The sequence below is a fragment of the Micrococcus sp. iso_229 genome (assembly GCF_058072725.1).
On sequence record NZ_CM176514.1, the window covers coordinates 2096702 to 2153258 of the forward strand.

At 73.5% G+C, this 56557-nt stretch carries 49 protein-coding genes (1 of these 49 only partly in view); 33 read left to right on the forward strand and 16 right to left on the reverse strand.

Annotation, left to right across the window (positions count from 1 at the left end; genetic code table 11):
* Window positions 1-190 carry the start of an HpcH/HpaI aldolase/citrate lyase family protein gene (locus AC3RKA_RS09700; protein ID WP_363677691.1) on the reverse strand. Its footprint begins 656 nt before the window's first position, so the window shows 190 of its 846 coding nt (coding positions 1-190); it begins with the start codon at window positions 188-190; its stop codon lies beyond the left edge, outside the window.
* A 157-nt stretch (window positions 191-347) separates the two neighbouring features.
* On the opposite strand from AC3RKA_RS09700, the gene AC3RKA_RS09705 reads away from it, so the two are divergent.
* The 10 genes from AC3RKA_RS09705 to AC3RKA_RS09750 all read left to right on the forward strand — a co-directional run bounded on the left by AC3RKA_RS09705 (window position 348) and on the right by AC3RKA_RS09750 (window position 12816).
* Complete coding sequence (locus AC3RKA_RS09705) at window positions 348-1175, forward strand: hypothetical protein (RefSeq protein WP_489727184.1); 828 nt, start codon at window positions 348-350, stop codon at window positions 1173-1175.
* A gap of 72 nt (window positions 1176-1247) precedes the next feature.
* On the forward strand, window positions 1248-2462 hold the full coding sequence (locus AC3RKA_RS09710; protein WP_065572534.1) for an aminotransferase-like domain-containing protein: 1215 nt from the start codon (window positions 1248-1250) through the stop codon (window positions 2460-2462).
* A gap of 94 nt (window positions 2463-2556) precedes the next feature.
* The gene (locus AC3RKA_RS09715; RefSeq protein WP_060775459.1) at window positions 2557-4155 is read left to right on the forward strand and encodes a fumarylacetoacetate hydrolase family protein; all 1599 of its coding nucleotides are present in this window, start codon (window positions 2557-2559) and stop codon (window positions 4153-4155) included.
* Window positions 4156-4157: 2 nt separating this feature from the next.
* A complete protein-coding gene (locus tag AC3RKA_RS09720) occupies window positions 4158-4859 on the forward strand; it encodes a GntR family transcriptional regulator (protein ID WP_489727185.1) in 702 nt (233 codons plus the stop codon).
* A gap of 83 nt (window positions 4860-4942) precedes the next feature.
* Window positions 4943-6487 (forward strand): 5-carboxymethyl-2-hydroxymuconate semialdehyde dehydrogenase, encoded by a 1545-nt coding sequence (gene hpaE, locus AC3RKA_RS09725; RefSeq protein WP_489727186.1) that lies wholly within the window; start codon window positions 4943-4945, stop codon window positions 6485-6487.
* A gap of 262 nt (window positions 6488-6749) precedes the next feature.
* Window positions 6750-7916: a 3,4-dihydroxyphenylacetate 2,3-dioxygenase gene (gene hpaD / locus AC3RKA_RS09730; RefSeq protein ID WP_060775458.1), complete on the forward strand. Its 1167-nt coding sequence runs from the start codon at window positions 6750-6752 to the stop codon at window positions 7914-7916.
* Between the two features lie 299 nt (window positions 7917-8215).
* A complete protein-coding gene (locus AC3RKA_RS09735; RefSeq protein ID WP_002857895.1) occupies window positions 8216-9001 on the forward strand; it encodes a 2-keto-4-pentenoate hydratase in 786 nt (261 codons plus the stop codon).
* A gap of 144 nt (window positions 9002-9145) precedes the next feature.
* Window positions 9146-10006, forward strand: a complete 861-nt coding sequence (locus AC3RKA_RS09740; RefSeq protein ID WP_002857893.1) for an HpcH/HpaI aldolase family protein — start codon at window positions 9146-9148, stop codon at window positions 10004-10006.
* A 209-nt stretch (window positions 10007-10215) separates the two neighbouring features.
* On the forward strand, window positions 10216-11166 hold the full coding sequence (locus tag AC3RKA_RS09745) for a hypothetical protein (protein WP_002857887.1): 951 nt from the start codon (window positions 10216-10218) through the stop codon (window positions 11164-11166).
* 153 nt (window positions 11167-11319) lie between these two features.
* Window positions 11320-12816, forward strand: coding sequence for a protein adenylyltransferase SelO (locus AC3RKA_RS09750; RefSeq protein ID WP_489727187.1), 1497 nt, complete (start codon window positions 11320-11322; stop codon window positions 12814-12816).
* A gap of 60 nt (window positions 12817-12876) precedes the next feature.
* Here the strand turns inward: AC3RKA_RS09750 and AC3RKA_RS09755 are convergent, their stop codons facing one another.
* Window positions 12877-14166 (reverse strand): NAD(P)/FAD-dependent oxidoreductase, encoded by a 1290-nt coding sequence (locus AC3RKA_RS09755; RefSeq protein ID WP_489727188.1) that lies wholly within the window; start codon window positions 14164-14166, stop codon window positions 12877-12879.
* Window positions 14163-14492 (reverse strand): bifunctional 3-phenylpropionate/cinnamic acid dioxygenase ferredoxin subunit, encoded by a 330-nt coding sequence (locus AC3RKA_RS09760; RefSeq protein ID WP_002857882.1) that lies wholly within the window; start codon window positions 14490-14492, stop codon window positions 14163-14165. Before AC3RKA_RS09760 ends, AC3RKA_RS09755 begins: the two co-directional genes overlap by 4 nt.
* 321 nt (window positions 14493-14813) lie before the next feature.
* Here AC3RKA_RS09760 and AC3RKA_RS09765 point away from each other — a divergent pair, with 321 nt between their 5' ends.
* Window positions 14814-16889 carry a LysM peptidoglycan-binding domain-containing protein gene (locus AC3RKA_RS09765; protein ID WP_489727189.1) on the forward strand — a complete coding sequence of 692 codons (2076 nt, stop codon included), beginning with the start codon at window positions 14814-14816 and terminating at the stop codon, window positions 16887-16889.
* A gap of 151 nt (window positions 16890-17040) precedes the next feature.
* Here AC3RKA_RS09765 and AC3RKA_RS09770 read toward each other — a convergent pair whose 3' ends face one another.
* Genes AC3RKA_RS09770 through AC3RKA_RS09780 form a run of 3 tightly spaced genes read right to left on the reverse strand, consistent with a single transcriptional unit; the run spans window position 17041 to window position 19966 of the window.
* A complete protein-coding gene (locus tag AC3RKA_RS09770) occupies window positions 17041-17721 on the reverse strand; it encodes an ABC transporter ATP-binding protein (RefSeq protein ID WP_336265137.1) in 681 nt (226 codons plus the stop codon).
* Window positions 17718-18986, reverse strand: coding sequence for a hypothetical protein (locus AC3RKA_RS09775; RefSeq protein ID WP_489727190.1), 1269 nt, complete (start codon window positions 18984-18986; stop codon window positions 17718-17720). Before AC3RKA_RS09775 ends, AC3RKA_RS09770 begins: the two co-directional genes overlap by 4 nt.
* A 17-nt stretch (window positions 18987-19003) precedes the next feature.
* Complete coding sequence (locus tag AC3RKA_RS09780; protein ID WP_336265135.1) at window positions 19004-19966, reverse strand: hypothetical protein; 963 nt, start codon at window positions 19964-19966, stop codon at window positions 19004-19006.
* A 534-nt stretch (window positions 19967-20500) separates the two neighbouring features.
* Here AC3RKA_RS09780 and AC3RKA_RS09785 point away from each other — a divergent pair.
* A complete protein-coding gene (locus tag AC3RKA_RS09785) occupies window positions 20501-21022 on the forward strand; it encodes an HPP family protein (RefSeq protein WP_049160579.1) in 522 nt (173 codons plus the stop codon).
* Between the two features lie 16 nt (window positions 21023-21038).
* Here AC3RKA_RS09785 and AC3RKA_RS09790 read toward each other — a convergent pair whose 3' ends face one another.
* Window positions 21039-22169, reverse strand: coding sequence for a histidinol-phosphate transaminase (locus AC3RKA_RS09790; RefSeq protein WP_174232833.1), 1131 nt, complete (start codon window positions 22167-22169; stop codon window positions 21039-21041).
* A 71-nt stretch (window positions 22170-22240) separates the two neighbouring features.
* On the reverse strand, window positions 22241-22969 hold the full coding sequence (locus AC3RKA_RS09795) for an IclR family transcriptional regulator (RefSeq protein WP_002857870.1): 729 nt from the start codon (window positions 22967-22969) through the stop codon (window positions 22241-22243).
* A gap of 198 nt (window positions 22970-23167) precedes the next feature.
* On the opposite strand from AC3RKA_RS09795, the gene AC3RKA_RS09800 reads away from it, so the two are divergent.
* Window positions 23168-25081: an FAD-binding monooxygenase gene (locus AC3RKA_RS09800; protein WP_185194505.1), complete on the forward strand. Its 1914-nt coding sequence runs from the start codon at window positions 23168-23170 to the stop codon at window positions 25079-25081.
* 31 nt (window positions 25082-25112) lie between these two features.
* Here the strand turns inward: AC3RKA_RS09800 and AC3RKA_RS09805 are convergent, their stop codons facing one another.
* Window positions 25113-26612, reverse strand: a complete 1500-nt coding sequence (locus AC3RKA_RS09805) for a hypothetical protein (RefSeq protein ID WP_240008935.1) — start codon at window positions 26610-26612, stop codon at window positions 25113-25115.
* 29 nt (window positions 26613-26641) lie between these two features.
* Window positions 26642-27079, reverse strand: a complete 438-nt coding sequence (locus AC3RKA_RS09810) for a hypothetical protein (protein WP_049159396.1) — start codon at window positions 27077-27079, stop codon at window positions 26642-26644.
* Window positions 27080-27338: 259 nt separating this feature from the next.
* Between AC3RKA_RS09810 and paaA the strand changes: the two genes are divergently transcribed.
* The 12 genes from paaA to AC3RKA_RS09870 all read left to right on the forward strand — a co-directional run bounded on the left by paaA (window position 27339) and on the right by AC3RKA_RS09870 (window position 37756).
* The gene (paaA, locus tag AC3RKA_RS09815) at window positions 27339-28346 is read left to right on the forward strand and encodes a 1,2-phenylacetyl-CoA epoxidase subunit PaaA (RefSeq protein WP_222958637.1); all 1008 of its coding nucleotides are present in this window, start codon (window positions 27339-27341) and stop codon (window positions 28344-28346) included.
* A gap of 3 nt (window positions 28347-28349) precedes the next feature.
* On the forward strand, window positions 28350-28652 hold the full coding sequence (gene paaB, locus AC3RKA_RS09820; protein WP_020624884.1) for a 1,2-phenylacetyl-CoA epoxidase subunit PaaB: 303 nt from the start codon (window positions 28350-28352) through the stop codon (window positions 28650-28652).
* The gene (gene paaC, locus AC3RKA_RS09825; RefSeq protein ID WP_002857862.1) at window positions 28649-29482 is read left to right on the forward strand and encodes a 1,2-phenylacetyl-CoA epoxidase subunit PaaC; all 834 of its coding nucleotides are present in this window, start codon (window positions 28649-28651) and stop codon (window positions 29480-29482) included. Before paaB ends, paaC begins: the two co-directional genes overlap by 4 nt.
* Window positions 29479-29988: a 1,2-phenylacetyl-CoA epoxidase subunit PaaD gene (gene paaD / locus AC3RKA_RS09830; RefSeq protein ID WP_060775444.1), complete on the forward strand. Its 510-nt coding sequence runs from the start codon at window positions 29479-29481 to the stop codon at window positions 29986-29988. The genes paaC and paaD overlap by 4 nt, the downstream gene beginning before the upstream one ends.
* Window positions 29988-31157 (forward strand): 1,2-phenylacetyl-CoA epoxidase subunit PaaE, encoded by a 1170-nt coding sequence (paaE, locus tag AC3RKA_RS09835; RefSeq protein WP_489727191.1) that lies wholly within the window; start codon window positions 29988-29990, stop codon window positions 31155-31157. The genes paaD and paaE overlap by 1 nt, the downstream gene beginning before the upstream one ends.
* Before the next feature lie 31 nt (window positions 31158-31188).
* Window positions 31189-31974 (forward strand): enoyl-CoA hydratase/isomerase family protein, encoded by a 786-nt coding sequence (locus AC3RKA_RS09840; protein WP_489727192.1) that lies wholly within the window; start codon window positions 31189-31191, stop codon window positions 31972-31974.
* Window positions 31975-32205: 231 nt separating this feature from the next.
* Entirely contained in the window at window positions 32206-33564 is a 1359-nt protein-coding gene (locus AC3RKA_RS09845) for an MFS transporter (RefSeq protein ID WP_475464464.1), read from the forward strand.
* A gap of 295 nt (window positions 33565-33859) precedes the next feature.
* On the forward strand, window positions 33860-35077 hold the full coding sequence (locus AC3RKA_RS09850; protein WP_489727193.1) for a thiolase family protein: 1218 nt from the start codon (window positions 33860-33862) through the stop codon (window positions 35075-35077).
* Window positions 35078-35081: 4 nt separating this feature from the next.
* Complete coding sequence (locus AC3RKA_RS09855; protein WP_145032659.1) at window positions 35082-35867, forward strand: enoyl-CoA hydratase/isomerase family protein; 786 nt, start codon at window positions 35082-35084, stop codon at window positions 35865-35867.
* A gap of 8 nt (window positions 35868-35875) precedes the next feature.
* Entirely contained in the window at window positions 35876-36763 is an 888-nt protein-coding gene (locus tag AC3RKA_RS09860) for a 3-hydroxyacyl-CoA dehydrogenase family protein (protein ID WP_489727194.1), read from the forward strand.
* Between the two features lie 115 nt (window positions 36764-36878).
* The gene (locus AC3RKA_RS09865) at window positions 36879-37262 is read left to right on the forward strand and encodes an MmcQ/YjbR family DNA-binding protein (RefSeq protein ID WP_489727195.1); all 384 of its coding nucleotides are present in this window, start codon (window positions 36879-36881) and stop codon (window positions 37260-37262) included.
* Window positions 37262-37756: an SRPBCC family protein gene (locus AC3RKA_RS09870; RefSeq protein WP_489727196.1), complete on the forward strand. Its 495-nt coding sequence runs from the start codon at window positions 37262-37264 to the stop codon at window positions 37754-37756. The genes AC3RKA_RS09865 and AC3RKA_RS09870 overlap by 1 nt, the downstream gene beginning before the upstream one ends.
* 21 nt (window positions 37757-37777) lie before the next feature.
* Here the strand turns inward: AC3RKA_RS09870 and panD are convergent, their stop codons facing one another.
* Window positions 37778-38215: an aspartate 1-decarboxylase gene (gene panD / locus AC3RKA_RS09875; protein WP_489727197.1), complete on the reverse strand. Its 438-nt coding sequence runs from the start codon at window positions 38213-38215 to the stop codon at window positions 37778-37780.
* A gap of 188 nt (window positions 38216-38403) precedes the next feature.
* Window positions 38404-39396, reverse strand: coding sequence for a DUF559 domain-containing protein (locus tag AC3RKA_RS09880; protein ID WP_489727198.1), 993 nt, complete (start codon window positions 39394-39396; stop codon window positions 38404-38406).
* A gap of 283 nt (window positions 39397-39679) precedes the next feature.
* On the opposite strand from AC3RKA_RS09880, the gene paaZ reads away from it, so the two are divergent.
* The 3 genes from paaZ (at window position 39680) to AC3RKA_RS09895 (ending at window position 43943) form a co-directional block, all read left to right on the forward strand.
* A complete protein-coding gene (paaZ, locus tag AC3RKA_RS09885; RefSeq protein ID WP_489727199.1) occupies window positions 39680-41797 on the forward strand; it encodes a phenylacetic acid degradation bifunctional protein PaaZ in 2118 nt (705 codons plus the stop codon).
* Window positions 41798-41935: 138 nt separating this feature from the next.
* Window positions 41936-42868: a 3-hydroxyacyl-CoA dehydrogenase gene (locus AC3RKA_RS09890; RefSeq protein ID WP_002854258.1), complete on the forward strand. Its 933-nt coding sequence runs from the start codon at window positions 41936-41938 to the stop codon at window positions 42866-42868.
* 115 nt (window positions 42869-42983) lie between these two features.
* Entirely contained in the window at window positions 42984-43943 is a 960-nt protein-coding gene (locus AC3RKA_RS09895; protein ID WP_489727200.1) for a hypothetical protein, read from the forward strand.
* A gap of 13 nt (window positions 43944-43956) precedes the next feature.
* Here the strand turns inward: AC3RKA_RS09895 and AC3RKA_RS09900 are convergent, their stop codons facing one another.
* The 3 genes from AC3RKA_RS09900 to AC3RKA_RS09910 all read right to left on the reverse strand — a co-directional run bounded on the left by AC3RKA_RS09900 (window position 43957) and on the right by AC3RKA_RS09910 (window position 46497).
* Entirely contained in the window at window positions 43957-44568 is a 612-nt protein-coding gene (locus AC3RKA_RS09900; protein ID WP_216879554.1) for a TetR/AcrR family transcriptional regulator, read from the reverse strand.
* Between the two features lie 91 nt (window positions 44569-44659).
* Window positions 44660-46009, reverse strand: coding sequence for a phenylacetate--CoA ligase family protein (locus AC3RKA_RS09905; RefSeq protein WP_489727201.1), 1350 nt, complete (start codon window positions 46007-46009; stop codon window positions 44660-44662).
* 71 nt (window positions 46010-46080) lie between these two features.
* Window positions 46081-46497, reverse strand: a complete 417-nt coding sequence (locus AC3RKA_RS09910) for a PaaI family thioesterase (protein WP_489727202.1) — start codon at window positions 46495-46497, stop codon at window positions 46081-46083.
* Window positions 46498-46710: 213 nt separating this feature from the next.
* Between AC3RKA_RS09910 and AC3RKA_RS09915 the strand changes: the two genes are divergently transcribed.
* Complete coding sequence (locus AC3RKA_RS09915; protein WP_489727203.1) at window positions 46711-50301, forward strand: TM0106 family RecB-like putative nuclease; 3591 nt, start codon at window positions 46711-46713, stop codon at window positions 50299-50301.
* A gap of 1 nt (window position 50302) precedes the next feature.
* On the opposite strand, the gene AC3RKA_RS09920 is transcribed toward AC3RKA_RS09915, so the two are convergent.
* A complete protein-coding gene (locus AC3RKA_RS09920) occupies window positions 50303-51883 on the reverse strand; it encodes an AMP-binding protein (protein WP_489727204.1) in 1581 nt (526 codons plus the stop codon).
* 141 nt (window positions 51884-52024) lie between these two features.
* On the opposite strand from AC3RKA_RS09920, the gene AC3RKA_RS09925 reads away from it, so the two are divergent.
* The 4 genes from AC3RKA_RS09925 (at window position 52025) to AC3RKA_RS09940 (ending at window position 56500) form a co-directional block, all read left to right on the forward strand.
* Complete coding sequence (locus AC3RKA_RS09925) at window positions 52025-52639, forward strand: GNAT family N-acetyltransferase (RefSeq protein WP_489727205.1); 615 nt, start codon at window positions 52025-52027, stop codon at window positions 52637-52639.
* 58 nt (window positions 52640-52697) lie between these two features.
* Window positions 52698-54143: an adenylosuccinate lyase gene (gene purB / locus AC3RKA_RS09930; RefSeq protein WP_049159350.1), complete on the forward strand. Its 1446-nt coding sequence runs from the start codon at window positions 52698-52700 to the stop codon at window positions 54141-54143.
* Window positions 54144-54283: 140 nt separating this feature from the next.
* Entirely contained in the window at window positions 54284-55450 is a 1167-nt protein-coding gene (locus AC3RKA_RS09935) for a hypothetical protein (protein WP_049159347.1), read from the forward strand.
* Window positions 55451-55600: 150 nt separating this feature from the next.
* Window positions 55601-56500, forward strand: coding sequence for a trimeric intracellular cation channel family protein (locus tag AC3RKA_RS09940; RefSeq protein ID WP_489727206.1), 900 nt, complete (start codon window positions 55601-55603; stop codon window positions 56498-56500).
* Window positions 56501-56557: the final 57 nt, after the last annotated feature.

The following is a 56557-nucleotide window of genomic DNA, read 5'->3' on the forward strand; positions in this document are numbered from 1 at the left end:
CGTCCACGACGTGCTGGCGGGCCGCGTCCTTCTGCTCCTCCGGCACGGCGGCCTCGAGGTCGAAGATGACGGAGTCGGCCTCGGAGGCCAGGGCGGGGGCGAACGCGTCGGGGGTGGCCGCGTTGACCAGCAGCCAGGAGCGGCTGAGCTTGGCGGGCAGGGCGGCGGCGCGACGGTTCCTCACGGGCATGGCCTCCAGCCTAGCCCGCCACGGCCGTCCGCCCGCGGGCCCCTTCCCACCCGTGGGGGCCTCACACCCGCTCGCGGCGGGCGAGGCGGACGGCCGTAGCATGGAGAGGCCGTCGGCCCGTCCGACGCCGCCGAGCCCCGACCGCCAGGAGTACCCGATGCGCCCGACCTCCCCTTCCCGCGCCCTGCGGCTCACGGGTGCCGTGGCCGCCGCGTGCCTGCTGGCCGGCTGCGCGGTCGACCCCGGCCCGGCCGAGGACTCGGCGTCCGACGACGGCGTGCCCCTGCCCGCGACGGAGGGGTATCAGCCGCTGACGGTCTACCTCGCCGTCGCGGAGGCGGAGGCGGTCCCGGGGACGAGCGGCCGGCCCTTCGGCTGCGGCGACCTGCTGGTGCCCGTGCAGACCGTGCCGACGGACACCGAGGACGAGGCGGACGCCGCCCTGGACTTCCTGTTCGCAGACGAGCGCGGCTGGCACGGCGACCCGTCGCTGTGGAACGCCGTGTTCGACGCGCGCGAGACCCTCACCCCGACCGGGCACCGCCGCGAGGGCGACGTGGAGATCTTCACCTTCACCGGCACCGTGACGCCGGAGGGCGAGTGCACGGCCGAGCGGATCCGCGCCCAGCTGCAGGCGACCGCCGCCGCCTACACGTCCGCGGGACAGGTCCGGCTCGAGGTGGACGGCCGGGACCTCGACGACGTGCTGGGGCTCGAGCCGCTCCGCCTCGGCGAGTCCGTGGACGTCCCGCAGGCGGACCCCACGCCGAGTGGGGAGCCGAGCGACGGAGCCGGCGAGCAGACCTGGGCGCCGGAGGGCGAGCCGTCCGAGGACACGTGGGCGCCAGCCGAGCCCTCGGACGACACCTGGGCTCCGGCCGAGCCCTCGGACGACACCTGGGCGCCTGCCGAGGAGTCGTCGTGGGGTCCCGCCGAGCCGACCCAGGGCACATGGTCCCCCGGTCAGGAGCCGAGCGCCCCCTGACCGGGCGACCCGCCGTCGTCGCCCGTCATCGGACGTTCGGGCACGGCCGCGCCGTGCTATAGGGTGCCGAGCGTGCGGAACCTCCGAGATCACCTGTCCCAGCGCGCCGTCGGCGTGAAGCAGTCCGCGGTCCGCGACGTCTTCGACATCGCGATGGACCCGAACCTCGTCTCGCTCGCGGGCGGGAACCCGTGGCTCGCCGACCTGCCCCTCGACGAGCTGGGCCGGATCGCCTCCGACCTGATGACCCGGTTCGGCACGGAGTCCCTGCAGTACGGCCCCGGCCAGGGCACCGAGGAGATGCGTGCCGCCGCGACCGCCGTCATGGCCGCCGACGGCATCCCGGACGCGGACCCCGACCTCGTGGTCATCACCCCCGGCTCGCAGGCCGCGATCGACACGGCCTGCCGGGCGTTCGCGAACCCGGGCGACGTCGTCGTGGTGGAGGACCCCACGTTCGTGGGCGCGTTGACCACCTTCACCACCTGGCAGCTCGAGGCCGTGGCCACGGGCACCGACGACCACGGCCTGGTGCCCGCGGCCCTGGACGAGACCCTGACCCGCCTGGCCGCCGAGGGCCGCCGCGTGGCCTTCCTCTACACGATCCCCTCGTTCGCGAACCCGTCGGGCGCCCTGCTGCCCCCGGGCCGCCGCGCCGAGGTGGGCGCGATCTGCGAGAAGCACGGCGTGCTCATCGTGGAGGACAACCCGTACGGGCAGATCGCGTTCGACGGCGAGCCCGTCGCCCCGATCGCCGCAGACCACCGGGACAACGTGGTCCACCTCGGCACGATGTCCAAGATCTTCTCCCCGGGCGTGCGCATCGGCTGGGCGCTCGTGCCGGCCGCGCTCAAGCGCGAGTTCTACCTGTGCGCGGAGTCCGCCTACATCCACGCGTCCACGTACTCGCAGATGCTCTCCACCGCCTTCGTCACGCAGCTGGACTGGCAGGGCCACGTCCGCCACGTGACCGGGCTGTACCGCGAGCGGGCCGCGGCGCTCGTGGACGCGGTGCGGGAGCACTGGGACCCGGCGGTCGAGTTCATCACCCCGCAGGGCGGCTTCTTCCTGTGGGCCACCCTGCCCGTCGGGGTGGACACCCTCGAGGTGATGCACCGCGGCATCGAGGCGGGCGCGGTGTTCGTGCCGGGGGCGGCCTTCACCCCCGTCGAGGGCACGCACTCCACCCTGCGCCTGGCGTACTCGTTCGTGGACGCCGAGAAGCTCGTGGAGGGCGTGCGGCGCCTGGCCCCGGCGGTGAACGAGTCGATCGCCCGGGCCCGCTGAGCCACGGCGGGCGCCCACGACGACGTCGGCCCGGCGCGTCTGCCGGACGTGCGACCCCTTCCCCGGGCCCGCGAGATCGTATACGATCTCGACCATGACGCAGAGCACACCGGAGCCCACGCCCACCGTCACCGAGCACGACTTCACCGTCCGGGAGAACCGGCCGGGCAAGGTGCTCGCCGTCCACCTGAACTACCCCTCCCGCATCGCCCAGCGGGGCCGGCCCCCGCAGGCCCCCGGCTACTTCCTCAAGGCCGGCACCTCCCTCGCCCGCAGCGGCGACACGATCGAGCGCCCCGCCGGCACCGAGCTGCTCGCCTACGAGGGTGAGATCGCGCTGATCATCGGCCGCACCGCCCGGCGCGTCAGCCCGGAGGAGGGCTGGTCGCACGTCTCCGGCATCACCGCCGCCAACGACTGGGGCCTCTACGACCTCCGCCACGCGGACAAGGGCTCCAACGTCAAGAACAAGTCCGGCGACGGCTACACCCCGCTCGGCCCGGCCGTGATCTCCGCCGCGGGCCTGGACCCGGCCGCCCTGCGCGTGCGCACCTGGGTCAACGGCGAGATCGTCCAGGACGACACCACCGAGGGCCTCGTCTTCCCGTTCGGCCGGCTCGTGGCCGACCTCTCGCAGCTCATGACGCTCGAGGAGGGCGACGTCATCCTCACCGGCACCCCCGCCGGATCCTCCGTGGCCCAGCCGGGCGACGTCGTCGAGGTGGAGGTGGACGCCCCCAGCGCCCCCGGCGCCCCGACCACCGGCCGCCTGGTGACGACGGTCGTCGACTCGGAGCACTCCCTGGCCCCGTTCGGCGCGCAGCCGCAGGTGGACGACGTGCAGCGCGAGGAGGCCTGGGGCTCCCGCGAGGCCGCCGGTCTGGCCCCGCAGGCCGCGGCGCCGTCGTCGTCGGCGGTGGACGAGAACGGCCACTGGGTCGCGAGCGCCCCGCAGCCGGACCGCTCCCTGCTGACCCCGGAGCTGCGCGCCAAGATCGACGCCACCGCGGTGGCCACCCTCACCGCCCAGCTGCAGAAGCGCGGCGTCCAGAACGCGACCATCGACGGCCCGCGCCCGATCCACCGGGGTCGGCGCGTCCTCGGTTACGCGAAGACCCTGCGCTACATCCCCAAGCGCGAGGACCTGGCCAAGGAGTTCGGCGGCGGCTTCAACGCCCAGAAGCGGGCCATCGATTCGGTGCAGCCGGACGACGTGGTGGTCATGGAGGCCCGTGGCGAGCACGGCACCGGCACCCTCGGGGACGTCCTGGCCTTGCGCGCCCAGGTGAACGGTGCGAACGCCGTGATCACGGACGGCGGCATCCGCGACTCCGCCGCCGTCGCCGAGGTCGGCCTCCAGGTCTACGCCGGCGCCACGCACCCGGCCGTGCTGGGCCGCCGTCACATCCCCTGGGAGGTCGGCGGCACCATCGCCTGCGGCGGCACCACCGTGCAGCCCGGCGACATCATCGTCGGCGACGACGACGGTGTGGTGGTCATCCCGCCGTCCCTGCTCCAGGAGGTCGTGGACGACGCCTACGAGCAGGAGCTCCAGGACGCCTGGGCGTACGAGCAGGTCAAGGCCGGCTACCCGGTGGACGGGATGTTCCCCCCGAACGCCGAGTGGAAGGCCAAGTTCGCCGAGTACCGCAAGACCCTGCCGGACGCCCCGGCCCCGGAGGGCGACGCCTGAGCATGCGCCGCACGGACATCGGAACGGTCGGCCTCGCAGGCGCCCCCGTCTCCAAGGCGGACCGCGCCTACCAGGCGATCCTCGAGGGGATCCGGGACCAGCGCCACGAGCCGGGCGACCGGCTGGTGCTGTCCCAGATCGCCGCGGAACTGGGCATGTCCGTGGTGCCCGTGCGGGAGGCGATCCGCCGCCTGCAGTCCGAGAAGCTGGTGGCCTACGAGCGCAACGTGGGCGCCACCGTGGTGGGCATCGACCCGGTCGAGTACCGCCACACCATGGAGACGCTGGCGCTGGTGGAGGGGTTCTCCACCGCCCAGTGCGCCCCGCACGTGACCGCCGAGGACCTCGCGGCGGCCCGCGAGGTGAACGCGGCCATGCGCGCGATGACGGAGTCGGAGAAGGCCTGGGACCCGGTGGCGTTCACCGAGCTCAACCGCCGCTTCCACTCGATCCTGTTCGAGCATCACCAGAACGAGCACGTGCACGACCTGGTGCACCGCGGCTGGAACCGCCTGGCCGCGCTGCGCTCCTCCACGTTCGCGTACGTGCCCGGTCGGGCGGTGGCCTCCGTGGACGAGCACGAGCACCTGCTGCGCCTGATCGAGGACGGGGCGCGCTTCGAGGAGATCGAGGCCGCCGCCCGCGCCCACCGCCTGAACACCCTGCACGCCTACCTGGAGCACAGCGACGAGCCGTCCGCGTGACCGCCGGCCGGACCGGCGCCGACGCCGGCTGCTCCAAGCCCCGATCATCAGACCCACCCGAAGCACTCAGCGAAAGAGACACCATGACGGAGAAGACCAGCATCGAGGCCCGCAAGCCCGCGGGCCTGCCCGACGTCCTGCGCCACTACATCGACGGCGAGTTCGTCGACTCGATCGACGGCGACACCTTCGAGGTGCTCGACCCGGTGACCAACGAGCCGTACCTGACGGCCACCTCCGGCAAGGCCGCGGACATCGACCGCGCCGTCGCCGCCGCGAAGCGGGCCTTCGAGTCCGGCGAGTGGTCCCAGTCCCTGCCGCGCCAGCGCTCCCGCGTGCTGCACAGGATCGCCGACATCATGGAGTCCCGCGGCGATCAGCTCGCCGAGATGGAGTGCTTCGACACCGGCCTGCCGATCAAGCAGGCGAAGGGCCAGGCCGCCCGCGCCGCCGAGAACTTCCGCTTCTTCGCGGACCTGATCGTGGCCCAGCACGACGACACCTTCAAGGTGCCGGGCCGCCAGATCAACTACGTGAACCGCAAGCCGATCGGCGTCGCCGGCCTGATCACCCCGTGGAACACCCCGTTCATGCTGGAGTCCTGGAAGCTGGCCCCGGCCATCGCCACCGGCAACTCGGTGGTGCTCAAGCCCGCCGAGTTCACCCCGCTCTCGGCCTCCCTGTGGGGCGGGATCTTCGAGGAGGCCGGCCTGCCGAAGGGCGTGTTCAACATGGTGCACGGCTTCGGCGAGGAGGGCTACGCGGGCGATCCGCTCGTGAAGCACCCGGACGTGCCGCTGATCTCCTTCACCGGCGAGTCCCGCACCGGCCAGATCATCTTCGCCAACGCCGCCCCGCACCTGAAGGGCCTGTCCATGGAGCTCGGCGGCAAGTCCCCGGCCGTGGTGTTCGAGGACGCGGACCTGGACGCGGCGATCGACGCGACCATCTTCGGCGTGTTCTCCCTGAACGGCGAGCGCTGCACCGCCGGCTCCCGCATCCTGGTCCAGCGTTCCGTCTACGACGAGTTCGTGGAGCGCTACGCCGCCCAGGCCTCCCGCGTGAAGGTCGGCCTGCCGGACGACGAGACCACCGAGGTCGGCGCCATCGTGCACCCGGAGCACTTCGAGAAGGTCATGTCCTACGTGGAGATCGGCAAGACCGAGGCCCGCCTGGTGGCCGGCGGCGGTCGCCCGAAGGGCTTCCCCGAGGGCAACTTCGTGCAGCCCACCGTGTTCGCGGACGTGGCCCCGGACGCCCGGATCTTCCAGGAGGAGATCTTCGGCCCGGTGGTGGCCATCACTCCGTTCGACACGGAGGAGGAGGCCCTCGAGCTGGCCAACAACACCAAGTACGGCCTGGCCGCCTACATCTGGACCAACGACCTCAAGCGCGCCCACAACTTCGCGCAGAACGTGGAGGCCGGCATGGTGTGGCTGAACTCCAACAACGTGCGGGACCTGCGCACCCCGTTCGGCGGGGTGAAGGCCTCCGGCCTGGGCCACGAGGGCGGCTACCGCTCGATCGACTTCTACACCGATCAGCAGGCCGTGCACATCAACCTCGGCGAGGTCCACAACCCGGTGTTCGGCAAGCAGGAGCAGGCCGCGGCGAAGATCGACGGCTGACCCTGCGCCCACCGGCGACCACGACGGCGCCCGCACCCTCCCCGCGACGGTGCGGGCGCCGTCGTCGTGCTGGGGCCGGGCCGGCTCCCTCCCCCGGCCCACCGACGCGGGGTGAGTTGTCGCGGGTGCGGGCGCCCCGGACCCGCGACAACTCACCCCGCGTTCCGCGACGGCCTTCCCGCCAGCCGTCCGGATCGTATACGATCGAGCCCGTGACCGTGTCCCAGGCCACAGCGCACCGCCCCCTCACCAAGGAGCACCGATGACCAACCTCGAGAGCCGCCAGAAGACCTCCTCCGGCTTCTTCGTCACCAAGGAAGCGCCCATCACCCCGGAGAACCCCCTCCCCACCCCGACGTCCGAGGCGCCGGACATCCTGCGCTGCGCCTCGATGGAGCTCGTGGTCACGGACCTCGCCGCCTCCCGCGAGTTCTACGTGGACGTGCTCGGCCTCGTGGTCACCGAGGAGGACGAGGAGACCGTCTACCTGCGCTCCATGGAGGAGTTCATCCACCACAACCTGGTGCTGCGCCAGGGCGAGACCGCCGCCGTGGCCGCGTTCTCCTACCGCGTGCGCACCCCCGAGGACCTGGACAAGGCGGTCGCCTTCTACGAGGAGCTGGGCTGCCGCGTCGAGCGCCGGAAGGACGGCTTCGTCAAGGGCGTCGGCGACTCCGTGCGCGTCGAGGACCCGCTGGGCTTCCCCTACGAGTTCTTCCACGACGTCGAGCACGTGGAGCGCCTGGCCTGGCGCTACGACCTCTACACCCCGGGCGCCCTGGTCCGCCTGGACCACTTCAACCAGGTGACCCCGGATGTGCCGCGCGCCGCCCGCTACATGCAGGACCTGGGCTTCCGCGTCACCGAGGACATCCAGGACGAGAACGGCACCGTCTACGCCGCGTGGATGCGCCGCAAGCCCACCGTGCACGACACCGCCATGACCGGCGGCGACGGCCCCCGGATGCACCACGTGTGCTTCGCCACGCACGAGAAGCACAACATCCTGGCGATCTGCGACAAGCTCGGCGCCCTGCGCATGTCCGACCACATCGAGCGCGGCCCGGGTCGCCACGGCGTCTCCAACGCGTTCTACCTCTACCTGCGCGACCCGGACGGCCACCGCGTGGAGGTCTACACCCAGGACTACTACACCGGTGACCCGGACAACCCCGTGGTCACCTGGGACGTGCACGACAACCAGCGCCGCGACTGGTGGGGCACCCCGGTCGTGCCGTCCTGGTACACCGACGCCTCCCGCGTGCTGGACCTCGACGGCAACCTGCAGCCGCTGGTCTCCCGCACCGACGACTCCGAGATGGACGTGACCATCGGCGCCGACGGCTTCTCCTACACCCGCGAGGAGCAGGGCGAGGAGTCCATGCCGGAGTGGAAGCAGGGCGAGTACAAGCTCGGCAACCAGCTCTGACGGCACTGCCGGGCGCCGCTCCGGGACACCACGCCGACGGCGGGCACCCCACGCAGGTGCCCGCCGTCGTCAGCCGCACCCCCTGCCACCCTCCGCGTCCCCCCACCCCACGCCGTTCGAGGCGGAAAATCCACCTCATTCGAGCCGGGAGGGCCAGTTTGAGCTCGATTTCCCGCCTCGAAGCGTGGGGAGCAGGGGTGTCCCGGCGGTGACAGGATGGCGATGAGGCCGGGGGCCGAGCCGCGCAATCGTATACGATCAAGGCCAGGCCCCTGCCCGTCGTCGTGAAGGAGACCGCTGTGCTGGACCACGAGACCCACGTCAAGATCGCCGACGAGCTGCACCGCGCGGGCATCGACCGCGTGCCCGTGCCACGGCTGACCGCGCGCTACCCGCAGATGGAGATCGAGGACTCGTACGCCGTCCAGCGCATCTGGGCCGAGCGCCAGGTCGAGGCGGGCCGCCGCAAGGTGGGCCACAAGATCGGCCTGACCTCCAAGGCCATGCAGGACGCGACCGGGATCGACGAGCCGGACTACGGCGTGATCTTCGACGACCAGGTGTTCGAGTCCGGCCACGTGTACGAGTGGAAGAAGTACACCCACCCGCGCATCGAGATGGAGCTGGCGTTCGTGCTCAAGGACGAGCTGCGCGGGCCCGGCCTGAACCTGATGGACGTGCTGCGCGCCACCGAGTACGTGGTGCCCGCGCTGGAGGTGCTGGACTCGCGCATCGAGATGGCCGGCCGCACCATCACGGACACCATCTCGGACAACGCCGCGCTGGGCTCCCTGGTGATCGGTGGCCGCCCCGTGGGCGTGCACGACGTGGACCTGCGCTGGGTCGCCGGCATCCTCTCCCGCAACGAGGAGATCATCGAGACCGGCGTGGCCGCGGGCGTGCTGAACCACCCGGCCAACGGCGTGCACTGGCTGGCCAACCGCATCGCCGAGCACGGGGACGCGCTCGAGGCCGGTGAGATCGTGCTCGCCGGCTCCTTCACCCGCCCGATGTGGGTGTACGAGGGCGACACCGTCTACGCCGACTACGGCCCGCTCGGCACCATCACCTGCCGCTTCGCCTGAGCCGCCCGCCCGTCGTCGTCGCCCCGCCCCGCTCGCCCGCCGCCCGCAACGCGGGTTGACCTATCACCAGTACGACCCCGCTCCACCCGCGACAACTCAACCCCCGTCGGGTGGAGGGCGCGGAGAACCCCGGAGGAACGTCCCATGCCCGTCCGCCACAACCCGCAGCCGCTGTTCCGCGACCTCTTCACGCCCGAGGCCGTCACCGCCCGTGGGGGCCGCCCCGCCGCCGGCATGTTCCTCTCCTCCGGCGACCCGACGACGGCGGAGATCTGCGCCGGCGCGGGCCTCGACTACCTGCTCATCGACGCCGAGCATGCCCCGCTGACCCTGCAGGACGTCCTCGCCCAGCTGCGCACGATCGCCGGCTACCGTGTGCCCACCCTGGTGCGTGTGCCGGCGCTGGACACCGTGGCCATCAAGCAGTTCCTGGACCTGGGCGCCCAGACGCTGCTGGTGCCCATGGTCGACGACGCCGCGATGGCCCGCAGCGCCGTGGCCGCCGCCCACTACCCGGACGGCTCCGCCGAGGGCGGGGTGCGCGGCGTGGGCTCCGCTCTGGCACGATCGGGCCGCTGGAACCGGATCCCCGGCTACCTGCCCGGCGCGGCGGACCACGTCTCCGTGATCGTGCAGATCGAGACGGCCGCCGGCGTGCGCAACGCGGATGAGATCGCGGCGGTGGACGGGATCGACGGCGTCTTCATCGGCCCCTCAGACCTCTCCGCGTCCCTGGGCCTGCTCGGCCAGCAGTCGCACCCGGAGGTGGTGGCCGCGGTCGAGGAGGTCATCGCGAAGGTCAAGGCCGCCGGGAAGATCGTGGGCGTCAACGCGTTCGTGCCCGCGCAGGCCGACGCCTATGCCGCCGCCGGTGCGGACTACGTCAACGTGGGCGCCGACGTCGCCCTGCTGGCCCGCGCCGCCGAGGCCCTCGCCGACCGCTGGTGCCCGACGCCGAGCGACGCCGCGGCCGGCGGGGAGGGCGCGCCCCGCGCGTCGTACTGATCTGGTCATCCCCTCACTTCGGGGCGCGAAATCCACCCCATGGACGTCCGATCGTGGCCCATGGCGTGGATTTCCCGCCTCGATTGGCTCGGGGCCGGCGTTCCGGAGGACGTCGCCGCCTCCTGCACAACCACACTGGACCCCCTCGTGCGTCCCCAGGCCCACACTCATCCGTCTCGGGATGCCGACCGACGGGGCACGCTCGCCGCATGCCCCGTCGCCCCGCCCCGCTGCCGCCGTCGATCGACCCCGCCGCCTTCACGGTCGACGACGCGCACCGGGCGGGTGTGACGTGGTCCCGACTGCAGTCCGCAGACCTGCGGCGGCTGCGCCACGGCATCTACGGGCCGGCCGGCCCTGCGGCGGTCTCCGTGCGTGAGTGGACGATGGATGAGATCCGCGCGTACCAGCGGCGCCATCCCGACGTCGTCGTCAGCCATGAGACCGCCGCCCGCCTGCACGGCCTGACCGTGCCCGCACGGCTGCTGGCCCCCGGTGCGGTGCACGTCAGCGTCGGCACCTCGGGCGGCCGGCCGGTCCAGGCGGGTCTGGTGCCCCACCGCATCGAGGTGCCGGAGGGACAGCGGATGACGCGGGGCGGCGTGCTCGTGACGACGCCGGCCCGCACACTGTGGGACCTGTGCGCGGCACGGTCGGCGCTCACGGAGCGGGACGTCGTCGTCGCCGGTGACGCCCTGCTCTGCCCGCCGTGGCTGCCCGGCGGCGGACGCGGGGCTCCCGCCTACGCCCCGGAGGAGCTCGTCCGATCGCTGGCCGAACGGGGACGCTTCCAGGGGCGCGGACTGGCCCGGGCGGCGCTGGCGAGGATGCGCGTGGGGGCGGATTCGCCGCGCGAGACGCGTCTGCGGCTGGCGCTCGGCGATGCCGGGCTGCCGGAGCCCGAGGTGCAGTGCCGGCTGGACCCGTCAGACCGCCGCGCTCCGACGGTCGACCTCGGGTATCAGCCGTGGCGCCTCGCGTTGCAGTACGAGGGCGAGCACCACCGCACCGCCGAGCAGCAGGCCCGGGACGTGCGGCGCGACCGCTGGTGCGCCGACCACGACTGGCTCTCGATCAAGGTCATGTGGGCCGACGCCCGGGACGACTACGCCGACGTCGTCGCGCGGGTGCGGCGCCGGGCGGCCGAGTTCGGGGGGTGACGCGGTGAGATCCACGGCCCCTCGTTTCGAGGCGGGAAATCCAGGCCATAGCGCTCTGGTCCACGCCCATGGGGTCGATTTCCCGCCTCGAAAGGACGGGCCCAGTGGGAGTCGGCCCGTGAACACCCGGCCTCCCCCACGTAGCGTGGCCCCATGACCACGTCCGCCCCCACCCTGAGCTCGTATTTCGCCGACACCTTCCCCGAGCTCGTCCTGCCCTGGCAGGCCCAGGCCACGGACGGCCCGCAGCTCGTCCTGCTCAACGCCGGCCTCGCGGCGGAGCTCGGCCTCGACGCCGAGTGGCTCGCCACCGACGACGGCGTCCGCTTCCTCACCGGCGAGCAGCCCGGCCCGGACGCGCGGCCGGTCGCGCAGGCGTACGCGGGCCACCAGTTCGGCCACTACTCCCCCCGCCTGGGCGACGGGCGCGCCCTCCTCCTCGGCGAGCTCACGTCCCCGGACGGCCGGCTCCACGACCTGCATCTCAAGGGCTCCGGTCGCACGCCCTTCGCGCGCGGCAACGCCGACGGGCAGGCCGTGCTCGGCCCCATGCTCCGCGAGTACGTGGTCTCCGAGGCGATGCACGCCCTCGGCGTGCCGACCACGCGGGCGCTCGCCGTCGTCGCCACGGGCCACCCGGTCCGCCGCGAGACCGTGCTGCCGGGCGCGGTCCTGGCCCGGACGGCCGCGTCTCACCTGCGCGTCGGCACGGCCCAGTACGCCGCGGCCCTCCCCGAGCGGGCGGACCCCACGGACGTGCTGCGCCGGATCGTCGACGAGGCCATCGCCCGCCACCACCCGCACGCCGCCGACGCCGAGCACCCCGCGCTCGCGCTCTACGAGGCGGTGATCGCCGCGCAGGCCGAGCTCGTCTCCCGCTGGATGCTCGTCGGCTTCGTGCACGGTGTGATGAACACGGACAACATGACCCTGTCCGGCGAGACCATCGACTACGGCCCCTGCGCGTTCATCGACGCCTTCGACCCGGCCGCGAGCTTCTCCTCGATCGACGCCCAGGGCCGGTACGCGTACGGGAATCAGGGGCCCGTCGCGGCGTGGAACCTCGCCCGGCTCGGCGAGGCCCTCGTGCCCGTGCTCGACGACGACCCCGACCGCGCCGTCGCGCTCGCCCAGGAGGCGCTGGGCAGGTTCCACGGCGTCCATCTCGCGGCGTGGCGGGGCGGACTGCGGGACAAGCTCGGCCTCCCGGCGTCGGTGGCGGAGGACGACGTCGCCGCGCTCACCGACCGCCTGTTCCCGTGGCTGGCCGCGACGCGGGCCGACTGGACCTCGTTCTGGGTGCGGCTGGCCGAGCACACGGCGGCGCCCGTGGACGACGACGCGGCGCGCACCGAAGCGGCACGACTCGTCCCCGGCGCCCCGGACCCCGCGGGGCTCGCCGCCTGGCTCACGGACTGGCGGGCGATGGGTCCCGATCCGGCCCGGATGCGCGCGGTGAACCCCGTCTACATCCCGCGGAACCACCTGCTCGACGAGGCCCTGACGGCCGCGGAGGACGGGGACCTCGCCCCGGTCCACCGGCTGCTCGAGGCCGTCACGGACCCCTTCACCCCGCGCCCCGGGTTCGAGCGGTACGCGGAGCCGGGTCCGGCGGACGGGGCCCCGTTCGTCACCTACTGCGGCACCTGACCGCTTCCGTTGACGAAACGGGCGCTTTCCAGGCCACTTTCGTCGACGAAACGGGCGCCCTCACCCCCGCGCCAGCGACTTCACCGGCACGGCCGGGTCCGCGAGCGCGGCGGCGTCCACCACGATCCCCCGGTCGATGATGCGTCGGGCAGCCTTGACGGCCATGGGGTCGTCGATCGACGCGGCCCCGCGCAGGGTCCCGTCCGCGGCCAGGGCGAAGCTCGCCACCACGACGCCGCGCACCTCGCGGTCCACGATCCGCCCGCCGGCCGGCACCGTCATGTCCCCCACGGCCTCCACGTGGGCGTCGTAGCGGTCGGACCAGAACCACGGGGCGCCCGGGGCGTCCGCCTGTTCCCCCAGGAGCGCCGCCGCGGCGGCCGCACCGGAACGCAGGGCCGGCTCCCAGTGCCGCGACGGGGCCCACGCGGACTCCCGGGCGCGCGCGGCGTCGCCCACGGCCAGGATCCCGGGCACGGTCGTGCGGCCCATCGCGTCCGTGAGCACGCCGTCGGCCACCTCCAGACCGGCGTCCTCGGCGAGGGCGGTGTCCGGCACGGTGCCCCCGGCCAGCACCACGACGTCGGCGTCCGCGGACCGCCCGTCGTGGAGGTGGAGCCGGTGGGCGGCCGGCAGCGCGGCGCCGCCGTCGGCGTCCCGGTGCTCGATCCAGGCCGCCCGGCCGACCTCGACCGCGACCCCGTGCTCGACGTGCATCCGGTGCAGGCGGGTGGCCAGCGCCGGCCCGACGGCTGCGCGGGCCGGGGCGTCCGTCCCGGTCACGAGCGTCACCGCGGCGAGCGAGCGACGCGCCGCGGCCGCGACCTCCGCCCCGGTGAAGCCGCCGCCCACGACCGCCACCTCGGTCCCGAACGTCAGGCGGTCGCGCAGGGTCTCGGAGTCGGCGCGGGTGCGCAGGGTGACCAGGTCCGGGTGGTCGGCGCCGGCGACGTCGAGGGCCCGGGGTCGCCCGCCCGTGGCGAGCACGACCGCGTCCGCGTCCAGGACCCGCCCGGAGGCCGTCTCCACCCGGTGGGGTGCGGGGCCGCCGTCGGGGTGGACGCCGCCCGGCACCACCCGGACCGCCTCGTCCTCCACCAGCTCCACCCCGTGCTCGGTGAACCATGCCGGCGGGGCGAGCAGCAGGCGGTGCGCGTCCGCGTCGCCGGTCAGGAACTCCTTGCTCAGAGGCGGCCGGTCATAGGGCACGCCCTGCGGGTCCACGAGGGCGATCCCGCCCGCGAAACCGCGGCGCCGCAGCTCGCGGACCACGGCGAAGCCCGCGACGCCGCCGCCCACCACCGCGACCGAGCCGGGCACGCCCGCCGGGGCCTCGACGTCGTGGCTCATGCGCCGGGGACGAGGTAGAGCTGGCCCTCGCGCTCCTCGACGCGGTGCACGCCGACGCCCTTGGTGGCGGGCAGGCAGAGCGCCTCGCCGGTGCGCAGGCAGAACTGCGCGGCGTGCAGCGGGCACTCCACGCGGTCGTCCTCGAGCCAGCCCTCGGCCAGCGAGGCGTCCTCGTGGGTGCACGTGTCGTCGATCGCGTGGAACTCGCCCGCGTCCGTGTGGAACACCGCGACGTCGTCCCTCGTCCCCGCCGTCGCCGCCGGGACGACGATCGCCTCGCCCTCCGGGACGTCCGCCGCCGCGCCGATGTGGATCGGCTCCGCCATGGTCTGCCTCCTCTGGTTCCCGGGCCGGGCGGCCCGTGGTGGTCTCCCGTCACCGTATCCCCCGGCGCGGACCCGACACCCCTCCGCTGTGCTCCGCCCCGGTGCCACACCGCGCCCACCTGTGAATGGGTGAACCGGACATCACGGGGGCGTGAAATCACCCGACAAGCCTTCGAAAAATGTTCCCGGGAATGGTCGATCACGCTACGATCACGACGGCTCTCCGGCCCTCATCCCGCCCGCACCACGCCACCGACCCGGGAAAGCGACACGGCCCGCGCCTGTCGTTCCTCGGGCACTCCACCTTCCGAAGGCATCCGCATGAAGATTCTCCCGCCGCGCTCCGCCGCGTCCCCCCGCCCGCTCGCGCCCGCCGTCGCGGTCGCCGCGCTCTCCGTCCTCGTCGGCGGCCTGCTCCCGCAGCCGCCGTCCGCGACCACGGAGGGCGCCCCCGACGCGCGCCCGCTCGACGACGCCGCCCGCGCCACGACCGCCGGCACGGCCGCGACCCCCGCGTCGGCCGCTCCCGTCGAGGGCGCCGGCGTCGCGACCGTCCCGCAGGAGGGCGAGAACCTCGTCCCGGCCGAGGAGGCCCCGGCCGGCGTCGTGCTCGGCGAGCCCGTGGTGGACCGCCCGTTCACGGTGGCCGCCGCCGTGTGGGACGCCGCGGCGGACGACGCCGTGAAGCGCGTGGAGATCCGCGTGCGTCAGGACGGGGCCTGGGGCCCGTGGCAGGTCCTGGATCGGCCCGTCCTGCCCGAGGACGCCGCCCCCGCGCGCACCGGCACGGACCCGTTCGTCGCGTTCGGCGCGGACGGCGCCCAGCTGCGCGTGACCACCGTCGACGGCGCGGCCCCGGCCGGCCTCGAGCTGTCCCTCATCGACCCGGGCACGGCCGCCACGGACGAGACCGTCGCGAGCGCTCACCCGGCGGTGACCGCCGGGCAGGCCGCGGAGACGGCCGGCCTGCCCCGGGGCGTGAAGTCGAGCGCCGTCGTCGGGGGCGCCGCACCCGCCGAGGGCCACACCGTGGCCACGGTCTCGGACGCCCGCGCGAAGATCCTCCCGGACGTCATCACCCGCGCCCAGTGGGGCGCGGACGAGTCCTGGGCGGAGGACTCCCCGCAGTTCGACCAGGTGCGCGCGCTGACCATCCACCACACGGCCGGCACGAACGACTACTCGCGCGCCCAGGCCGTGGAGCAGATGCGCGGCATCTACGCGTACTACACGAAGACCCTCGACTGGGGCGACTTCCCGTACCACCTGATCACGGACCGCTTCGGCAACATCTACGAGGGCCGCCGCGGCGCCCTGGACTCGAACCCGCTGGGCACGCACGCGGGCGGGTTCAACCGGGGCACGATGGGCGTCTCCACGATGGGCAACTACGACGTGGTCGCCCCGTCCGAGGAGGTCGTGGACGCGATGGCCCGCGCCACCGCCTACTACCTGTACCGCGACGGCATCGACGTGCGGGGCCGGGTCACCCTGACCTCGGGCGGCAGCACGAAGTACGCCGCGGGCACCCCCGTCACCGTGGACACGATCTTCCCGCACCGGGCCACGTCCGCGACCGCGTGCCCGGGGCAGCACCTGATGGCCCGCTTCGACGACCTGCGGGACCGCGCCGAGGCCATCGCGACGGCGGCCGGCCAGCCGCCGGCACCGGCCACCCCGGCTCCGACGCCGGCCCCGACGACCGAGCCGTCGACCGCCGGCACGTACACGGTGCAGCCGAACGACGGCTGGTGGACCATCGCCCGCCGCACCGGCGTGCCCGCGGCCACCCTCCAGGAGCTCAACGGCATGACCGAGTCGACCGTGCTCCACCCGGGCATGGTGCTGCGCACCGTCGCCGACCCGACCGCCCCGGAGCCCACCCCGATCACCACCGGCACCTACACGGTGCAGCCGAACGACGGCTGGTGGATCATCGCCCGACGAACCGGCGTGTCCGCCGCGGAGCTCCAGAGGCTCAACGGCATGACGGCGTCGACCGTCCTGCACCCGGGGATGGTGCTCATCACGGCCGCCACGGCGCCGGCCTCCCCGCCCGCGCCTGCCCCGACCCCGGCCCCCGCCCCGGGCACGTACACGGTCCGCGAGGGCGACGGCTGGTGGATCATCGCCCACCGCACCGGCGTGACGATGGAGACCCTCCAGCGCCTCAACGGCATGACCGCGACCACCGTGCTGCACCCGGGGATGGTGCTGCGGACCGGCCAGACCGCCTCCGCCCCGGCGCCCTCGCCCGCCACGTACGTGGTCCAGGCGAACGACGGCTGGTGGCTCATCGCCCAGCGCACGGGCGTCGCCATGGGGCGCCTGCAGCGCCTCAACGGCATGACGGTCTCGACCATGCTCCACCCGGGCATGGTGCTGCGCACCGCCTGAGCACCCCGCCGGGACGACGCCGGCCCGCACCTGCGCGTGACGGTGCGGGCCGACGTCGTCGGTTGAGTTGTCACCGGTCGTAGGCCGCCGCACCCGGGATAAGTCAACCGACGTTGCTCGCCACGAGAAGTCGACGAGGGTGCGCGCCGCCTCAGTCCTGTGGGGCCAGCTCCCCGTCCACGAGGTGCCAGCGCCGATCGCAGGCGGCCGCCACCCTCGGGTCATGGGTCACGACCACCACGGCCCGCTCAGGCCCCACGGCTCCGCGCAGCAGGTCGACGACGTCCCGCGTCCTGTCCTGATCCAGCGCCCCCGTCGGTTCGTCCGCCAGGACCAGCGGCGGCTCGTTGATGAGAGCCCGGGCGACGGCCACCCGCTGCTTCTCCCCGCCGGAGAGCGTGCGGGCCCGGTGACCCGTGCGCATTCCCAACCCCACCCGCTCGAGGGCCTCCCCCGCGCGGCGTCGCTGCTCCCCACGCGGGACCCGGTCCGGGCCGTAGCGCAGGGGCAGCATCACGTTCTCCAGTGCGGTGGCGTGCTCCATGAGGGCGAAGTCCTGCAGGACGATGCCGCACCGCTGGTTCCGATACCGGTCCCCGCCCTGGCTCCACGGCTCCGGGAGAGGTTCGCCCCCGAGCAGGACGCGACCCGAGTCCGGGGAGTCCAGGCACGCGAGGATCCGCAACAGGGTGGATTTCCCGGACCCGGAGGGCCCGGTGACGGCGTGCATCTCACCGGCCGGAACCAGCAGAGAGGCCCCCCGGAGGACGGGCACCGCCTCCCCGCCGGAGAGGAACGTCTTGTCCACGTCGTGGACCTCGAGGAGGGTCATGCGGTCTCCTTGGTCGGCCGGTGGCGGCGGGGGCGGCGACCGAAGGTCGCCGCGAGTGCGCGCCAGGAGGACAGGGTGGCGACGGCGCCGATCGCCATGACGGCGATGAGCGCGGTGGACATCGGGCCGGGGGACGGCGGCCCCGGCAGGGCGGACGCGCCCGCGGTGAGACCGACGGCGGCCGGCAGGACCCACGCGAAGAGCACGGGAACGGTGATCCGCACCGCGGCCTGCCAGCGGGCGGCACCCACCATCGCGGCGATCCGCCAGGTGGGGGCGAGAGCCCGGGCGAGCACGCCGAGAACGCCGAACAGGGAGACGACGGCGCCGAGCACCGCCGCGCCGAACAGGACGAGCAGCGTGCGGGAGCTGGCGCTCAGAGACTGCAGGAGCGCGGAGGACTGCGGGGTCAAGGGCTCAGCGGTGACCACCAGAGCGTCCGTTTCGAGGGCTCGTCCTGCCGCATCCAGTGCCGGGACGGCATCCTGGCCCAGGACGATGGTGCGCAGCAGGAGGCCCTCCAGCGCGTCTGGCGGGTACAGGCTCGCCAGCATCGAGGTCGGGACGACCACCAGGACGGCTTCGTCCAGCGGAACCGATCCCATCATCGGATCCAGAGCGGTGGCGCCCGGCGCCAGCCGTCCGGTCACCGGGATCATCGCCTCCTGGAACTGCACACGCGTCGGCGGCGGCAGGACGCCCCCGACCGTGAGCGCGTACGGGTCCTTCGCCGAGGAGTCGCTGCCCAGCACCGCGTAGGGAGCGGCAGTGCCGCCGGCGTCGCGATGCGGGGACTGACCCGTCGGAGACATCGTCTCGTCGAGACCGGACCCGGCGAAGAAGTCCTCGGTCACCAGCAGGGCGCCGGGGAGGTCGTCGCCGAATCGGTCCCCGTAGGGGTCCATCGTGTACGCCGTCCGGTGCGGATCCGCCAGGAGTGCCAACAGCGCGGCCGTACGCCGACCGTCGTCGGCGGAGTCGGCCCTGGAGCCGGCAGAGAGGTCGGGCTCGGGCGGCTCCTGCTGCGGTTCGCCCGGGGCGTTGCCGCGCCCTTCCAGATCCCCTGGCCCCGCGAGATAGAAGCCCCGCAACGAGGCCGCACCGAGCTGCTCCCACCGCTGCAGGTGCCGATCGATCTCCTGCGCCTCGCTCGCCTGCTGGAAGGACAGTCCCAAGAGCGAGCACGAGGCGACCGCGTGGACGAAGGCGACCAGCACCAACGGCCAGAACCTCAGGGTGTCGCGCAGCCCGTCGCTCCAGGCCACGCCGAGACTCCGGAGGCTCACCGGGGCGCTCGCATCCAGAGGGAGACCACATGGGTCGCCGCCACGAGCACGGCATCACCCAGCAGCACGACCAGGATCACGCCACTTGCGACGAGCGGGGACGGTTCCGTGACCGCGCCGGTCAGCACCATCCCCTGCCACAGCGCGGCCGAGATCCCCGCAGCGCCGAGGAACGGCACCAGGCTCACCCTGGCGCGCGACACCGCGGCCCGAAGCGGGGGCACCCCCAGCAGGCGGAGGACTCGCAGTGCGGCGCGCTCCGTCGAACGCATGGTCAGGACCCAGAACGCCGTGACGCTGATCAGAGTGAGGCCGGTCAGCGTCGCGGTCACGCCGAGTACCGGCGACGTGATGGCCGCGTTCAGTGCCGAGGGCGCTGGAGTCGCCTCGGCTCCCAGCCCGGACGCTCGCAGGGTCTGGAGGAATCCCTCCAGATCACCGGGCTCGCCCACGAGGATGCCCACGTAGGAGGCGGAGTTGTCGAACGCCGGGGTCGGCTGGATCACCCCGTCTGCGGGGAGACCTCGCCAGTCCGCCGCGGAGGCGAGGGCCACCGGCCGACCGGCCAGTTCCCCGCTCCGAGCGGCCCGGTCGGCCAGAATGCTGCCCTCGCGCAGCAGAAACCCTCGCGCTGCCCGCAGAGATTCCAAGGTCGGTACGTCGACGCCCGCAAGACACGGGGCCGCGGGGCCGGCCAGATGGCGCACGCCGGGGTCCGCCCCGCTCGCCATCAGGGTGAGGTTCCGCCCGGTCGTGGCGGCCTCTGCCATGGTCCAGACCTCGCTGCCACCTCCGATGCCGACATCCCAGACGGCCGGCCCGCACTGCGCGGCTCCGAAGTACTGCCGATGGTGGACGGACAGGGAGCCCACGAGGCTCAGCGCCAGCCCGCACAGTGCCACGAGCAGCACGGCACGGGTGACGAGCAGCCCGAGCGTCCGCAGCCCCCTGCCCGTCACGGTCCGTTCCCACTGATGGGCTCGGACAGGGCCCCGTACTGCACCGTCGCCACAGCACCGACCGCAGCGGCTCCCCACGCCGCAGTCTTCCTGAGCAGGGCCACGATGGCCTCCTTGCTGTGTGGCACCCAGAGGATCCCCTGACCCTCTGTGATTCCTCCCACATCCCTGTGATTAGGGTAATCATCATTCCCCCCGACGGGGTGTCAAGGAGATTCCTCGGCGCATTCCGACCGCGCTCGAGGGCCTCGCCCGTGCCGTGCCGCTGGTCGTTCACGGCGCGGGGCGGCCTGCGGGCCGACGTCGTCGGTTGAGTTGTCACCGGTCGTAGGCCGCCGCACCCGGGATAAGTCAACCGGCGTTCCTCCGAGGCACGAGTGGCACGCCGAGGACGCCCTCGTGGCGCTGCGCCGCTGAGCGGCCGTCACAGTCCCGGCCTCTCCGCCCCCGGGCGCCCCCGGACCCCGCCCGCGGCCTACCCTGGAGGGGCCCGACCCGGGCCGCGACCGAGTCACGAGGAGATGAGACGAGCGCATGACCCGCCTGCCCGGTCTGCGTCGCCCGCGGTTCCTGGACCCGTGGCGTCGCCCGCTGGCCCCTCGTCTGCCCTGGCACGTGGTCCTCGCGGCCTCGATCGCGGGGGCACTGACCATCGCCACCCTCAGCCTCGGCGAGGACCTGGCCTCCGCGCCGCTGCTGGTGGGCGCCTTCGGCTCCTCCTGCGTGCTCGTGTTCCTCGTGCCGCACGGCCCGCACTCCCACCCCGCCAACGTGCTCGTGGGGCACGTGGTCTCGGCCGCATGCGGAATCGCCGTGGTCTCCGTGCTGCCCCTGGCCTGGTACTCGCTCGCGGCCGGCATGGGCCTGGCCATGGCCGTCATGGCCGGGCTCCGCGTGATCCACGCCCCCGCGGGCGCCACCGCGCTGACGGTCATGCTGAGCAACGCGGACTGGCACTACCTGGTCACCCCGGTGCTCGCCGGGGCGCTGGTCCTCACCGCGTGCGCGCTGCTGTACCGCCGCCTGATGTGGCGGGTGATCGGGCCGCCGGGGTGAGCCCACGCCGGCCCGCTCACGTCAGGAAGTCGCGCGCGACCTCGAGGAAGCGGTCGTTGGCCTCCTTCTCGCCGATGCTCACGCGCACGCCCTCGCCCGCGAACGCCCGGACGGACAGGGCCTGGGCCTGGGCGGCCTCGGCGAACGCCTGGGTGCGCTCGCCGAGCGGCAGCCACACGAAGTTGGCCTGCGAGGAGGGCAGGTCCCAGCCGGCCTCGGCCAGGGCGGCGGCGACGCGCTCGCGCTCGTCGACGACGATCTGCACGCGCTCGAGGACCTCGTCCAGGTGCTCGAGCGAGGCGATCGCGGCCTCCTCGGCCACCGTGGACACCGCGAACGGGGTGGCCACGGTGCGCAGGGCCTTCGTGATCTCCGGCTGCGAGACCGAGTAGCCCACGCGCAGGTTGGCGAGGCCGTGCGCCTTCGAGAAGGTGCGCAGCACGACGACGTTCGCGTGCTTGCGGTACATCTCCAGGCCCTTGACCGCGTCCTCGTCGCGGACGAACTCCACGTACGCCTCGTCGATGACCACGAGGATGTGCGCGGGCACGCGTGCCAGGAAGTCCTCGACCTCGGCGGTCGTGAGCACGGGGCCGGTCGGGTTGTTGGGGGTGCAGAGCAGGATCACGCGGGTCCGCTCCGTGATCGCCTCCAGCATGGCCGGCAGGTCGTGGCGGTGGTCCGCGGTGAGCGGCACCTGCACGTCCACGGCACCGGCGGTGCGGACCACGATCGGGTAGGCCTCGAAGGAGCGCCACGCGAAGATCACCTCGTCGCCCTCGCCGGCCTCGCCGTGGCCGGCGAAGGCGGTGACGACCTGGGCCAGGGCGCCGAGGGAGCCGGCACCCGTCACGACGTCGTCCGCCGGGACGTCCAGGTGCGCGGCCAGGGCCTGGCGCAGGCCGGTGGAGAGGGTGTCCGGGTAGCGGCAGAGGGTGCTGGGCGCGCCCTCGGGGCCGGTCACGACCTGACGCACCCGGTCGATCACGCCGGGCACGGGCGCGTAGGGGTTCTCGTTCGAGGAGAGCTTGTAGGGGTGCAGGCCCGGGACGGCGACCGGCGGCTTGCCGGCGGCGTACGGCGGCAGCATGCCGACCTTCTTGTGGGGCGCGACCACGGCGGGCGTCTGCTGTGCGTCATCAGTCATGGCCACCAGGGTAGTGCGGGCCGCGGACGCTGTGATCCGCCGCACGGGCCCCGGACGCGGCGCCCCGGGGTTCAGTCTGCGCCGAAGGCGACGGCGACGGCCCGGGCCGCCTCACCGAGCCGGTCCCCGAGGCGCACCGGGTCCTCCGGCCGCGTCGCGTAGACCACGGCGAGGGCGGCGGGCAGCTGGCCCGGGACCCGCAGCGGCACGGCCACCGAGGAGACGCCGGTGATGACCTCGTCGGAGCTGACGGCCCAGCCGCGCTCCCGCACGTCGTCGAGCTCGGGTCGCTCGGGCGGGGCCTCGCCGGGCAGCCGCGCCCACTCCTGTCCGGTCAGGGCGACGGCGATCGCCATCCCCGGCGCACCGACCCCGAGGGGGTGCCGGGTCCCCGGCCGCTGCGTGACGAGGTTGCCGCTGGGCGGCTCGGCCGTGGCCAGGGTGAGGCAGTGGGCCCCGTCCCACACCACCAGGAACGCGGTCATGCCCAGGTCCGTGGAGACGGCGGTCAGGTGCGGCATGGCCGCCGCGCGCAGATCCTGCTCCACCCGGCGGGCGAGGACGGCCAGGCCGGGGGCGGCGTGGACGCGGCCGAGGCCGTCGCGGCGCAGCAGGCCGTGGGCCTCGAAGGTGCGCAGCATGCGGTAGGCGACCGAGCGATGGACGCCCAGGCCGTCGGCGAGGTCGGCGATGGTGGGCGGCTCGGCCGCCTCCACGACGGTCTCGAGCAGGGTGAGCGCGCGGGAGAGCGTCTGGGAGGGTGCGCCCTCCCGGACCGGGCCGCCGTCGTGCTCTGCCATCCGTGCTCCTCGCCTCGCGTGCCGGACGTGACGCGCCCGGGGCGTGGTCGGCCCGCGCACCGGTTGTGAACCCGGTCACGTCCGCGTACAGTCTGGCACACATGTGTTCCCAGGGGGAACACCGTGTTCTCTGAGAGAACACGCCGTCGGGTGGCACGCGCGCCGCGCAGCGACATCCCCCGCAGCGAAAGGACCCCCATGCTCTTCCACCACCATGGCTATGTCTCCACGAACCCGCGCGTCCAGGTGGCGGCCGGCATCGGCCTGGACCGCCCCGCCGAGCTGCCGGACGAGATGGACGTGCTGATCGTCGGCTCCGGCCCGGCCGGCATGATCGCCGCCGCCCAGCTCGCGATGTTCCCGGACGTCCACACCCGCATCATCGAGCGCCGCCCCCACCGCCTCGAGATCGGCCAGGCGGACGGCATCCAGGCCCGCTCCGTGGAGACCTTCCAGGCCTTCGGCTTCGCGAGCGAGATCATCGACGAGGCCTTCGACCTGACCTCCATGGCGTTCTGGAACCCGGCCGAGGACGACGCGGACACGATCGTGCGCACCTCGCTGGCCGAGGACGACCCGGAGGGCGTCTCCGAGTTCCCGCACCTGATCGTGAACCAGGCCCGCATCCTGGACTGGTTCGCCGAATACATGAAGAACTCCCCCACCCGCGCGCGGCCGGACTACGGCTGGGCGTTCGAGACCCTCGAGGACACGAACGACGGCGAGCACCCCGTGCTCGTGACCCTGCGCCGCACCGTGGACGCCGAGGGCAACGCCCTCGAGGACCCCGCCTCGGGCCCGACCCGCCAGGTGCGCGCCAAGTACGTGGTGGGCGCGGATGGCGCGGGCTCTCGCGTCCGCAAGGCGATCGGCCACACCCTGACCGGCGACGCCGCGAACCACGCGTGGGGCGTCATGGACGCGCTGGCCGACACGGACTTCCCCGACATCCGCACCAAGTGCGCGATCCACTCGTCCAGCGGCTCGATCCTCCTGATCCCCCGCGAGGGCGGCCACCTGTTCCGCATGTACGTGGACCTCGGCGAGGTCCCGGCGGACGACGACCACAAGGTGCGCCAGACCCCGCTCGAGGAGATCATCCGCAGGGCCCAGCAGATCCTGCGCCCCTACACGCTGGACGTGAAGGAGGTCGCCTGGCATTCGGTGTACGAGGTGGGCCACCGCCTCACCTCGGGCTTCGACAACCGCGAGCGCGTGGCCCACCCCAACGTGTTCCTGCTCGGCGACGCCTGCCACACCCACTCCGCGAAGGCCGGCCAGGGCATGAACGTGTCCATGCAGGACGGCTGGAACCTCGGCTGGAAGCTGGGCCAGGTGCTCTCCGGGCTGGCCCCGGTCGAGCTCGTGCCGACCTACGCGGAGGAGCGCAAGGAGATCGCCAAGAACCTGATCGACTTCGACAAGGAGTGGTCGACGCTCATGGCCACGCCCACCTCCGAGCTGGGCGACCCGAACGAGGTGGCCGAGTTCTACACGAAGACCGCCGAGTTCCCGGCCGGCTTCATGACGGAGTACCAGCCCTCCCTCCTCACCACGGACGCCACCGGTCAGGCGCTGGCGCAGGGCTACCCCATCGGCAAGCGCTTCAAGTCGGCGCTGGTGGAGCGCTCGTGCGACACCAACGTCAAGCACCTGGGCCACCTGCACCGCGCGGACGGCCGCTGGCGCGTCTACGTGTTCGCCGACGCCGCCTCCCCGCGCGCCGAGGATTCGAAGGTCGCGGCGTGGGCGAAGGCGATCGATGAGGACCCGCGGTCCTTCCGCAACCGCCACACCCCGTCGGACGGGCCAGAGGACGCCCGCTTCGACATCAAGGTCGTGTACCAGCAGAAGCAGACCGAGTTCGCCCACCCGGACGTGCCGTCGATCTTCCGGCCGACCACCGGCTCCCTCGGCCTGCACGACCTGAACAACATCTTCGCCACGTGCCGGCCCCAGCACGGCGAGGACATCTTCGAGGCCCGCGGCATCAGCCGTGACGGTGCCGTCGTCGTGGTCCGCCCGGACCAGTACGTCTCCGGCGTCTTCGGCCTGGACGAGGTCGACCGCCTGAACACGTTCTTCGCGGGCGTGCTGCTCGACGCGAACTGAGCAGGCGGCGGGCACCCCGCCGCCGGGGCGCTCACCGGGATCCCGGGGGCAGGTGGTCCCGCTCCGGCGGCGTGCGGCGCAGGCGCACCGCCCGACTCGAGGCCACGGTGCCGACGGTCAGCCCGGCCAACGCGGCGGAGAGCCCGGCGACCTCCGCCCGGGCCGCGGGCTCGGCGGCCTCGAACTGCCGGATCAGGTCCACCTGGCCCTCGAAGTCGTGGGCGGCGTCCAGGTCGCCCTTCACCGCCAGCGGAGAGCCGGTCCGGAAGCCGCCCCCGGGCGCATCCCACCCGTGGCCGGCCGGATGGAAGACCACCTCGGCCCGGCGCGACGAGACGGGGGTGGGCGCCCCGTCCGCGGCGACGGCCAGGTCCCCGTCCGCGGAGAACTCCAGCACCGCGGCCCGCCCGGTCTCCACCGCGTTGCCGGACGGCGCCGCGATCGTCATGACGCCGGCCACGGGGTACACGGACGTGAAGTCCTCCCGGCCGGCCAGGTTCACGGCGTGCACCCCGCCCTGCGAATAGCCGGCCAGGACGAGCGGAGCGCCGTGCGGGACGCCGGCCGCCTCGAGCGCCGCCCGCACCGCCGGGGCCGTGACCTCGGACTCGGAGCCGAGGGCGTCCAGCAGTCCGCCGGCGTCCCACGGGTCGGTCGACTCGGGATCCGGGATCAGGCCGCCGCGGGTGCCCGGCAGGCCCACCACCCAGGCGCGGCTCCCGTTCTCCTGCACCACCTCCGTGACCGTGAGGTCCCCGTCCCCCTCCCCACGCGGGATGAGAGAGGCCAGCCCCGCGGCCGAGCCGTCCAGCCGGGCGGGCGCCGCCGGCCGGTCCTGCGGCGCCCCGTGCGGGGTCACCGCGCCCCGGGGCGCCGCGCCGGCGAGGGCCAGGGCGTCCGCCGCCACGGTCCACGCCTCGTCCGGGGAGACCCGCAGCGCCTCGGTGAGGTCCGACGCGGCGTCCGTCCCCTTCTTCGCCGCGGTGGAGACGGGCCGCTTCAGCACGTGCTTCTGCGCCCTCGTCAGCATCTTCACGTCGATCCGCGCCAGGGCCGCGAGCAGGGGGAACCCGGCGGCCGCGAGCGCGGCGGACACGATGGCCTCGGGCACCGCCTGGACGAGGTCCTGCACGAGCCGCTCCGCCTCGCGGGTGGTGAGGCCGTCATGGCCGTCCCGCCAGAGCAGGCCGGGCAGCTCCTCCAGGGAGGCGTCCTCGGCGGCCATGATGCCGGCCGCGGCGCGCTCGGCCTCCTCATAGCGGGCCGCCGCGGAGAGCAGGTCGCGGTGCAGCTCGGCGCACTGCTCCGACAGGCTCCGCACGCGACCGACCGCCTCCGCCAGCCGGTCCTGCAGCAGGGCGGCGGAGGCGAGCCACGTGGCCGACCGGCCCAGCCCGAAGGCGGCCGCGTCGACCTGCCACGAGGCTCCGGCCGCCTCTTCGGCGGCGTGCTCGTGCCGCCCGGCCACGACGCGCATCTCCTCGGCCTCCGCGTAGATCGAGCCCGGTCCGCCGTGCGTGCTGAAGGCCACCGCCCCCGGGCCAGCACCCCGCCCGCCGGTCATGCCGCCACCGCCAGCGAGCGCAGGACGGCCAGCGCCGTCTCCTCGGCCGCCCGCTGCCGGGCCTCCGCGTTCCGGCGCGCGTCCTCGGCGTCCCGCTCGGCGGTGGCCCGCAGGGCGAGCCACTCGCCGGCCTCCCGTTCGAGCTCCGCCGCCAGGGCCGCCGCCCGTCGCACGGCCTCCCCGTAGGCACCGGCGGCCTCCCCGCGCCATCCCGTCTGGATCGCGGAGCGCACGTCCGTGGCGGCGCTGACCAGCCCGCCCAGCGCCGCGCGCAGCTGCGTCTGGGCCACGGCGAGGTCGGCGAGGGCCTGCTCGGCGGCCTCCCGCTCGCGCCGGGCGGGGTCGGCCCACGCGACCAGGCGGGCGGCGTCGTCGTCGAGTCCGACGGCCCGCAGGGCCGTGGCGATCTGCTGAGGTCCGATGAGCGGTGGCATGCGGCCACCGTAGGGAGCGCCCGGGTCCCGCGACCGCGGCGCGGGACGATCCGGGGATGGGGGCCGCCGTCGGGACGCCTGTGCAGGAGCCAACCCTCCCGCACCGTCCCGATGGCCGCATCGCACCCGGGTCGCACCGGCTCCGGCGTGTTGACCGAGGTCACACCCTGGCCTATCCTGAACGAGCGGTCAGTAATTCGGTGCGCCCCGGTGCGCCCTGACCACGGAACCAGCCCGCACTCAGCGTGAGGTGATCCCCATGACGCAGACCAGCTCCCCCCAGCACCTGGCCTCCGTCCCGTCCCCCGAGGATGCGGCCGGCCAGGAGAACTTCGACCGTCTGATCGCGGAGGACTCGCGCATCGAGCCCCGCGACTGGATGCCCGAGGCGTACCGCAAGTCCCTGACCCGCCAGGTCTCCCAGCACGCGCACTCCGAGATCATCGGCATGCAGCCGGAGGCCAACTGGATCACCCGCGCCCCCTCCCTGAAGCGCAAGGCGATCCTCATGGCCAAGGTCCAGGACGAGGCCGGCCACGGCCTGTACCTGTACTCCGCCGCCGAGACCCTCGGCACGCCGCGGGACGAGCTGAACGAGCAGCTGCTCTCCGGCCGCGCGAAGTACTCCTCGATCTTCAACTACCCGGCTCGCACCTGGGCGGACATGGGCGCGATCGGCTGGCTCGTCGACGGCGCCGCGATCTGCAACCAGGTGCCGCTGTGCCGCGCCTCCTACGGCCCGTACGGCCGCGCGATGGTGCGCATCTGCAAGGAGGAGTCGTTCCACCAGCGCCAGGGCTGGGAGATCCTCTACGAGCTCTCGCACGGCACCCCGGAGCAGAAGCAGATGGCCCAGGACGCCGTGAACCGCTTCTACGGACCGGCCCTGCAGATGTTCGGCCCGCCGGACGAGGACTCCCCCAACTCCCGCCAGTCCATGGCGTGGAAGGTCAAGCGCTTCTCCAACGACGACCTGCGCCAGCGCTTCGTGGACATGATCGTCCCGCAGGCCGAGGCCCTCGGCCTCACCCTGCCGGACCCGGACCTGAAGTGGAACGAGGAGCGCGGCCACTACGACTTCGGCGAGCTGGACTGGGACGAGTTCATGTCCGTGATCAAGGGCGACGGCCCCATGAACACCCAGCGCATGGCCCGCCGCATCCAGGCCCACGAGGACGGCGCCTGGGTCCGCGAGGCCGCCGCCGCCTACGCCCGCCGCCAGGCCGAGCAGCACGCGCCGGCCGAGACCCACCTGATCGGAGCTTGACCCATGAGCGAGACCACCGCCGCCTCCCACGCCTGGCCCCTGTGGGAGGTCTTCGTCCGCGCCAACCGCGGCCTCTCCCACGTGCACGCCGGCTCGCTGCACGCTCCGGACGCCACCCTGGCGCTGCGCAACGCGCGTGACCTGTACACCCGCCGCAACGAGGGCACCTCCGTGTGGGTCGTCCCGGCCGAGGCCATCGCGGCCTCCGACCCGGACTCCAAGGGCGGCTTCTTCGAGTCCGCGCAGGGCAAGTCCTACCGTCACGCCACCTACTACCAGCAGTCCGAGGGGGTGCCGCACCTGTGAGCTTCGCGACCAACGACTCCGCCACGAGGCACTCCGCGGGCGTGGCCATCACGGCCGAGGAGATCGCGGCCGGCGAGCAGAAGGCGAGCGACGACGTCGCCCGCTACGCCCTCGCCCTCGGTGACGACGCCCTGATGCTCGGCCAGCGCCTGTCCTGGTGGATCTCGCGCGCCCCGGAGATCGAGGAGGACATCGCCCTGGGCAACATCGCCCTGGACCTCGTGGGCCACGCCCGCTTCCTGCTCTCCTACGCCGGCACGGCGTGGGGCAAGACCGAGGACGAGCTCGCGTACTTCCGCGACGAGGAGGAGTTCCGCTCCGTCCGCCTCGTGGAGGCCGAGAACGGCGACTTCGCCAAGACGATCGCCCGCCAGCTGTACTACTCGTTCTACTCGTACGAGCTGTACACCCGCCTGCGTGAGTCCACGGACCCCACGCTCGCCGCCATCGCGGACAAGGCCCTCAAGGAGGTCCTGTACCACCAGGACCACGCCGCCCTGTGGCTGCAGCGCCTGGGTCTGGGCACCGAGGAGTCGAAGCGCCGCATGCAGCGCGGCCTGGACGAGCTGTGGCCCTACGTGGCCGAGCTCTTCCACGACGACGACGTCGTCCGCGCCCTCGCCGAGCAGGGCGTCGCCGTGCTGCCGTCCTCGCTCGAGGAGCCGACGATGACCCGCATCCGCGCGGCCATCGAGGAGGCCGGCCTGACCGTGCCGACGACGGGCACCGCCCGCGGCGGCGACCGTTCCGGCGCCATGAGCGAGTACCGCGGGTACATCCTCGCGGAGATGCAGTCCCTGGCGCGCCGTCACCCGGGAGCGACCTGGTGACCACCGCCAGCGAGCTGCGCCCCGCCGATCCCGCCGGCGCGCGGGTCTGGGATGCGGCCTCCACCGTGCACGACCCGGAGATCCCCGTGCTGTCCATCGCGGACCTGGGGATCCTCCGGGAGGCACGGGTCGAGGGCGAGAGGGCCGTCGTCGTCATCACGCCCACCTATTCCGGCTGTCCCGCCATGGACACCATCACCACGGACGTCGCCCGCGCGCTCGGGCGCGCCGGGTTCCCCGACGCCGAGGTGCGCCTGGTGCTCCAGCCGGCCTGGACCACGGACTGGATGACGGACGAGGGCAAGGCCAAGCTCAACGAGTACGGCATCGCCCCGCCCGTCGCGCGCACCACGGACGGCCCGATCAGGATCGGCATGGCCGTGAAGTGCCCGCGCTGCCACTCCCTGAACACCCGCGAGATCACCCGCTTCGGCTCCACCTCCTGCAAGGCCCTTTACACCTGCCGGGAGTGCCTCGAGCCCTTCGACTACTTCAAGGTGCACTGATGACCGAGACCACCGACGCCCCCACCACCGGCAAGCGCCGCGCCACGTTCAACACCCTCGAGGTGTCCGAGCTGCGGCGTCTGACCGAGGACTCCGTGGAGGTCACCTTCGCGGTGCCCGAGGAGCTCGCCGACGACTACGACTACGTGCCGGGCCAGTACGTGGCCCTGCGCAAGGAGCTCGACGGCGCCGAGGTGCGCCGGTCCTACTCGATCTGCGCCGTCCCGAAGCGCGGCGAGATCCGCGTGGCCGTGAAGAAGGACATCGGCGGCACGTTCTCCACATGGGCCAACGAGAGCCTCGAGGTCGGCGAGAGGATCGACGTGATGAACCCGCAGGGCGCGTTCACGTCCCGCACGCACGTCACCTCCCTCAACGACGCCCAGAAGGTGGCGGCGGAGAAGGTCGCGGAGAAGAAGGACACGCACCTGGTGGCGTTCGCGGCCGGCTCGGGCATCACCCCGATCATGGCGATCGCCAAGGCCGTGCTCGGGGCCTCCGAGACCTCGCGCTTCGACCTGGTCTACGCGAACCGCTCCGCCATGGACGTGATGTTCGCCGAGGAGATCGGCGACCTCAAGGACAAGTACCCGGCCCGGTTCACGGTGCACCACGTGCTCTCCCGCGAGCAGCGCGTGTCCCCGCTGCTCTCCGGTCGCATCGACGAGGACAAGCTCACCACCCTCCTGGACCGCGTGATCGACGTGGAGGGCACCGACGAGTGGTTCCTCTGCGGTCCGTTCGAGCTCGTGCAGCTCACCCGTGAGACGCTCGCCGCCCGCGGCGTGTCCGAGGACGACGTGCGCTTCGAGCTGTTCACCACCGGCCGCCCGGAGAACCCGCAGGGCCACTCCGGCCGCGTGGTGGAGGTGGACCCGAAGGGCGACAACGTGACCATCGAGTTCAACCTCGACGGCCTCACCGCCAAGGTCGAGTCCCCCACATCGGCCCACGAGACCGTGCTCAACGCGGCGCTGCGCGTCCGCTCGGACGTGCCCTTCGCGTGCGCCGGCGGCGTGTGCGGCACCTGCCGCGCCAAGGTCGTCGACGGCGCCTACGAGATGGCCGAGAACTACGCGCTCGAGAAGGACGAGGTGGAGAAGGGCTACGTGCTCACGTGCCAGACCCGCCCGACCTCCGACTCGATCACGCTGGACTTCGACGCCTGAGCGCCCGCCCACGAGACCGAAGGAGCCCCCGATGATCGAGATCACCGTCGAGAACGGCGTCGCCGAGATCGTGCTGGACGCCCCCCAGAGGATGAACGCCCTGGACGAGGCCGCGCTGGCCGAGCTCCAGGCCGCCTACGAGCGGGCCGCCGCCGGCGTCGAGTCCGGCGAGGTCCGGGCCGTGCTGCTGCGCGGCGAGGGTCGCGGCTTCTGCGCGGGCCGCGACATCTCCGCCGTGGTCCCGGCCGAGGACGACGCCACCGCCTACCTGCGGGACAGGGTCACCCCGGTGCTGCGGACCATGTCCGAGATCCCGGTGCCCACCTTCGCCGCGGTGCAGGGCGCCTGCCTGGGCGTGGGCCTGGGCCTCGCGATCGCCACGGACGTGGTGTACGTGGCCGAGGACGCGAAGATCGGCTCGCCGTTCGCGAACCTCGGGGCCACCCTGGACTCGGGCGGCCACTGGCTGTTCACCGAGCGCCTGGGCGCGCACCGCACCCTGGACCTGATCTACACGGCCGAGCTCCTCTCGGGCGCCGAGGCCGTCCAGGCCGGGCTGTTCTCCCGGGCCCTGCCCGCGGACGAGCTGCTCGAGTTCACCCGCGCGAAGGTCGCCCAGGTGGCCTCCGGCGCGACCCTCGCGTTCCGCGCGTCGAAGGAGCTCGTGGCCCAGGTCCGCGACCACCGCGTGGGCCTGTGGGAGTCCCTCGACGCGGAGAACATCGCCCAGGGCGAGCTCTGCGGCACCGCGGACTACGCCGAGGGCTTCCAGGCCTTCCAGGAGAAGCGGAAGCCGGAGTTCACCGGCCGCGGCTGAGCCGCCGCACCCCGCCACCGACGACGGCGCCGCACCCTTCGCACGAGGGGCGCGGCGCCGTCGTCGTCCCGGCCCGGCCGCGTCACATTCCCGTCATCAGCCCGGATCGTGGCGTGAGTCACAGAGGATCGTATACGGTGACGGGTGTCACTTCCCGACCGATCGGTCGGGAACCATACCGTCCCGCCGCCGTCTCACGGCCGGCCGCTTCCCCGCATCCCAGGAGCACCCATGAGCCACACCGTCGCATCCCCCGCGGCGCCCGTCCCCGCGCGCGACCGCCGCGAGGAGCGCAAGGTCATCGCCGGCACCGTCGTCGGCACCACCATCGAGTGGTACGACTTCTTCATCTTCGCCCAGGCCACCGCGCTCGTCTTCGCCGCCCTCTTCTTCCAGCCGATGGGCGAGAGCGGCTCCCAGATCGCCGCGTGGGCCACCCTCGGCATCTCCTTCCTCATCCGCCCGCTTGGCGCGATCGTCGCCGGCCATCTCGGTGACCGCTTCGGCCGCAAGTTCGTCCTGTCCCTCACGCTGATCGGCATGGGCCTGGCCACCACCCTCATCGGCCTGCTGCCCACCTACGCCCAGATCGGTGTGTGGGCCCCGATCCTGCTCGTCGCACTGCGCCTGCTGCAGGGCCTGTCCGCGGGCGGCGAGTGGGGCGGCGCGGCGCTGCTGTCCGTGGAGCACGCCCCCCACGGCAAGCGCGGCCTGTTCGGCTCCGCCCCGCAGATCGGCGTGCCGCTGGGCATGATCCTGGCCACCGGCGTGCTGTTCATCGTGCGCTCCACCATGTCCGAGGAGCAGTTCCTCACCTGGGGCTGGCGCATCCCGTTCCTGATCTCCGTGGTGCTGATCGTCGTCGGCTACCTGATCCGCAAGGCCGTCGAGGAGTCCCCGGTCTTCAAGGAGATGCAGCAGCTCAAGGTGGACGAGTCCGCCCCGCTGGGCGAGCTCTTCCGGCACCACACCAAGGAGGTCATCCTCGCCGCCGTGATCTTCGCCGCGAACAACGGCGTCGGCTACCTGCTCATCGCGTGGTTCTCGAAGTACGGCGGTCCGAAGGGTCTGGGCATGACCTCCTCCGAGGTGCTCATCGCGAGCCTCGTCGGCGGCGTCGGCTGGTTCATCTTCACCCTGCTCGGCGGCTGGGTCTCGGACAAGATCGGCCGCAAGCTGACCTTCGTCCTCGGCTACGGGTTCCTGATCGTCTGGGCCTTCCCGCTGTTCGGCCTGCTGAACACCGCGTCTCTGCCGCTGTTCTCGCTGGGCCTGTTCGTCCTGACCCTCGGCCTGGGTCCGTCCTACGGCCCGCAGTCGGCGATGTACGCCGAGATGTTCCCGGCCCGCGTCCGCTTCTCCGGCGTCTCCATCGGCTACGCGCTCGGCACCATCATCGGCGGCGCCTTCGCCCCGCTGCTCGCCGACCAGCTCGTGAAGACCGGCTGGGAGAACGTGGCCTGGTACATCATCGTGATCTCCGCGATCTCGCTCATCGCCGTCCTGTTCGTCCCCAAGGGCATCCAGGACCGCGAGCTGCACGACGAGCAGGTCGTCGCCACCCGCTCGAACCCGGTGGTGCCGGCCTGATCCGGGACGCCTGACGGGTTTCACCCGCCCCCACCCCGCGACGACGGCGCGTCCTCCTCCGGAAGGGCGCGCCGTCGTCGTGCGCGGCCGGACCGTCGCCGAAGCCCGCAGACACGCCGCTACCTCAGAGACGAAACGGCGCGTCTGCGGGCCTTGGCGCGGGCTCGCCCGCCCCTGTCCCGTCACGCCCGCCCCCGCAGTTGACCCCCGTCACACCGGCCCGGGATACTGAACCTGAACGCACGGTCGGTAATTCGCCGCGCCCGCCCCGTCGTCGGTCACTCAAGGAGTCTCCATGTCCGCACAGTCCCAGGCCCTGCTCGTCGGCGGTCGCCGCACGCCCGTCGGCAAGTACGGCGGCGCCCTCTCCTCCGTCCGCCCCGACGACCTCGCCGCCCTGACCATCAAGGCCGTGATCGAGGACGCCGGCATCGACCCGTCGGTCGTGGACGACGTCATCCTCGGCAACGCCAACGGCGCCGGCGAGGAGAACCGCAACGTCGCCCGCATGGCCTGGCTGCTGGCCGGCTTCCCGGACACCGTCCCGGGCATCACCGTGAACCGTCTCTGCGCGTCCGGCATGTCCGCGATCGGCATCGCCACCGCGATGGTGCGCTCCGGGATGGCCGACGTCGTCGTGGCCGGCGGCGTGGAGTCGATGTCCCGCGCCCCCTGGGTGATGGAGAAGCCGACGACGGCGTTCGCCAAGCCCGGCGCGGCCTTCGACACCGCGATCGGCTGGCGCTTCGTGAACCCGCGCTTCGCGGACGGCGAGTTCGGGGAGAAGTTCACCTTCTCCATGCCGGAGACCGCCGAGGAGGTCGGCGAGGTGGACGGCATCACCCGCGAGGACGCCGACGCCTTCGCCGCCCGCTCGCACGAGCGTGCGCTGGCCGCCATCGAGGCCGGCCGCTTCGCGGACGAGATCGTGCCCGTCGTCGTCACGGGCCGCAAGGGCACCGAGACGGTCGTGGACACGGACGAGGGCCCCCGCCCCGGCTCCACCCCCGAGGTGCTCGCCGGCCTGCGCCCGATCATCAAGAAGGACGGCGTGGTCACCGCCGGCAACTCCTCCTCCCTCAACGACGGCGCCTCGGCGATCCTCGTCGTCTCCGAGCGGGCCGCGCAGAAGCACGGCCTGACCCCCCGGGCCCGCGTCGTCGAGTCCACCTCGGCGGGCCTGGCCCCCGAGATCATGGGTCTGGGCCCCGTCCCGGCCACCGAGAAGGCCCTCGAGCGCTCCGGCTGGTCCGTGGCGGACCTGGGCGCCGTCGAGCTCAACGAGGCCTTCGCCACCCAGTCCCTGGCCTCGATGCGGCGCCTCGGCCTGGACCCGGAGACCGTCAACGCCGACGGCGGCGCGATCGCCCTGGGCCATCCGCTGGGCTCCTCGGGGTCGCGTCTCGTGGTCACGCTGCTCGGTCGGATGGAGCGCGAGGGCGCGGACAGGGGCCTGGCCACGATGTGCGTGGGTGTGGGCCAGGGCTCCGCGATGCTCGTCGAGAGGGTCTGAGCAGATGACCGACTTCAGCCACTTCTCGGCGCTGCGCGTCGAGGAGCGCGAGGACCGTGTCCACGCGCGCATGGACCGCCCGGGCGTGCGCAACGCGATCGACCAGACCATGGTCGACGAGTTCCATGAGCTCTGCGCCCATCTCGAACGCGAGCCGAAGATCCTGATCATCTCGGGCACGCAGGTGGAGTCCAAGCGCGAGCCGGGGACGTTCTCCGGCATCTTCGCCTCCGGCGCGGACATCGGACAGCTGCGCGAGCGCCGTCGCGACGACGCCCTGCGCGGCGTGAACTCGCAGGTCTTCGACCGCATCCACCGGCTGCCCATGCCCGTGATCGCGGCGATCGACGGCTTCGCCCTCGGCGGCGGCGCGGAACTGGCCTACGCGGCCGACTTCCGCATCGCCACCCCGGCGCTGAAGATGGGCCAGCCCGAGACGAGTCTGGGGATCACCGCCGCTGCGGGCGCCCAGTGGCGGCTCAAGGAGCTGGTGGGTGAGCCGGTGGCCCTCGAGCTGCTGCTCGCCGGGCGGATCCTGGACGCGCAGGAGGCCCTGGAGCTCAAGCTCGTCACCGAGCTGCACGAGCCGGACGCCCTGCTCGACGCCGCCGACGCCCTCGCCGACCGCATCGCGCAGCAGGACCCGCTGGCGGTGCGGCTGTCCAAGCGCGTCTTCCACCTCCCTCGCGAGGCCCACCCCCACGTGGACGAGATCGCGCAGGCCATCCTGTTCGAGTCCGAGGCCAAGTTCGAGCGCATGCAGGCGTTCCTGGACCGCAAGAAGAAGTGAGGACTGACATGACCGATCTCCAGCACACCCCTGATGCCGCTCCGTCCTCCGTGCCCGCCGTCGTCGGCGTCCTCGGCGGCGGCCGGATGGGTGGCGGCATCGCCCACGCGTTCCTCGTCTCCGGCTCGTCCGAGGTGGTCGTGGTCGAACGCGACCCGCAGTCGGCCGAGGCGGCCAAGGAACGCATCGAGGCCGACCTCGCAGCCTCCCTCGAGCGCGGCAAGATCGACGGCGACCTGGACGAGTGGGCGCAGCGCCTGACCGTCACCGTGGACCGCGCCGACTTCGCCCGCTGCGACCTCGTGGTCGAGGCCGTGTTCGAGGACATGCAGGTGAAGATCGAGGCGCTCACCGACGTCGAGGCCCACCTGCGCGAGGACGCCTGGCTGGCCAGCAACACCTCCTCCCTGTCCATCGACGAGATCGCCACGCACCTGCAGCGCCCCGAGCGCTTCTGCGGCCTGCACTACTTCAATCCGGTGCCCGCCTCGAAGCTCGTGGAGGTCGTGATCGGCGAGCAGACCGGTGCGGAGCTCCAGGCCCTGTCCACCGAGTGGGTCCGCGGGCTCGGCAAGACCCCCGTCGTCGTCAAGGACGCCCCGGGCTTCGCCTCGTCCCGCCTGGGCGTGGCGATCGCGCTCGAGGCCATCCGCATGGTCGAGGAGGGCGTGGCCTCCCCCGAGGACATCGACGCCGCCATGGTGCTGGGCTACAAGTTCCCGGTCGGCCCACTGGCCCTGACCGACATCGTGGGCCTGGACGTGCGCCTGGGCATCGCGGAGTACCTCGAGTCCCAGCTGGGCGAGCGCTTCGCCCCGCCGCAGCTCATGCGGGACATGGTGGCCCGCGGCGAGCTCGGCCGGAAGTCCGGCAAGGGCTTCTTCGACTACCGCTGAGCCCCCGGGGCAGGCGCTTTCGAACGGGAGACAGGGCCTATCTCCCGTTCGAAAGCGCCCATTCCCCCGACATCACGTTCGAAAGTGCGGGGCCGGCGCGGCTAGCGTGACGGGCATGGACGAGCCCACGCTGCTGCGCATCGCCCGCGACCGCGCCCTCGAGCTGCCGGGCAGCGCCGCGTCGCACCCCTTCGGTCCGGACACCGAGGTCGCGAAGGTGCTGGGGAAGCTGTTCGTGGTGTTCATCGACCACGACGGGCGCCGCCTCGTGAACGTCAAGGCCCGCCCGGAGGACGGCGCCCAGCTGCGCGCGGCCCTGCCCGCGGCGATCACGCCCGGCTATCACATGGACAAGCGGCACTGGCTCAGCCTGGCCGCGCACCCGGACCTCGACGAGCAGCTCGTCCGGGACCTCGTCACGGAGTCGTACCTGCTGGTCGTCGCGAAGCTCCCCCGCGCCCGGCGCCCCGTGGACCCCGAGACCTTCGGCCGGGCCTGATGTCGGCCGACCGCCCCTTCCGCTTCACCCACCGCTGGGCCGTCCCCGCGGACGCCCGGTCCGTGCTGGCCCTGCTCGCCGACCCGGCCGGCTACCCACATTGGTGGCCGGCCGTCCCGCGCGCCCGCCACCTGGGCCCCGACCGCGCCGCCGTCCGGCTGCGCGGGTTCGTGCCGGTGCGCCTGACGATGGAGCGTCTCATCGACGACCGCGCCCGCGGCCTTCTGCTCGCCCACCTGAGCGGAGACCTGACGGGCACCGTACGGGTCACCGTCCACGTCGACGGCGCCCCGGCCGGACACGCGCCGCGCTGCATCGTGGCGTGGGAGCAGGAGGTGGTGCTGACCTCGCCGTGGATGCGCGCCGTGGCCCGCGTGCCGGGCGCCCGCACCGCGATGGGCCTCAGCCATGCGGCCGCGATGCGCTCCGCGCGTCGGGCGCTCGGGGCGAAGGCGGTGCCGACCGCTGATCCCGCTCGAACGGCTCGTCCATGACGGACCGGCGCCCCGGCCGGCTCAGAGCTCGGCCTGGGCCTCGTTCCACTCGCGGGACAGCGGCGGGCGGGAGAGGCCGTCGAGGAGGCCGTCGGCGGGGTCGACACCGAGCTCCACGATCCTGTTGTCCGCGTCCACGTGGACGACCTGGGGCTGGAAGTTGCGCGCCTCGTCGTCGTCCATCTGCCCGTAGGCGATGAGGATGACGATGTCCCCCGGATGCACCAGGTGGGCGGCGGCGCCGTTGATGCCGAGCACGCCGGAGCCCCGCTCGCCCGCGATGGTGTAGGTCTCCAGTCGCGCGCCGTTGGTGACGTCCACGATGGACACGAGCTCGCCGGGGAGGATGTCCGCGGCGTCCAGCAGGTCCTGGTCCACGGTCACGGAGCCCACGTAGTGCAGGTCCGCCTGGGTCACGGTGGCCCGGTGGATCTTGGCGTGGAACATGGTGCGCAGCATGCGGCAGAACTCTCCGGATGAGGGGGGGGTGGGGCGGGTCCGAGGGGACCGGTGCTCGATTCTACGCCGGTCCGGAGACGAGGGGCAGGGGGTCGACGCCGGCCCGAGGGCTCCGCCCCTCTCGCCGAAGCCCGCAGACACGCCGCTACGGCCAGGACGTAGCGGCGCGTCTGCGGGCCTGGGCGGGGTCAGATCCACGACGGCGGCACTCGGCCCGGCGGGGTCCGCGCGGCCACCAGGCCCCGCAGCTGCCGCACGAAGAGCTCCCAGTGCCCCGGCCGGAACACGTCGGCGGTCACCCGGATCACCTCCCAGCCCTCCGCGCGCAGGGCCGCGTCCCGCTCGCGGTCCTCACGCCACTGCCGGCGATCCGTGCGGTGCTGATCGCCGTCGTACTCGACCGCCACCTTGGCCTCCGCCCACACCAGATCGACGCGGAGCCGCTGTCCCGTGGCGAGGCGGACGCACGGGTTCACCGCGGGCTCGGGGACGCCGTCCAGGACGAGCCGCGCGCGCAGCCGGCTCTCCTGCGGCGAGTCGGCCCCGGGGCGCACGAGCTCCAGCGCCTCCCGGGCCGCACGGATCCCGCGCACCCGCCCGCGTTCCTCGACGGCGGCGCGCAGCTCGGCCACGTCCGTCACCCCGGGAGGCAGTCGCCGGCGGCGGGCCTCCGTCGGGGCGGTCCGCACCATGCTGTCCCCGAGCGCGACGAGATGCTCGAGCGGCCCCGCCTGCGCGGCGAGGTCCACGAAGATCCACCCCGGCGCGGTGACGCGCACCCCGTCCACGATCCGCACCGGTGCGTCGGCGCGGAGGCGGTGTGAGCGGATCCCGGCCCGGCGCGACGCGGTGCCGTGGCCGCGCGGGGTCGCGATGTGCACGGACCGGTCGGCGGCGAGCGGCCCGGTCAGCCACAGGCCGAGCACCCGAGCGGCTGTGACGTGGCTGAACACGCCCTCGGGGTGCAGATCCTGCAGCGCCCGCACATGGTCCATGGGGTCCGGTTCGACGCCGCGCAGGCCCCAGAGCCCCCAGCCGAGGGAGACCACGTCCCCGCGCCGCAGCCGGGCCGCACTCACGCCCGCCTCGCGCGCGGCCGGAGTCGAGAACACGGTCGGCGCACGGAGGAGGCCGTCCAGTCCGCAGCGCATCGGAGGCAGGGGCGCGGGCGAGCGAGGCATGCGCCGAGCGTGCCCGATCCGGGCGCGCCGCCGTCGTCGTCCGCCGGGATCTGTGGACGACGCCCCGCCGAGGCCCGCAGACACGCCGCTACGTCCTGGTCATAGCGGCGCGTCTGCGGGCTTCCACGCCACGGGTCGCCGCCAGACCCCACCCCACTCCCCACGACGACGGCGTCACCGGCCCGGCTCCCCCTCCCGCGTGACGCACGTCTCGGCTAGGGTGAGGGGCAATAACCGACCGATCGGTCGGGACTCGTCCGCGCCCCCGACACCAGGAGCCCCCGTGACCGTCACCGCCCCCTCCCTCCCGGAGATCCTCCCCAGCTACGTCGCCGGCAGCTGGTGGACACCGTCGCACCCGTCCACGGTCACCGACGTGACGGACGCGAACACCGGGGCGCGCCTGACCGGCGTCTCCACCGACGGCCTCGACACGGCCGCCCTCATCGAGCACGCCCGCACCGTCGGCCAGCAGACCCTGGGCGAGCTGACCATCCACGAGCGCGCCCTCAAGCTCAAGGAGCTCGCGCTCTACCTGAACTCCCGCGTCCAGGAGCTCTACGACGTCTCCTTCGCCACCGGCGCCACGCAGCGCGACCACGCCTTCGACGTCGACGGCGGCATCGGCACCCTCTTCACGTTCTCCGGCAAGGGCCGCCGCGAACTGCCGAACTCCACCGTGATCATCGACGGTGACGTGGAGCCCCTCTCCCGCGACGGCTCCTTCATCGGCGAGCACATCTACCAGCGCATCCCGGGCGTGGCCGTGCAGATCAACGCGTTCAACTTCCCCGTGTGGGGCATGCTCGAGAAGTTCGCCCCGGCCTTCGTCGCCGGCGTGCCCACCGTGGTCAAGCCGGCCACCCCCACCGGCTACGTCACGCAGAAGTGCGTCGAGCTGATGCTCGAGTCCGGCGTGCTGCCCGAGGGCTCGATCCAGCTGATCTCCGGCTCCGCCCGCGACCTGCTGGACCACCTGGACTACCGCGACCACGTCGCGTTCACCGGCTCCGCCGCCACCGCGGCCACGCTGAAGAAGCACCCGAACGTGCAGGAGGGCGGCGTCCGCTTCACCGCGGAGACCGACTCCCTCAATGCCGCCATCCTCGGCCCGGACGCGGACCCGGAGTCCCCCGAGTTCGAGGCGTTCGTGAAGGTCGTCTTCCAGGAGATGACGGTCAAGGCCGGCCAGAAGTGCACGGCCATCCGCCGGGTGATCGTCCCGCAGGAGCACGTGGACGCCGTCGTCGAGGCCCTCTCCGCCCGGCTGGGCAAGGTCGTCCTGGGCGACCCGCGCGTCGAGGGCACCACCATGGGTGCCCTGGCCTCGAAGGAGCAGCAGGGCGAGGTCCGCGGCGCGGTGCAGCGCCTGGTCGACGCCGGCGGGCAGGTCCGCCTCGGCGGCCCCGAGGGCTCGACCGGCGACGCCGACGCCGGGTCCGGCGCGTTCTTCGCCCCCACGGTGCTCACCTTCGAGGACGCACGCACCCCCGAGGTGCACAGCGTCGAGGCGTTCGGTCCGGTCACCTCGGTGATCGGCTACACGGACGTGGCCGACGCCGTGGCCCTGGCCGCCCTGGGCTCGGGATCGCTCGTGGCCACGGTCGCCACGAACGACGGTGAGACCGCCCGCGCGTTCGCCGCCGGGATCGGCGCCCACCACGGCCGCGTGCACGTCCTGAACCGCCAGACCGCCACGACCACCACCGGTCACGGCGCCCCCGTGCCGGTGCTGGTCCACGGCGGCCCCGGCCGCGCCGGCGGCGGCGAGGAGCTCGGCGGCGTCCGCGCCGTCAAGCACTACATGCAGCGCACGGCGATCCAGGGCTCCCCGGACATGCTCACCGCCATCACCGGCGTGTGGCATCACGGCGCCGCGGCCCACACGGTGACCCGCGAGGACGTGCAGGCCGGCACGGCCGTGCACCCGTTCTACAAGTCCCTGGCCGAGCTGACGGTGGGCGACCAGTTCGCCTCCGGCCTGCGCACCGTCACCCTGGAGGACATCACCGCCTTCGCGGAGGAGACCGGGGACAGGTTCTACGCCCACACGGACGAGGAGGCCGCCATGGCCAACCCGTTCTTCCCGCGCCGGGTGGCCCACGGCTACCTGCTGGTCTCGTGGGCCGCGGGGCTGTTCGTGGCCCCGGATCCGGGCCCGGTGCTGGCCAACTACGGCCTGGAGAACCTGCGCTTCATCACGCCGGTGACCTACGACGACGCCATCCGCGTGACCCTGACCGCCAAGCGCATCACCCCGCGCGTGAGCGACGAGTACGGCGAGGTGGCCTGGGACTGCCGGATCCACAACCAGAAGGACGAGCTCTGCGCCCAGTACGACGTGCTGACGCTCGTCGCCAAGACCTGGCCGATGGCCCCGTCCGAGGCCTCCCAGGGCTGAGCCTCCCCGCCCCGACGGGCCGTCCCGTGCGCCCGCTGCGCGCCGGGCGGCCCGTCGTCGTCCCCGGGAACAAGGAGCGTGCCCGGGGCGTTCACCTGTACGTCCCATTCGGACCGCGAGAGAAGAAGGTCGACACACATGTCCGAGTTCACCCGTTTCGAGCAGGTCGCCGTGCTGGGCACCGGCGTGCTGGGTTCGCAGATCATCATGCAGGCGGCGTACCACGGCAAGAGGGTGATGGCCTACGACGCCGTCCCCGCCGCCCTCGAGGGGATCGAGCGCCGCTGGGCGTGGATCCGCCAGGGCTACGAAGCAGACCTCGGGGAGGGCTACGACCCGCAGCGCTTCGACGAAGCCATCGCCCGCATCACGCCGACCTCGGACCTCGGCGAGGCCCTGGCGGATGCGGACATCGTGGTCGAGGCCGTCCCGGAGAACCTGGAGCTCAAGCGCAAGGTGTGGGCCCAGGTGGGCGAGCTCGCCCCCGCCACGACCCTGTTCGCCACGAACACCTCCTCCCTGCTGCCCTCGGACTTCGCCGACGCCAGCGGCCATCCGGAGCGCTTCCTGGCCCTGCACTACGCCAACCGCATCTGGGCGCAGAACACCGCCGAGGTCATGGGCACCGCCGCGACCTCGCCGGAGGCCGTCGCGGGAGCCCTGCAGTTCGCCGAGGAGACCGGCATGGTCCCCGTGCACGTGCGCAAGGAGATCCCGGGCTACTTCCTCAACTCCCTGCTCATCCCGTGGCTGCAGGCCGGCTCCAAGCTGTACATGCACGGAGTGGGCAACCCGGCGGACATCGACCGCACCTGGCGCGTGGCCACCGGCAACGAGCGCGGCCCGTTCCAGACCTATGACATCGTGGGCTTCCACGTGGCCGCCAACGTCTCCCGCAACACGGGCGTCGACTGGCAGCGCGGCTTCGCCGAGCTGCTCGAGAAGAGCATCGCCGAGGGCCACAGCGGTGTGGCCGACGGCCAGGGCTTCTACCGCTACGGGCCGGACGGGGAGAACCTCGGCCCGGTGGAGGACTGGAACCTGGGCGACAAGGACACCCCGCTCGGCTGACCTCCTCCGCCGGCGGATCCGGGGCTGTCCGATGCGCACCACGCATCGGGCGGCCCCGACGCATGCCCCCGCCGCTTCCTTGTGGCATCCGTCACAGCGCACGTAGAGTCGAGCCATGACAACCTCCCGACTCCCCCTGCTCGGCGCCCTCGCCGTGGGCGCGCTCGCCCTCGCCGGGTGCGCGGGCGGCGGCGCAGAGCCCCCCTCCCCCGCCCCCTCGTCGGCATCGTCCACGACGACGGCGGCCTCGTCCGCGTCCACGTCGCCCGCGGCCAGCAGCTCCACGGCCCCCACGTCACCCGCGGCCAGCGCCTCCACGGCGAGCTCGGGCGGCGCCTCCGCCTCCGCCTCCGCCTCGGGCAGCCTGTCCCTCGAGATGCCCCCCGCGCTGGACGGGCAGCGGACCCTGGCGGTGCAGGCCGCCGTGCAGCGGGCCGCGGGGCCGGGGTCCGAGGTGGGGCTGAGCGCCGCCTCGCCGCTGGAGCGGCAGACGGAGCTGCGTCAGCGGGCCGCCGGCCTGGAGCAGGCGGTCGACGCCGGCGCGAGCCCGGCGCCCACCCGCAGCGCGGACCAGCAGGCCTGCCTGGACGCCACCCGCTCCGACCTGGAGCGGGACGCCGAGGCCGGGGCCGCTGACCTGGGGCTCACGGCCCAGCCGGAGACGGCCGCCACCACCGGCGGCGGGCCCACCTCGACGCCGCCGCCCTCCTTCACGGCGTCCCCCGACGCCGAGGTCACTCCGCTCGGCGTGCGCGTCACCGTGTACCCCACGGAGGAGGCCGCCCGCGCCGCCCTGGAGGACGCCCGAGCGGCGGGGCAGGCCTGCACCGGGGTGGACCTGGCCGGGCTCGGCGTGGAGAGCGTGACGCGGACCGAGCACGAGGGCGGCACCGCCTACACGGCGCTCCCGGCCCCCGGGGGGTCCGTCTATTCGCACCTCACGGCCGTGCAGGACGGTGCCCGCATCGTGGCCGTGGCCCAGGCTGACGCGGACGGCGGGGTCCCCGCGGACGCCGAGGACCGTGCGGCCTCGATCGTCACCGACGTGCTCGCCGCGCTCGACGGCGAGGGCTGAGGACAGCGGACCCTCAGCCCCGCAGACCCCCGAGCACCACGCCCGTGACGGCGTCGATCATCTGGCCCGGTCCCTGCTGGCCGGGGACGCCGCGATCCGGCCGGTACCAGTCGACGATCGAGTTGATCATGCCGAGCGCCAGGCGGGCGAGGTTGCGCGGGGTCACGTCGGAGCGCACCGCACCCGCGGCCTGGGCGGCCTCGAGCAGGTCGCCCAGACGCCGGGTGATCTCGCGGCGGCGCTCGACGGCGGCCAGCTCGACCGCCGAGTTCCCGCGCAGGCGCAGCAGCAGGGTCACCTCGGGCTGCTTCTCCGCCAGCACCCCGAGCGTGCCGCGGATGGCCGCCTCGACCTGCGCGCCGGCGCCGGCCCCGCTGGCCACCACATCGTCCAGGCACGCCTCGAGGGCGTCGAGCGCCTCCGTCACCGCGTGGTCGAGGATCGCCTCCTTGGACTCCACGTGGTGGTAGATCGCGGACTTGGAGATGCCCAGGTGGGTGGCGAGCATGCCCATGGACGTCGCCTCGTAGCCGTGCCGGTTGAAGAGCTCGACGCACTCGGCCAGCAGCGTCTGCCGGTCATAGCCGGGCCGGCCGCGGCGCGGGGTGGGGCTGCTCTGGGGCACGGGGCTCCTTCGGAGGCGGGCGGACGCCGACGACGACGCACCGGTCCACTCTACCGGGCACGCCGGCGCCGGGATCGGCCGCGGGGCGGGATCAGGCCTGGTCGCGCAGGTCGTAGATCCGCTTGAGCTTGCCGGAGGAGCGGGCGAGGGTCTCCGGCTCCACCACGTTGATCACGCACGAGGAGCCGATCTTCGTCTTGATCTCCATGCGCAGGTGCGCGGCGCAGGCCTGGGCCTCCTCGAGGGTCGCATGATCGCGGCGCTCGATGTTCACGGCCATCTGGTCCATGCGGTCCGGGCGGGTGATCTCGAGGGTGAAGTGCGGCGACAGGGCCGGCTCCTTGAGGGCCAGCTCCTCGATCTGCGACGGGAACAGGTTCACGCCGCGCAGGATGATCATGTCGTCCGAGCGGCCGGTGATGCGGCCCATGCGGCGGTGGCCCGGGTGTGTGGTGCCCGGCAGCAGGCGGGTGAGGTCGTGGGTGCGGTACCGGATGATCGGCAGCGCCTGCTTGGTGAGCGAGGTGAAGACGAGCTCGCCGTGGCGGCCGGTCTCGAGGACCTCGTCCGTGAGCGGGTCGATGATCTCGGGGCGGAAGTGGTCCTCCCAGATGTGGGAGCCGTCCTTGGTGGCCGCGGACTCGCCGGCCACGCCCGGGCCCATGACCTCGGAGAGGCCGTAGATGTCCAGGGCGTCGAGGTCGAAGGTCTGCTCGATCTCGCGGCGCATCTCCTCGGTCCACGGCTCGGCGCCGAGGATCGCGACCTCGAGGGAGGACTCGCGGGGGTCCAGCCCGAGCTTCTTGAAGCCGTCCGCGATGGTCAGCAGGTAGGTGGGCGTGGAGAGGATGGCGCGCGGCTGGAAGTCGGTGATCAGCTGCACCTGCTTCTCCGTCTGCCCGCCGGACATCGGGATCACGGCCGCGCCGATGCGCTCGGCGCCGTAGTGGGCGCCGAGGCCGCCGGTGAACAGGCCGTAGCCGTACGCGTTGTGCACGCGGTCACCGGGGCGGATGCCGCCGGCGCGGAAGCAGCGGGCGACGAGGGTGGCCCACGTGGCCAGGTCGTCGTCGGTGTAGCCGACCACGGTGGGCTGGCCGGTAGTGCCGGAGGAGGCGTGGATGCGGCGCAGCTCGGGGCCCGTGGCGGCGAATGCGCCGAACGGGTAGCTCTTCCGCAGGAACTCCTTGTCCGTGTACGGGAACTTGGCGAGGTCCCCGAGCTCCGTGAAGTCCGAGGGGTGGACGCCGTGCGCGTCGAAGTGCTCCCGGTACGCGGGCACGTTCTCGTAGGCGTGGTGCAGGGTCCAGCGGAGACGCTCGAACTGGAGCGCCTCGATCTGACCCCGGCTCATCGTCTCCTCGGGGTCCGGGGCCCCGCGGTCGGCGGGGGCGGGCAGGGGTGCCGGCGTGTACGGGTTGGGGATCGAGGCCTCAAGCATGGCGTCCTCCTGGGGATGCGGGGTCGGGCGGCGGTCGACGACGGCGGCGCACCGGCGGGTGCGCCCGTCGGTCAGCGTGCGGGGGCAGGGATGGTGCGGGAGCGGCCGCGGAAGGCAGCCACCGGGGTGCCGTCGTCGGTGGTGACAGTGATGTCGTAGACGGCCGAGCGGCCCGCGGCGGCGACCAGACGGCCCTCCGCGACGAGGGTCTGGCCGGCGCGGGTGGCCGCGAGGAAGTTGACGTCCACACCGGAGGCCACGGTGACGGTGGAGCCGTCCGAGGCGGGGTCGTTGCAGGTCAACGCGAAGCACGTGTCCGCGAACGCGAAGACGGCGCCACCGTGGGCCAGGCCGAAGCCGTTGTGCTGGTCCTCGGTGAGCGTCATCCGGATGCGCGCGTGGTCCTTCTCGGCGGCCTCGAGGGTGACGCCGAGCCACCGCGCCACGCGGTCCTCGGCGAGCATGGGGTGGTGGGCGGTCTCGGTCATGGGCGGGCCTCCCTGCGGGCACGGGCGCGCCGGCGCGGCGGCGCAGAGAATTACTGAACGATCATTAGGTAACTCCCTGGATGTGACCCACGTCAAGTCCGGTCCGGTGTGTGACGCACGCCGCCCCGCCCTGCCGCAGCCGGGGCGAGACGCACCGGGATCCTGTGCGCGGCCCTGCCCATCGCGTCCGCGGCTGCTGTCTAGGGTGACCGCATGGTGACCTTCGCGCCGGACCGCGCCTCCTTCATGCTCAGCCCCTCGGACATCACCGCCGCCGCGACGTGCACGTACGGGTGGCTGCGCGGGACGGTGGACCCGAGACTCGGGCGCGCCGAGCGGATCGGCGTGGAGGACGCGTTCCTGGAGCGGGTCTCCCGCCTCGGGGACGAGCACGAGTCCCGCGTGCTCGCGCGCCTCGAGGCGGAGCACGGTGCGGACCAGGTGGTCCGGCTCGCCCGCCCGGAGCGCTACACGCCCGAGGGCGTGCGGGCCGCCCGGGAGCGCACCGCGGCGGCGTTGGCCGCGCGTCCCGCCGTCGTGTTCCAGGGGATGCTGCACGACGGCGCGTTCGGCGGCCTGGCCGACTTCCTCGTGCTCCGCACGGACGAGGAGCACCCCGAGGGCGCGTACGAGGTGGTGGACACGAAGCTGGCCCGGCATGCGCGGGTGACGGCGCTGCTGCAGATCGCCGCGTACGCGGACCTGCTGGACGGCATGGGCGTGCCGCGGGCGCGGCAGGGCAGCCTGTGGCTCGGGGACGGTTCCCGGCACGTCGCGGACCTGGACGAGGTGATACCGGTGTACCGGCACCAGCGCGCCCGGCTGGAGGCGCTGCTGCAGGATCACGTGGCCGCCGGGGAGCCCGCCCGCTGGGGCGACGACCGCCTGAGCGTTTGCGGCGCATGCGAGGCGTGCGAGGAGGCCGTCGCCGAGCACCGGGACGTGCTGCTCACGGCGGGGGCCACGCGGTTGCAGCGCACCCGGCTGCGCGAGGCCGGCATCACGACCATCGAGCAGCTCGCGGCGTCCGTCGCACCGCCGGAGGGCATGGCCCGCCGCACGTGGGAGGCACTGCGGGACCAGGCGGCGATCCAGCTGGAGCCGGCCGGGGCGGACGGGCTGCCGCCGCATCGGATCGTGGACCCGCGCGCCGTGGTGGGGCTGCCCGTGCCGGACGCCGGAGACGTCTTCTTCGACTTCGAGGGGGACCCGCTGTGGGTCTCCGCGGACGGGAGCATGGAGGGCCTCGAGTACCTGTGGGGCTGGGTCGAGGCGCCGGGCGGGGACACCGCGCGCACCGCCTCGGCCGACTTCCGGTTCACGGGCCTGTGGGCGGACACCCGTGCCGCCGAGCGGGCGGCGCTCGAGCAGTTCGTGGCGTTCGTGGAGGCGCGGCGCGCGACCCACCCGGGGATGCGGATCTACCACTACGCCGCGTACGAGGTCACCGCGCTGAAACGCCTGACCGTGCGCCACGGCGTGGGCGAGCGCGAGCTGGACGACTGGCTGCGCGCGGGGCTGTTCGTGGACCTCTACGCCACGGTCCGCGCCGCCCTGCGGGCCGGTGTGCCGAGCTACTCCATCAAGAAGCTGGAGCCCCTCTACATGGGGGCGGAGCACCGGGCGGAGGACGGCGTCACGACGGCGGCGGACAGCGTCACCGAGTACCACCGGTACGTCGCCGCGATGGAGGCCGGGGACACCGAGGTCGCGCGGGCGATCCGCGCCGACATCGAGGACTACAACCGGTACGACTGCGTCTCCACGGCGCGGCTGCGGGACTGGCTGCTGGCGCAGGTCGAGCCCGAGGAGGCGGCCGTCGCGGACCGTCCCGCCGACGACGCCGCGACCGGGGACGAGCCGCTGGTCGAGGCTGCGCCGTCGCTCCAGGAGCAGGACGCGGCCCTCGCCGCCTCGCTGCAGGCGCTGGCGGGCGTCGAGAGGGACGAGGCGGGCGGGACGGGGGCCCCGGAGACGGAGCTCGACGGCGGGCCGCGCGGTGTCGCCCTGCTGGCCGCGGGCCTGGGCTACTTCGCGAGGGAGAACAAGCCGCTGTGGTGGGCCATGTTCGATCGGGCGGTGTCCGCCCCGGACGAGTGGCAGGAGCCGCGCGCGAACCTGGTGTTCGACACCGTCGAGTCGGTGGGTGCATGGGAACGTCCCACCCCGCGGAGCAACCCCGCCCGGACGCTGACCGTGACCGGGCGCCTCGAGCCGGGCACCGAGGTCCGGCCGCGTCGGAACAGCCAGGAGAGGTTCAAGCTCAACGCCCTGTACGAGCAGCCGCCGCGCTGGGCGGAGCTGGCCCCCAACGCCGTCCGCTGGCAGAGCCGATCGCCCGTGGACGTGACCGAGGTGGAGGAGATCGCACCGGGCCGGTTCCGGGTCAGCCTGCTGCAGCGCCTCAGCGCCAAGTACGAGCCGGAACCGCACGCGGAGGTGCCCATGGCGGTGTTCCACCTCAACTATGTCCGGCCCGGTGGCCTCCTCGAACGCATCCGGGAGCAGGCCGCCGAGACCGCCCGCCGCGGCCGGCTGCCGGACGGAGCGGTGTTCGACATCCTGGCGCGCCGTGCCCCGCGCACCACGGGCCGGACCCTCGCCGCGATCGGGGCGGACGTACGAGACGGCCGGCGGGACGGTGTCGGCGGCCTGGTCGAGGCGGTCGAGTCCGCACGCGGCTCCTACGTGGCCGTGCAGGGCCCTCCCGGCACCGGCAAGACGTTCGTGGGCAGCCGCGCGGTGAAGGAACTCCTGGACCGGGGCTGGACGGTCGGTGTCACGGCCCAGTCCCACGCGGTGGTGGAGAACTTCCTCGACCAGCTGATCGGCGTCGGTGTGGACCCCGACCGCGTGGGCAAGGAGCCCAAGGACCCGGACGGACCGCACCGCTGGACGTCCCTGGGCTCATCGGAGGTCCATGCCTTCCTGGCACCGGGCCGGGTCCTGGGCGGCACCGCGTGGACCTTCGCGAACGCCGCGGCCCAGCCGGTCGACCTCCTGGTGGTGGACGAGGCCGGGCAGCTCTCCCTCGCGCACCTCCTGGGCGCGAGCGCCCTGGCCGAGACGGTGCTGCTGCTGGGTGACCCGCAGCAGCTCCCCCAGGTCAGCAAGGGCGAGCACCCCCAGCCCATCGGCGACGCGGCCCTGACCTGGATCGCGGAGAGCGCCCCCGTGCTCCGCGCCGACCGCGGCTTCTTCCTGGACACCTCGTGGCGCATGCACTCGGCGCTCACCCGCGCGGTCTCCGAGCTCTCCTACGCCGGCCGCCTGCGCTCGCACACCCCGCGCACGGACGCCCGCCGCCTCGACGGCGTGGAGCCCGGGCTGCACCCCTGGCCGGTCTCCCACACGGGCAACGCGGTGTCCTCGCCGGAGGAGGCCGCGGCCGTCGTCGAGATCATCCGGTCACTGCTCGGCCGCACCTGGTCCACCGGCCCGGACGACCCCGGCCGGCCGCTCGTGCCGTCCGACGTGATCGTGGTGGCCCCGTACAACGCGCAGGTCGCCACGGTCCGGGAGGCACTCGACGCCGCCGGCCTCGAGGGCACCACCGTCGGCACCGTGGACAAGTTCCAGGGCCGGGAGGCCGCCGTCGCGATCCTGACGATGGCGGCGTCCTCACCGCAGGACGTGCCGCGCGGGCTGGACTTCCTCCTGAACCGGAACCGGCTCAACGTGTCGATCTCGCGCGGGCAGTGGGCCGCCTACCTCGTCCACTCCCCCGCCCTCGCGGACGCGCTGCCCACCCGCCCCGAGGACCTGCCGATGATCGGCGCGTTCCTGCGGCTCGTGCACCGCTGACTCAGCCGGCGGCGCCCTGGCGCAGCAGGAACCGCTGCAGCTTGCCGGAGGGGGTCTTGGGCAGTCGGTCCACGAAGTGCACCCGGCGCGGGTAGGCGTGCTTGGAGTACTCGTCGCGGACCTTCGCCTGCAGCTCGGCCGCCAGGGCGTCCGGGTCCGCGACGGCCCCGGCGGGCACCACGAACGCCACGACCTCCTCGCCCCGCACCCCCTCCGGGTCCGGCAGGCCGACGACGGCCACGTCCTGCACCCGCGGGTGGTCGATGAGCACGGACTCCACGTCGAACGGGCCGATCCGGTACCCGGCGGCGAGGATCACGTCGTCGTCCCGGGAGGAGAAGAAGAACCAGCCGTCGTCGTCCTGCCGGGCGGTGTCCCCGGTCAGGTACCAGCGGCCGTCCGGGGTGAAACGCTCCGCGGTCTTCTCCGGCTCCCCGAGGTAGCCGGGGAACCAGAACAGGGGCGAGGCCGCGTCGATCGCGATCTGCCCGTCCCGGATCTCGGCGGCGACCCCCGGCAGGGGCACACCCATCGAACCCGGGCGGGGCGGCGCGGCCAGCTCGGGGTGCGCGAGGGTGCAGATGACCATGCCCAGCTCGGTCTGGCCGTAGTGGTCGCGGATCTCCGTGCCGAGGGCCGCCCGGCCCCACTCGAGCACGGACGGCGGCAGCGGCTCCCCCGCCGTGGACACGCGCCGCAGCCGCAGCGGGGCGTCCTCGGTGACCTCCCCGGCCTTGGCCAGCGCGCGGAACATCGTGGGGGCGCCGGCGAGGTTCGTGACGCCCTGCGAGCGGATCACCTCGACCATGGTCGCCGGGGAGAAGGCGCCGCGGTACTGCACCGAGGTCGCCCCGAGCACCAGCGTGCCGACGATCCCGTAGTACAGCCCGTACGCCCAGCCGTGGTCGGCCGCGTTCCAGAACAGGTCCTCGGGTCGCAGGTCCACCGCGCACGTGAGGTAGACGGCGAACGCGGCGGCCGCGCGCAGCGGCACGGGCACCCCCTTGGGGCGGCCGGTGGTGCCGGAGGTGAACAGCAGGGCGATCGGCCCGTCCCCGCCGACGGCGACGTCCTCGGCCAGCGGCGCGGAGTCCGCGAGCGCGTCCCACTCCGGGCCGGTGCGGATGATCTCGATGCCGGGGATGTCCGTGAGCTTCTCGGCCTGGCGGGGTTCGGCGACGACGAGCCGCGCCGCCGCGCCCTCGATGCGCATCCGTGCGGCGCCCGCGGCGAACGCGGTGAACAGTGGCACGTGCACGGCGCCGAGCCGCCACAGGGCCAGCAGCGTGATGACGAGCTCCTCCCGTTTGGACATCATCACGGGCACGCGGTCGCCGCGCGTGACGCCGCGGGCGGCGAGGCCGGTGGCGAGGCGGCGGGAGCGGTCGGCCAGGTCGCCGAAGGTGAGGTCGACGGCGGACATGTCCTCCGCCACGAACCGGAACGCCACGGCGTCGGCCGGCCAGCGGTCGCAGAGCAGGTGGGCGGCGCAGGCGTCCGGGGTCTCGACGTCGGCGACCCACCCGGCCATCAGCCGGTCGATCGTCCCGGCCTCGTGGGCCTGCCCGGTCCGTTCCGTCATCTCGGTCTCCTCATCCCTCTCGGCACGCCGACGCCGGGCGACGGCGACGTCAGCCACGGTAGGTCCGCCGCGCCCCGGGCCACCGGGCGCGTCCGCATGTTGCACTGGCCACCCCGTCGCGGCTGAGGGCAGGATGGCGCCATGACCGAGCCCGATCCCGCCACCCCTCGCCCCTCCGGGACGCGCGCGGACGCCCCGCCCCGGACCGACGTCGCGCTGCGCCCGGTGGCCGCCGACGACGCCGACTTCCTGTGGACCTGGATCCACGGCGCCGAGGACCCCGAGTGGAAGTCGTGGGACGCCCCCTACTTCCACGCCGCGGACACGGCCGCCCCGCCGAGCCGCGCGGACTTCGACGCCGACCACGCGCGCCGGCGCGTCGGCGACCCGGACGTCCGGGTCGTCACGGTGGACGGCGCCCCCGTCGGTCTCGTGACCCGCACGGAGCAGCATCCGGCGGGCTCGGGCTGGTGGGAGCTCGGCATCCTGCTGTTCGACCCGACCACGTGGGGCCGCGGCGTCGGGCGGGCGGCGCTCACGCTGTGGTCGGACGCGTCGTTCGCGGAGACGGACGCGCACCTGCTGAGCCTGGTCACGTGGTCCGGCAACGCGCGGATGATCGCGTCGGCGGTCCGCGTCGGGTACACCGAGGTCGCCCGCATCCCCGAGGCGCGCTCCTGGGAGGGCCGGCGATGGGACTCGGTGCAGCTCGCGGTGCTGCGGCGGGACTGGTGGCCGGCGTCGACGGACGGCTGAGGACGGACCCGGTCGTCGCCTTCGCCGGGCGTCCGCGGCGCCTGCCAGAATGGGGGCCATGACCTCGCAGCCCGCGCCCGCGCCCGCGTCCACCGCCCACCGCCGTTCCCTCGCCGAGGCCGGCATCGCCCTCGGCCCCCTGGACGGCCGCTACCGCGCGGCGGTGGAGCCACTCGTGGAGCACCTGTCCGAGGCGGCGCTGAACCGCAACCGCATCCACGTGGAGGTGGAGTGGTTCATCCACCTGGCCGAGCACCGCGTGCTGCCGGGTCTCGAGCCGCTCACGGCCGAGCAGCAGGCGGGCCTGCGGGCGATCGTCACGGACTTCGACGCGGAGTCCGTGTCCGAGCTGGCGGCCACCGAGAAGGTCACGGTGCACGACGTGAAGGCCGTCGAGTACTTCATCGCCGACCGCCTCGAGGGGCTGGGCCTGGGCCGGCTGAAGCCGCTCGTGCACTTCGCGTGCACCTCCGAGGACATCAACAACCTCGCCTACGCGGTGGGTGTGCGCGACGCCGTCGAGCAGGTCTGGCTGCCGGCCGCCCGCGCCGCCGTGGCCACCGTCTCCGCGATGGCCGCCGAGGCCGCCGAGACCCCCATGCTCTCCCGCACGCACGGCCAGCCGGCCACGCCCACCACGCTGGGCAAGGAGATGGCCGTGTTCGTGCACCGTCTGACCCGCCAGACCCGGCGCATCGCCGGCCAGGAGTACCTGGGCAAGATCAACGGCGCCACCGGCACCTACGCCGCCCACCTCGCCGCCGCCCCGGACGCGGACTGGCCGGCCCTGTCCCGGTCCTTCGTGGAGCACCTCGGCCTCACCTGGAACCCGCTGACCACCCAGATCGAGTCCCACGACTGGCAGGCGGAGCTGTACGCCGACGTCGCGCGCTTCAATCGGATCCTCCACGGCTTCTGCGTGGACGTGTGGAGCTACATCTCCATCGGCTACTTCGCGCAGATCCCCGTGGCCGGCGCGACCGGCTCCTCCACCATGCCGCACAAGGTGAACCCGATCCGCTTCGAGAACGCCGAGGCCAACCTCGAGCTCTCCTGCGCGCTGCTCGACTCGCTGGGTGCCACCCTCGTGGAGTCCCGTTGGCAGCGCGACCTCACGGACTCGACGTCGCAGCGCAACATCGGCGTGGCCCTCGGCCACTCGGTGCTCGCTCTGACCAACGTCACCAAGGGCATGGGCCAGCTCCAGGTGGCCGAGCCCGTGCTGGCCGAGGACCTCGACACGAACTGGGAGGTGCTCGGCGAGGCCGTCCAGACCGTCATGCGCGCCGAGGCGATCGCCGGCGTGCCGGGCATGGACAATCCCTACGAGCGCCTCAAGGAGCTCACCCGCGGCCAGCGCGTGGACGCCGCCCGCATGCGCGAGTTCGTCCAGGGCCTGGGCCTGTCCGAGGGCGCCCAGGCGCGCCTGCTGGAGCTGACCCCGGCCGGGTACACCGGCGTGGCGGCGGAGCTGGCCAAGGAGTTCGGGCCGGCGCAGGACTGACGCCCAGGTCACGATCCGAGGACAGGATGGTCACGACCTGAGCACACCTCTGGTGTGGCGTGCGCCACGCGGGCAGGCTGAGGGCGTTGCCGCCACCCGGCGGCCACGACCCGCCGCAGAGCACGCCCCGAGGAGACCTGATGTCCGCTCGCCGCACCACCCGCCCGCTGTCCACCGCCCTCGCCGCCGCCGTCCTGGCGGGTGGCCTCGCCGCCACCGCGGCCGCCCCGGCCCTGGCCGCCCCCGCCGAGACCACGGACGGATCACAGTACGGGCACTTCGCCGGGGCCACCTTCGGCTCCACGGAGCTCTCGCCCATGACGGGCCGCTTCTACACGCTGCACGCCGTCAAGGACGTCCGCGTGACCGTCGCGCCGTTCTACCCGTCCTTCACGGATCTCGAGGAGATCTCCGGGTACGTCCCCGGTGAGATGGGCCCGGAGACGGACGTGGAGTTCGCCTACGACGCCGAGCTCGAGACCGGCTACGTGGACGTCCTGGAGCAGCGTCGGGTCCTCGGCGAGGAGGGCACGACCGGCGCCGTCTTCACCCTCTACGTGGACGGGCGGGGCGTCGCGACCCTCATCTTCGGCGAGGACAGGGACCTCGGCGACGACGTGCCCGGCATGTTCCTGGACGCCGAGGGTCCGCAGGCATACGACTTCGGCGCACGCCCGACGGTGGACCACCAGACCCACCTCGCCGCTCCCGGCTCCCGCCTGGTCCACCTGCAGGGCAACTCCAGCGGCGACGTCCCCGGCGCGGACGCCACCATGATCGTGGCCGAGCAGCCGAAGCACGGCACCCTCGTCGAGCTGCCCCGCATCGGCGACCCCATGAACTGGACCCCCGACGGGGCGAACGGCAGCTGGGCCAGCACCGTCTACGTGGCGGACGAGGGCTTCACCGGCACCGACCAGGCCGTGTTCACGATCACCGACGAGGCCACGGGTGAGGAGAAGACGCTCGTCGTGACGTTCTCGATCGGGGACCCGCGGGCCGCCGACCCCCACCTGGGGGTCCAGGGCACGGGTCTCCCGTTCGACGAGGCCCGCGTGTGGGAGGCCCTCGAGGCCCAGGGCGAGGACGACGCGTCCGAGGCACCCGCACCGGAGTCCCCGGCGACCCCCGCCCCGGATTCGACGGACGCCCCGGAGGCCTCCGAGCCCTCGGAGCCCGCCGGCGAGCACACCGTCCCCGAGACCGTGGAGACCGGCTCCGGCCAGGCCTGGTGGCTGGCCGCCGTCGCTGCCGCGGGCACGGGCGCCCTGGTCGCCGGCCGGCGTCGCTTCGGCCTGGCCCGCTGACCCGGAGCGCCGGAGTGCTGCTCGTCCGCTGACCCGCGGCACCACCAGGCGCCGCTCCCGCCCCTCCCGGAGAGGCCGGCTCCGCCCTGTGACGGGGCAGGCCTCCGCCCAGCACTGGCCCATCGGCCCCTGACCGGGGACGATGGGCCGGTGGCTTTCCCACCCCTCCCCCTCTGGCTGCTGTCCGCCACCCCCAAGGACCCCGCCGAACTCGAACGGGACGTGCCCGAGCCGATCGACGCGCACGGCGAGCTCGCCGACGCGATCACCGCGGCGATCACCGCCGTGGACCTCGTGGGCGTGTTCTTCTTCGCGATCTCGGGCGCCGTCCTCGCCGTGCGCAAGGGCTACGACATCGTCGGCTCCCTGCTGCTGGCCCTCATGGTCGGCACGGGCGGCGGCGTCGTCCGTGACCTCGTGGTCGGCCGGGACGTGCCCGCGGCCTTCGACAACCCCTGGTACCTGATCCTGCCGGCGGTCGCGTCGCTGGCGGTGTTCCTCCGGATCTTCGACGGCGAGCGCGGCCACCACGCCGTCATGGCCTTCGACGCCGTCGGCCTGGCCGTGTACTGCGTGGTGGGCACGCGCATCGCCCTGCTCGCCGGCCTGAGCCCGGTCGCCGCCGCGGTGCTGGGCCTGGTGACCGCCGTCGGCGGTGGCATCCTGCGCGACGTCGTCGCCGGGGAACCGCCCGCCGTGTTCGGCGGGCGCGGCTGGTACGCGCTGCCGGCCATCCTCGGCGCGGGCACGACGGCGGCCCTCGGCCAGGCGGAGCTCCTCGGCCCGCTGACCTCGGCGGCGGTGATGGTGCTCGTGCTCGTGCTGCGCGTGGTGTCGCTGCGCAGGGAGTGGCTCGCCCCGGGGGCCGAGATCTCGGGGCAGACCCAGCGCCAGCGCCTGGATCCGCACGACGAGCCGCCCGTGCCGGACATCTGCGACCGCAAGGGCAGGGACGGGCCGCCCGCCGACCCCGGCGAGGACGGCCCCCCGGCGAACGAGGAGACGCCCGGGGCAGGCGAAGACGTCACACCTCCGGGGACACCCGGGTGAACAAACGAGCCACCGCGCGGGCCGCCCGGGACAATGGCCGGTGAATCCCCGGACCCG

Excerpts from the sequence above, each read along its gene's own strand:
- AC3RKA_RS09705 (WP_489727184.1), top strand. The coding sequence starts at position 348 with ATGCGCCCGACCTCCCCTTCCCGCGCCCTGCGGCTCACGGGTGCCGTG.
- AC3RKA_RS09715 (WP_060775459.1), top strand. The coding sequence starts at position 2,557 with ATGACGCAGAGCACACCGGAGCCCACGCCCACCGTCACCGAGCACGAC.
- AC3RKA_RS09720 (WP_489727185.1), top strand. The coding sequence starts at position 4,158 with ATGCGCCGCACGGACATCGGAACGGTCGGCCTCGCAGGCGCCCCCGTC.
- hpaE (WP_489727186.1), top strand. The coding sequence starts at position 4,943 with ATGACGGAGAAGACCAGCATCGAGGCCCGCAAGCCCGCGGGCCTGCCC.
- hpaD (WP_060775458.1), top strand. The coding sequence starts at position 6,750 with ATGACCAACCTCGAGAGCCGCCAGAAGACCTCCTCCGGCTTCTTCGTC.
- AC3RKA_RS09740 (WP_002857893.1), top strand. The coding sequence starts at position 9,146 with ATGCCCGTCCGCCACAACCCGCAGCCGCTGTTCCGCGACCTCTTCACG.
- AC3RKA_RS09745 (WP_002857887.1), top strand. The coding sequence starts at position 10,216 with ATGCCCCGTCGCCCCGCCCCGCTGCCGCCGTCGATCGACCCCGCCGCC.
- AC3RKA_RS09750 (WP_489727187.1), top strand. The coding sequence starts at position 11,320 with ATGACCACGTCCGCCCCCACCCTGAGCTCGTATTTCGCCGACACCTTC.
- AC3RKA_RS09755 (WP_489727188.1), bottom strand. The coding sequence starts at position 14,166 with ATGAGCCACGACGTCGAGGCCCCGGCGGGCGTGCCCGGCTCGGTCGCG.
- AC3RKA_RS09760 (WP_002857882.1), bottom strand. The coding sequence starts at position 14,492 with ATGGCGGAGCCGATCCACATCGGCGCGGCGGCGGACGTCCCGGAGGGC.
- AC3RKA_RS09765 (WP_489727189.1), top strand. The coding sequence starts at position 14,814 with ATGAAGATTCTCCCGCCGCGCTCCGCCGCGTCCCCCCGCCCGCTCGCG.
- AC3RKA_RS09770 (WP_336265137.1), bottom strand. The coding sequence starts at position 17,721 with ATGACCCTCCTCGAGGTCCACGACGTGGACAAGACGTTCCTCTCCGGC.
- AC3RKA_RS09785 (WP_049160579.1), top strand. The coding sequence starts at position 20,501 with ATGACCCGCCTGCCCGGTCTGCGTCGCCCGCGGTTCCTGGACCCGTGG.
- AC3RKA_RS09790 (WP_174232833.1), bottom strand. The coding sequence starts at position 22,169 with ATGACTGATGACGCACAGCAGACGCCCGCCGTGGTCGCGCCCCACAAG.
- AC3RKA_RS09795 (WP_002857870.1), bottom strand. The coding sequence starts at position 22,969 with ATGGCAGAGCACGACGGCGGCCCGGTCCGGGAGGGCGCACCCTCCCAG.
- AC3RKA_RS09800 (WP_185194505.1), top strand. The coding sequence starts at position 23,168 with ATGCTCTTCCACCACCATGGCTATGTCTCCACGAACCCGCGCGTCCAG.
- AC3RKA_RS09810 (WP_049159396.1), bottom strand. The coding sequence starts at position 27,079 with ATGCCACCGCTCATCGGACCTCAGCAGATCGCCACGGCCCTGCGGGCC.
- paaA (WP_222958637.1), top strand. The coding sequence starts at position 27,339 with ATGACGCAGACCAGCTCCCCCCAGCACCTGGCCTCCGTCCCGTCCCCC.
- paaB (WP_020624884.1), top strand. The coding sequence starts at position 28,350 with ATGAGCGAGACCACCGCCGCCTCCCACGCCTGGCCCCTGTGGGAGGTC.
- paaE (WP_489727191.1), top strand. The coding sequence starts at position 29,988 with ATGACCGAGACCACCGACGCCCCCACCACCGGCAAGCGCCGCGCCACG.
- AC3RKA_RS09840 (WP_489727192.1), top strand. The coding sequence starts at position 31,189 with ATGATCGAGATCACCGTCGAGAACGGCGTCGCCGAGATCGTGCTGGAC.
- AC3RKA_RS09845 (WP_475464464.1), top strand. The coding sequence starts at position 32,206 with ATGAGCCACACCGTCGCATCCCCCGCGGCGCCCGTCCCCGCGCGCGAC.
- AC3RKA_RS09850 (WP_489727193.1), top strand. The coding sequence starts at position 33,860 with ATGTCCGCACAGTCCCAGGCCCTGCTCGTCGGCGGTCGCCGCACGCCC.
- AC3RKA_RS09855 (WP_145032659.1), top strand. The coding sequence starts at position 35,082 with ATGACCGACTTCAGCCACTTCTCGGCGCTGCGCGTCGAGGAGCGCGAG.
- AC3RKA_RS09860 (WP_489727194.1), top strand. The coding sequence starts at position 35,876 with ATGACCGATCTCCAGCACACCCCTGATGCCGCTCCGTCCTCCGTGCCC.
- AC3RKA_RS09865 (WP_489727195.1), top strand. The coding sequence starts at position 36,879 with ATGGACGAGCCCACGCTGCTGCGCATCGCCCGCGACCGCGCCCTCGAG.
- AC3RKA_RS09870 (WP_489727196.1), top strand. The coding sequence starts at position 37,262 with ATGTCGGCCGACCGCCCCTTCCGCTTCACCCACCGCTGGGCCGTCCCC.
- panD (WP_489727197.1), bottom strand. The coding sequence starts at position 38,215 with ATGCTGCGCACCATGTTCCACGCCAAGATCCACCGGGCCACCGTGACC.
- AC3RKA_RS09880 (WP_489727198.1), bottom strand. The coding sequence starts at position 39,396 with ATGCCTCGCTCGCCCGCGCCCCTGCCTCCGATGCGCTGCGGACTGGAC.
- AC3RKA_RS09890 (WP_002854258.1), top strand. The coding sequence starts at position 41,936 with ATGTCCGAGTTCACCCGTTTCGAGCAGGTCGCCGTGCTGGGCACCGGC.
- AC3RKA_RS09895 (WP_489727200.1), top strand. The coding sequence starts at position 42,984 with ATGACAACCTCCCGACTCCCCCTGCTCGGCGCCCTCGCCGTGGGCGCG.
- AC3RKA_RS09905 (WP_489727201.1), bottom strand. The coding sequence starts at position 46,009 with ATGCTTGAGGCCTCGATCCCCAACCCGTACACGCCGGCACCCCTGCCC.
- AC3RKA_RS09910 (WP_489727202.1), bottom strand. The coding sequence starts at position 46,497 with ATGACCGAGACCGCCCACCACCCCATGCTCGCCGAGGACCGCGTGGCG.
- AC3RKA_RS09915 (WP_489727203.1), top strand. The coding sequence starts at position 46,711 with ATGGTGACCTTCGCGCCGGACCGCGCCTCCTTCATGCTCAGCCCCTCG.
- AC3RKA_RS09920 (WP_489727204.1), bottom strand. The coding sequence starts at position 51,883 with ATGACGGAACGGACCGGGCAGGCCCACGAGGCCGGGACGATCGACCGG.
- AC3RKA_RS09925 (WP_489727205.1), top strand. The coding sequence starts at position 52,025 with ATGACCGAGCCCGATCCCGCCACCCCTCGCCCCTCCGGGACGCGCGCG.
- purB (WP_049159350.1), top strand. The coding sequence starts at position 52,698 with ATGACCTCGCAGCCCGCGCCCGCGCCCGCGTCCACCGCCCACCGCCGT.
- AC3RKA_RS09935 (WP_049159347.1), top strand. The coding sequence starts at position 54,284 with ATGTCCGCTCGCCGCACCACCCGCCCGCTGTCCACCGCCCTCGCCGCC.